55 protein-coding genes (1 of these 55 running past the window's edge) are annotated in these 57,671 nt (G+C 37.0%); 22 read left to right on the top strand and 33 right to left on the bottom strand.

The genetic code is table 11. The features are described from left to right. Positions 1–377 precede the first annotated feature (377 nt). A complete protein-coding gene (locus FSZ17_RS04040) occupies positions 378–1,247 on the top strand; it encodes an EAL domain-containing protein (protein ID WP_057775791.1) in 870 nt (289 codons plus the stop codon). 252 nt (positions 1,248–1,499) lie between these two features. On the opposite strand, the gene FSZ17_RS04035 is transcribed toward FSZ17_RS04040, so the two are convergent. Continuing rightward, entirely contained in the window at positions 1,500–2,471 is a 972-nt protein-coding gene (locus FSZ17_RS04035) for a GGDEF domain-containing protein (RefSeq protein WP_057775790.1), read from the bottom strand. 345 nt (positions 2,472–2,816) lie between these two features. Between FSZ17_RS04035 and FSZ17_RS04030 the strand changes: the two genes are divergently transcribed. From FSZ17_RS04030 to FSZ17_RS03995, 8 genes are all read left to right on the top strand, one after another. Then, positions 2,817–3,404 carry a VanZ family protein gene (locus FSZ17_RS04030; protein WP_057775789.1) on the top strand — a complete coding sequence of 196 codons (588 nt, stop codon included), beginning with the start codon at positions 2,817–2,819 and terminating at the stop codon, positions 3,402–3,404. A 58-nt stretch (positions 3,405–3,462) separates the two neighbouring features. Further along, positions 3,463–4,011, top strand: a complete 549-nt coding sequence (locus tag FSZ17_RS04025; RefSeq protein WP_057775788.1) for a glycerol-3-phosphate responsive antiterminator — start codon at positions 3,463–3,465, stop codon at positions 4,009–4,011. A gap of 185 nt (positions 4,012–4,196) precedes the next feature. Next, positions 4,197–4,904: an HAD family hydrolase gene (locus tag FSZ17_RS04020; protein ID WP_057775787.1), complete on the top strand. Its 708-nt coding sequence runs from the start codon at positions 4,197–4,199 to the stop codon at positions 4,902–4,904. Continuing rightward, positions 4,901–6,202, top strand: coding sequence for an ABC transporter substrate-binding protein (locus tag FSZ17_RS04015; protein ID WP_057775786.1), 1,302 nt, complete (start codon positions 4,901–4,903; stop codon positions 6,200–6,202). Before FSZ17_RS04020 ends, FSZ17_RS04015 begins: the two co-directional genes overlap by 4 nt. Positions 6,203–6,268: 66 nt before the next feature. Beyond that, entirely contained in the window at positions 6,269–7,147 is an 879-nt protein-coding gene (locus tag FSZ17_RS04010) for a carbohydrate ABC transporter permease (protein WP_057775785.1), read from the top strand. Next, positions 7,134–7,958, top strand: coding sequence for a carbohydrate ABC transporter permease (locus FSZ17_RS04005; RefSeq protein ID WP_057775784.1), 825 nt, complete (start codon positions 7,134–7,136; stop codon positions 7,956–7,958). The genes FSZ17_RS04010 and FSZ17_RS04005 overlap by 14 nt, the downstream gene beginning before the upstream one ends. 14 nt (positions 7,959–7,972) lie before the next feature. Then, a complete protein-coding gene (locus tag FSZ17_RS04000; RefSeq protein WP_057775783.1) occupies positions 7,973–9,037 on the top strand; it encodes an ABC transporter ATP-binding protein in 1,065 nt (354 codons plus the stop codon). Positions 9,038–9,051: 14 nt separating this feature from the next. Beyond that, entirely contained in the window at positions 9,052–9,852 is an 801-nt protein-coding gene (locus tag FSZ17_RS03995; protein WP_057775782.1) for a sugar phosphate isomerase/epimerase family protein, read from the top strand. A 67-nt stretch (positions 9,853–9,919) separates the two neighbouring features. Here FSZ17_RS03995 and FSZ17_RS03990 read toward each other — a convergent pair whose 3' ends face one another. Next, positions 9,920–11,143 carry an MDR family MFS transporter gene (locus FSZ17_RS03990; protein WP_057775781.1) on the bottom strand — a complete coding sequence of 408 codons (1,224 nt, stop codon included), beginning with the start codon at positions 11,141–11,143 and terminating at the stop codon, positions 9,920–9,922. A 391-nt stretch (positions 11,144–11,534) separates the two neighbouring features. Here FSZ17_RS03990 and FSZ17_RS03985 point away from each other — a divergent pair, with 391 nt between their 5' ends. After that, a complete protein-coding gene (locus tag FSZ17_RS03985; RefSeq protein WP_057775780.1) occupies positions 11,535–11,990 on the top strand; it encodes an SRPBCC family protein in 456 nt (151 codons plus the stop codon). 118 nt (positions 11,991–12,108) lie between these two features. Here the strand turns inward: FSZ17_RS03985 and FSZ17_RS03980 are convergent, their stop codons facing one another. Both FSZ17_RS03980 and FSZ17_RS03975 read right to left on the bottom strand, forming a co-directional pair. Next, complete coding sequence (locus tag FSZ17_RS03980; protein WP_057775779.1) at positions 12,109–12,669, bottom strand: class I SAM-dependent methyltransferase; 561 nt, start codon at positions 12,667–12,669, stop codon at positions 12,109–12,111. Positions 12,670–12,946: 277 nt separating this feature from the next. After that, entirely contained in the window at positions 12,947–14,890 is a 1,944-nt protein-coding gene (locus tag FSZ17_RS03975) for a GTP-binding protein (RefSeq protein ID WP_057775778.1), read from the bottom strand. 192 nt (positions 14,891–15,082) lie between these two features. On the opposite strand from FSZ17_RS03975, the gene FSZ17_RS03970 reads away from it, so the two are divergent. Next, positions 15,083–15,784, top strand: a complete 702-nt coding sequence (locus tag FSZ17_RS03970; RefSeq protein WP_057775777.1) for a metallophosphoesterase family protein — start codon at positions 15,083–15,085, stop codon at positions 15,782–15,784. A 48-nt stretch (positions 15,785–15,832) separates the two neighbouring features. On the opposite strand, the gene FSZ17_RS03965 is transcribed toward FSZ17_RS03970, so the two are convergent. The 8 genes from FSZ17_RS03965 to FSZ17_RS03930 form a co-directional block, all read right to left on the bottom strand. Then, positions 15,833–17,080 (bottom strand): chloride channel protein, encoded by a 1,248-nt coding sequence (locus FSZ17_RS03965; RefSeq protein WP_057775776.1) that lies wholly within the window; start codon positions 17,078–17,080, stop codon positions 15,833–15,835. Between the two features lie 101 nt (positions 17,081–17,181). Further along, positions 17,182–18,561 carry a 23S rRNA (uracil(1939)-C(5))-methyltransferase RlmD gene (gene rlmD / locus FSZ17_RS03960; protein ID WP_057775775.1) on the bottom strand — a complete coding sequence of 460 codons (1,380 nt, stop codon included), beginning with the start codon at positions 18,559–18,561 and terminating at the stop codon, positions 17,182–17,184. A gap of 264 nt (positions 18,562–18,825) precedes the next feature. Continuing rightward, positions 18,826–19,758 carry a diacylglycerol kinase gene (locus FSZ17_RS03955; protein WP_057775774.1) on the bottom strand — a complete coding sequence of 311 codons (933 nt, stop codon included), beginning with the start codon at positions 19,756–19,758 and terminating at the stop codon, positions 18,826–18,828. A gap of 141 nt (positions 19,759–19,899) precedes the next feature. Beyond that, a complete protein-coding gene (locus tag FSZ17_RS03950) occupies positions 19,900–20,835 on the bottom strand; it encodes a hypothetical protein (RefSeq protein ID WP_057775773.1) in 936 nt (311 codons plus the stop codon). Between the two features lie 56 nt (positions 20,836–20,891). After that, positions 20,892–21,977, bottom strand: coding sequence for a hypothetical protein (locus FSZ17_RS03945; protein ID WP_057775772.1), 1,086 nt, complete (start codon positions 21,975–21,977; stop codon positions 20,892–20,894). Next, positions 21,974–22,447, bottom strand: coding sequence for an anti-sigma factor (locus tag FSZ17_RS03940; protein WP_057775771.1), 474 nt, complete (start codon positions 22,445–22,447; stop codon positions 21,974–21,976). The genes FSZ17_RS03945 and FSZ17_RS03940 overlap by 4 nt, the downstream gene beginning before the upstream one ends. Next, positions 22,444–23,019: an RNA polymerase sigma factor gene (locus FSZ17_RS03935; RefSeq protein WP_057775770.1), complete on the bottom strand. Its 576-nt coding sequence runs from the start codon at positions 23,017–23,019 to the stop codon at positions 22,444–22,446. The genes FSZ17_RS03940 and FSZ17_RS03935 overlap by 4 nt, the downstream gene beginning before the upstream one ends. Before the next feature lie 342 nt (positions 23,020–23,361). Continuing rightward, positions 23,362–23,553, bottom strand: coding sequence for a hypothetical protein (locus FSZ17_RS03930; protein ID WP_057775769.1), 192 nt, complete (start codon positions 23,551–23,553; stop codon positions 23,362–23,364). Positions 23,554–24,037: 484 nt separating this feature from the next. Here FSZ17_RS03930 and plsY point away from each other — a divergent pair, with 484 nt between their 5' ends. Both plsY and FSZ17_RS03920 read left to right on the top strand, forming a co-directional pair. Then, a complete protein-coding gene (plsY, locus tag FSZ17_RS03925; RefSeq protein ID WP_057775768.1) occupies positions 24,038–24,664 on the top strand; it encodes a glycerol-3-phosphate 1-O-acyltransferase PlsY in 627 nt (208 codons plus the stop codon). 168 nt (positions 24,665–24,832) lie between these two features. Further along, the gene (locus FSZ17_RS03920) at positions 24,833–25,765 is read left to right on the top strand and encodes a manganese-dependent inorganic pyrophosphatase (protein WP_057775767.1); all 933 of its coding nucleotides are present in this window, start codon (positions 24,833–24,835) and stop codon (positions 25,763–25,765) included. 87 nt (positions 25,766–25,852) lie between these two features. Here the strand turns inward: FSZ17_RS03920 and FSZ17_RS03915 are convergent, their stop codons facing one another. The 5 genes from FSZ17_RS03915 to FSZ17_RS03895 all read right to left on the bottom strand — a co-directional run bounded on the left by FSZ17_RS03915 (position 25,853) and on the right by FSZ17_RS03895 (position 30,540). Beyond that, positions 25,853–26,926 (bottom strand): NAD(P)H-dependent flavin oxidoreductase, encoded by a 1,074-nt coding sequence (locus tag FSZ17_RS03915; protein ID WP_057775766.1) that lies wholly within the window; start codon positions 26,924–26,926, stop codon positions 25,853–25,855. A gap of 26 nt (positions 26,927–26,952) precedes the next feature. Then, positions 26,953–27,507 carry a thioredoxin family protein gene (locus FSZ17_RS03910; RefSeq protein WP_057775765.1) on the bottom strand — a complete coding sequence of 185 codons (555 nt, stop codon included), beginning with the start codon at positions 27,505–27,507 and terminating at the stop codon, positions 26,953–26,955. Between the two features lie 209 nt (positions 27,508–27,716). After that, the gene (locus FSZ17_RS03905; RefSeq protein ID WP_057775764.1) at positions 27,717–28,424 is read right to left on the bottom strand and encodes an ABC transporter permease; all 708 of its coding nucleotides are present in this window, start codon (positions 28,422–28,424) and stop codon (positions 27,717–27,719) included. Further along, complete coding sequence (locus tag FSZ17_RS03900; protein ID WP_057775763.1) at positions 28,421–29,269, bottom strand: ABC transporter ATP-binding protein; 849 nt, start codon at positions 29,267–29,269, stop codon at positions 28,421–28,423. Before FSZ17_RS03900 ends, FSZ17_RS03905 begins: the two co-directional genes overlap by 4 nt. A gap of 203 nt (positions 29,270–29,472) precedes the next feature. After that, a complete protein-coding gene (locus FSZ17_RS03895) occupies positions 29,473–30,540 on the bottom strand; it encodes a LytTR family transcriptional regulator DNA-binding domain-containing protein (RefSeq protein WP_057775762.1) in 1,068 nt (355 codons plus the stop codon). Between the two features lie 387 nt (positions 30,541–30,927). On the opposite strand from FSZ17_RS03895, the gene FSZ17_RS03890 reads away from it, so the two are divergent. Further along, positions 30,928–31,719, top strand: coding sequence for a helix-turn-helix domain-containing protein (locus FSZ17_RS03890; protein WP_057775761.1), 792 nt, complete (start codon positions 30,928–30,930; stop codon positions 31,717–31,719). Between the two features lie 77 nt (positions 31,720–31,796). On the opposite strand, the gene gatB is transcribed toward FSZ17_RS03890, so the two are convergent. From gatB to aceA, 5 genes are all read right to left on the bottom strand, one after another. After that, complete coding sequence (gatB, locus tag FSZ17_RS03885; RefSeq protein WP_057775760.1) at positions 31,797–33,224, bottom strand: Asp-tRNA(Asn)/Glu-tRNA(Gln) amidotransferase subunit GatB; 1,428 nt, start codon at positions 33,222–33,224, stop codon at positions 31,797–31,799. A gap of 13 nt (positions 33,225–33,237) precedes the next feature. Then, positions 33,238–34,695 carry an Asp-tRNA(Asn)/Glu-tRNA(Gln) amidotransferase subunit GatA gene (gene gatA / locus FSZ17_RS03880; protein ID WP_057775759.1) on the bottom strand — a complete coding sequence of 486 codons (1,458 nt, stop codon included), beginning with the start codon at positions 34,693–34,695 and terminating at the stop codon, positions 33,238–33,240. 13 nt (positions 34,696–34,708) lie between these two features. Continuing rightward, a complete protein-coding gene (gene gatC, locus FSZ17_RS03875) occupies positions 34,709–34,999 on the bottom strand; it encodes an Asp-tRNA(Asn)/Glu-tRNA(Gln) amidotransferase subunit GatC (RefSeq protein WP_057775758.1) in 291 nt (96 codons plus the stop codon). Between the two features lie 350 nt (positions 35,000–35,349). Beyond that, positions 35,350–35,784 (bottom strand): YueI family protein, encoded by a 435-nt coding sequence (locus FSZ17_RS03870; protein WP_057775757.1) that lies wholly within the window; start codon positions 35,782–35,784, stop codon positions 35,350–35,352. Positions 35,785–36,087: 303 nt separating this feature from the next. Next, positions 36,088–37,374, bottom strand: a complete 1,287-nt coding sequence (aceA, locus tag FSZ17_RS03865) for an isocitrate lyase (protein WP_057775756.1) — start codon at positions 37,372–37,374, stop codon at positions 36,088–36,090. 321 nt (positions 37,375–37,695) lie between these two features. On the opposite strand from aceA, the gene FSZ17_RS03860 reads away from it, so the two are divergent. Continuing rightward, positions 37,696–38,967: an FAD-dependent oxidoreductase gene (locus FSZ17_RS03860; RefSeq protein WP_082625375.1), complete on the top strand. Its 1,272-nt coding sequence runs from the start codon at positions 37,696–37,698 to the stop codon at positions 38,965–38,967. 167 nt (positions 38,968–39,134) lie between these two features. On the opposite strand, the gene FSZ17_RS23870 is transcribed toward FSZ17_RS03860, so the two are convergent. Beyond that, positions 39,135–39,263, bottom strand: a complete 129-nt coding sequence (locus FSZ17_RS23870; RefSeq protein ID WP_267128895.1) for a hypothetical protein — start codon at positions 39,261–39,263, stop codon at positions 39,135–39,137. A gap of 226 nt (positions 39,264–39,489) precedes the next feature. Between FSZ17_RS23870 and FSZ17_RS03855 the strand changes: the two genes are divergently transcribed. From FSZ17_RS03855 to FSZ17_RS03835, 4 genes are all read left to right on the top strand, one after another. Further along, positions 39,490–40,254: a serine hydrolase gene (locus FSZ17_RS03855; protein WP_057775755.1), complete on the top strand. Its 765-nt coding sequence runs from the start codon at positions 39,490–39,492 to the stop codon at positions 40,252–40,254. A gap of 79 nt (positions 40,255–40,333) precedes the next feature. Then, positions 40,334–40,801 (top strand): GNAT family N-acetyltransferase, encoded by a 468-nt coding sequence (locus FSZ17_RS03850; protein ID WP_057775754.1) that lies wholly within the window; start codon positions 40,334–40,336, stop codon positions 40,799–40,801. 183 nt (positions 40,802–40,984) lie between these two features. Next, a complete protein-coding gene (locus tag FSZ17_RS03845; protein WP_057775753.1) occupies positions 40,985–41,209 on the top strand; it encodes a hypothetical protein in 225 nt (74 codons plus the stop codon). 833 nt (positions 41,210–42,042) lie between these two features. Beyond that, on the top strand, positions 42,043–42,390 hold the full coding sequence (locus FSZ17_RS03835; RefSeq protein ID WP_057775751.1) for a DUF4181 domain-containing protein: 348 nt from the start codon (positions 42,043–42,045) through the stop codon (positions 42,388–42,390). A 182-nt stretch (positions 42,391–42,572) separates the two neighbouring features. Here the strand turns inward: FSZ17_RS03835 and FSZ17_RS03830 are convergent, their stop codons facing one another. Further along, positions 42,573–42,755, bottom strand: coding sequence for a hypothetical protein (locus FSZ17_RS03830; protein ID WP_057775750.1), 183 nt, complete (start codon positions 42,753–42,755; stop codon positions 42,573–42,575). Between the two features lie 224 nt (positions 42,756–42,979). Between FSZ17_RS03830 and FSZ17_RS03825 the strand changes: the two genes are divergently transcribed. Further along, positions 42,980–43,375, top strand: coding sequence for a hotdog domain-containing protein (locus FSZ17_RS03825; RefSeq protein WP_057775749.1), 396 nt, complete (start codon positions 42,980–42,982; stop codon positions 43,373–43,375). Between the two features lie 120 nt (positions 43,376–43,495). On the opposite strand, the gene pruA is transcribed toward FSZ17_RS03825, so the two are convergent. From pruA to FSZ17_RS03785, 8 genes are all read right to left on the bottom strand, one after another. Continuing rightward, complete coding sequence (gene pruA / locus FSZ17_RS03820) at positions 43,496–45,043, bottom strand: L-glutamate gamma-semialdehyde dehydrogenase (RefSeq protein ID WP_146846370.1); 1,548 nt, start codon at positions 45,041–45,043, stop codon at positions 43,496–43,498. A 329-nt stretch (positions 45,044–45,372) separates the two neighbouring features. After that, positions 45,373–46,521 (bottom strand): CamS family sex pheromone protein, encoded by a 1,149-nt coding sequence (locus FSZ17_RS03815; protein WP_057776968.1) that lies wholly within the window; start codon positions 46,519–46,521, stop codon positions 45,373–45,375. 25 nt (positions 46,522–46,546) lie between these two features. After that, a complete protein-coding gene (gene ligA / locus FSZ17_RS03810; protein ID WP_057776967.1) occupies positions 46,547–48,553 on the bottom strand; it encodes an NAD-dependent DNA ligase LigA in 2,007 nt (668 codons plus the stop codon). An 18-nt stretch (positions 48,554–48,571) separates the two neighbouring features. Next, positions 48,572–50,797, bottom strand: a complete 2,226-nt coding sequence (gene pcrA / locus FSZ17_RS03805) for a DNA helicase PcrA (protein ID WP_057776966.1) — start codon at positions 50,795–50,797, stop codon at positions 48,572–48,574. A 139-nt stretch (positions 50,798–50,936) separates the two neighbouring features. Next, positions 50,937–51,611, bottom strand: a complete 675-nt coding sequence (gene pcrB / locus FSZ17_RS03800; RefSeq protein WP_057776965.1) for a heptaprenylglyceryl phosphate synthase — start codon at positions 51,609–51,611, stop codon at positions 50,937–50,939. A gap of 371 nt (positions 51,612–51,982) precedes the next feature. Further along, entirely contained in the window at positions 51,983–52,285 is a 303-nt protein-coding gene (locus FSZ17_RS03795; RefSeq protein WP_057776964.1) for a YerC/YecD family TrpR-related protein, read from the bottom strand. Positions 52,286–52,312: 27 nt separating this feature from the next. Then, on the bottom strand, positions 52,313–53,374 hold the full coding sequence (locus FSZ17_RS03790) for a DUF3048 domain-containing protein (RefSeq protein ID WP_057776963.1): 1,062 nt from the start codon (positions 53,372–53,374) through the stop codon (positions 52,313–52,315). Between the two features lie 87 nt (positions 53,375–53,461). Then, entirely contained in the window at positions 53,462–55,207 is a 1,746-nt protein-coding gene (locus FSZ17_RS03785; RefSeq protein ID WP_082625464.1) for an adenine deaminase C-terminal domain-containing protein, read from the bottom strand. Positions 55,208–55,369: 162 nt separating this feature from the next. On the opposite strand from FSZ17_RS03785, the gene FSZ17_RS03780 reads away from it, so the two are divergent. Next, entirely contained in the window at positions 55,370–55,651 is a 282-nt protein-coding gene (locus tag FSZ17_RS03780; protein ID WP_057776961.1) for a YgaP family membrane protein, read from the top strand. Positions 55,652–56,320: 669 nt separating this feature from the next. Next, a complete protein-coding gene (locus FSZ17_RS24075) occupies positions 56,321–56,434 on the top strand; it encodes an EYxxD motif small membrane protein (RefSeq protein ID WP_407643422.1) in 114 nt (37 codons plus the stop codon). Here the strand turns inward: FSZ17_RS24075 and purD are convergent. Next, positions 56,412–57,671, bottom strand: the 3' portion of a protein-coding gene (gene purD / locus FSZ17_RS03775; protein ID WP_057776928.1) for a phosphoribosylamine--glycine ligase. It continues 15 nt past the right edge of the window; the window shows 1,260 of its 1,275 coding nt (coding positions 16–1,275); its start codon lies beyond the right edge, outside the window; its stop codon occupies positions 56,412–56,414. The genes FSZ17_RS24075 and purD overlap by 23 nt on opposite strands.

Genomic DNA, 57,671 nt, shown 5'->3' with positions numbered 1-57,671 from the left:
AAAAAAATAAAAACCCTGCAAACCTTTACGTGATCAACAATGCCAATTTGATCAATTTAATATTAGTCGATATGAATAATCGCTAAACATTTTTTCCGCATAATGTCCTGTAGTAAAAGATTGCACATATGACATAGAAAAGTAATCTGTATGGAAATATTCTTTATAAGTTCCTTACTTTGTTTCTTTTAGATTAATTATTTCTTGGGTCACTACTTTTTTATCTTTATTTATGACTTTTGATACTTACTTTTATCCAACCATTACATAGTTTTACATAGTTTTACATAACTTTTACAAATAATTATTATTCGAACTGTTTATAAGGAACTATAATATAAATAGATTAAACGACAATTTTCTACAATAGGTGCGATATGAAAAATAACCGATTGAGCAACTTTTTCAACTTTCTTGTCTATTTAAACACCCAGAAAGAGAGTCTTTATCAAGATTATAAGAAAAGTATAGAACTACAAGAACTTATGCAAAGATGTAAAGTAAAAACGGTATTTCAGCCTATTCTCTCGCTAGAAGAAGGTTCAACAATTGGTTTTGAGATTCTAAACCGACCTCAAAGCACCGAATTATTTCCTACAACTGAAGCATTTTATGAGTATGTAGGGAAAAGCAATGATGTTTTTGCTGTTGAGCAATTTTTACGAAATCTATCTCTTGAGAGATTTTCAGAGCAATTTATAAACTTTAAGCATCACAAAGAGCCCTTAATATTCCTTAATATTCAGCCTCAAGTGTTAGCTGACCCAGCTTATCGAACTGGAATAACCCTCGAATTGTTGGCCAAATATAATCTATCCCCCAACCAAATTGTTTTAGAGCTTACTGAAAAAGAGGCGGTCTTTAATTATAAGCAGTTTGAAATAATGATTGATCATTATCGGAAACAGGGCTTTCGCATTGCTGTAGATGATGCAGGGACAGGATATAACAGCTTACAAACTCTCGTACGGATAAAACCAGAATTTATTAAGCTAGATAAATCTCTTATCCGAGAGATCAATGGCCATCCAGAGAAGCAGCATTTAGTAGAATTGCTGATGGATTTTGCTATACAATCCAATACCAAAGTCATTGCAGAAGGAATTGAAGCTGCCCCAGAACTGAAATTCCTAATAAACCTAGGAGTTCACATGGGACAGGGCTATGCACTTGGAAAACCGGAGCCAGAGTTAGTAAATGGGCGTATTCCTATTTCTAATACTATTCTACAAACACAATTAGCATAATGGGATTCAGTATTAAGTTAGAAAAACTTGGCGTTCGCCAAGTCCTTTTTGGCGAACGCCTTAGTTTTCTTATGCGATCTTATTAGCAGATATTTAATTGAAAACACACTTTACTTTAGTACGTTAATAAACTTAAACTTCCTATTAGCTAAAAAAGCCTTGTAGTTTCGCTAACTACAAGGCTTTCATGCTTCTTTCAGGAATCATTTATTTTATTATTTTTGTGTTACGAATTTCAGACAACCATTTTCATTACAGAATTTCTTCTTTCATGTCTTCATGAGTTAGAAAAACACTCTTCTTAATGGTCTTACACCTGCTCTTCACTTTAGCCGCCTCTTTGCTTATTTGCCCTACTGTTATTAGTTCACAATCTTTATTTTGGACTACTGCAATTGAAATCGTCACTAAAGGAACATTTTCAAGTTTGCCCTCTCGAGTGACAGCTGGAATATATCCTTTATTTAATTCTTCATGTGAATAGTAGCGGAGGATTGACTGATGAAATCGGGAGATAATTGCATTGCATAAATCTTCATGATGATAATGGGGAACAACTGCAATAAAATCGTCTCCGCCTATATGCCCAACAAATGAAGGCTTACTATCTGTAGTATAAATAATATCCGTAATAATATTTGCTGTTTCCTTAATCAATTCATCTCCTTCACTAAATCCGAAGGTATCATTAAAGAATTTAAATGAATCAATATCTATGTATAGAACACTAAACTCCTTATAGGTTAAAACTTCTCTTAATGTTTCTTCGATTAAAATGTTTCCAGGCAGTCCACTAAGAGGATTAGAATAGCGTGCAACATTAATCTGTATCTCTGACAATTTAATTATTAATTCCCGTATGCTTACAATTCCAAAAATTCGATCCTGTTTAGTGACGATTACATAATCATAAACATTCTCCTGTTTTCGATTCATCGCAAGCGCACTAACTTCAGTAATCGGTACAGAATAATCCACTGTTAATAGATCTTGATCCATCACAAGTTCGATTGTTCGTTTCATAAAAAGGTCAAAGCCATATTTAGTAGAAAGCTTTTGGAAAAATTGCGTTCTCATGACTAGTCCAATTGGCTCGTCGTTTTCACATACGACAATCCCCTCTAAAGATGGATTTTCATTAAAGATTGAATAAACTACCTCACATTTTGTTGAGGGGGCTACAATCTTATTTTCTTTTGAAATATCGCCAATAACAATATGCATATCATCACCTCCATTTCCATTTGTTTTTGGGAAACTGAGTAAGGGAATGAATAAAAATATTGAGGCTCTATTCCCTTTCAATGCTTTTGAAATACTTCCACTTAATACTAATTTACTTTAAAATTATTAAGAATTGGTAAAATGAATGTAAATTATTGAGATCTTTTGTGAAAATTTACCTATTACTTTTAACTCATTATACAACATTCTGTATTAAATTACATATTAAGTAAAAAAAGTATTTTTTAAAATTAATATTTAACTTTTTTCTCCCACTGAGGTTTTAAGTTTATACTAGACCTATCAAAAGCATTCCTTTAAGAAAGAACTAAATATGGAGGTAACATGAAAAAAATTATAATACTAAGTGTTTTATTGTCTCAAAGCATATTTTTCATGCTTCTGCCGATATGGATTGAATTAACTAATTATCTACACTCGCTTGTCATCGGGGTAGTTTGGGTTTTAATTTCTACCCTCGTTTTATTTGCTGTTTGCTGGTGGAAAAAAGAAAAAATTCGTTTATCCAAACGAATCCTTCATGTTTTAATGTTGCTTTATTCTATTGGACTGCTTATCTTGTTATTTTTCAGACCAAAAGGGCAAATCTATGAGTCCATAAATCTTACTCCTTTTGATACGATTCGTTTTTTTCTCTCTGGAAACGTCGATTTTTTAATAGCCCTTTATAATTTAGGCGCAAATATTGGTTTATTCATACCATTTGGCCTGTATTATAGATATATAAGTAAGAAACCTGTTTTAAAGAAAATTTTAATCATCACAATATGTTCCATAAGTACGATTGAAGGACTGCAATTTCTAACAAAAAGAGGAAGTTTAGATATTGATGATTTGATCCTAAACACTTTAGGTGTATATATTGGCTATTACATCTATCCGTTTTTTCAAAAAGTCTTGGTTATAAAATAGTAACTTTGAGTAGGAAAAAACAAGATTACTTCAAATTGAGGAAAGGATGTGCATAAAAATGGAAAGAAATATTATTGCAGCGATTAAAATACCAAAACAAATTGATCTTGCAATTAAATATAAAGATAATATCGATTCAGTCTTCCTATTAGTAGGAAATGTTCAAAATATAAAAGAATATGTTGATGTCTTTAAAAAGGAAAACATCCCTGTCTACGTACATATCGAAATGATACAAGGGCTCAAGTTAGATTCATATGGGCTTACGTTCATCTCAAAGTACGTTAAACCAGATGGAGTCATTACAACGAAAACGAATATGGTAACAAAATGTAAACAACATAACTTAAAAACAATATTAAGATCCTTTATGATTGATAGTGAAATGTTAAAAAATACAATTGAAGCAGCGATTTCATTAAAGCCAGATATACTAGAAATAATGCCAAGTACGACAACATATGTCATTAAAGAAATTAAAAAGAAAACGGATATCCCAATCATAACAGGTGGATTGGTAGATACGATTGATATTTTTGAAAGAAGCTTAAAAGACGGTGCTATCGCTGTTTCAACCTCAAATTCAGACATATGGAAAAATAAATAAATATTTACAATAGATTAATATGTAATTTACAGTCGAACGTTACAATCTAGTTAACAAGTAAATACGAGACGGTATAAGAGACCACAAATGAAGTTAGAAGAAAGTTTCCTGACTTTGTTTGTGGTCTCTTTATATTTAAAAGGAGGGATTCAAAAATTATTAATAATCAAAGGAGTAATTTCACCATGAAAAAGAAAGTTTTTATTTTTGATTTAGATGGAACATTGTATCATGATATGGCATTTACCGAAGCTTATATTGAGTTGTTAACGAATGACTACTGGATTCAAGATGCGATCAAATACGAATTGAATGACATCTTAGACGGCGTCAGTGAAATTGATTTGAATGACATTTTAAATACTCAAATCGGCAGTTATTCACTTGGTGATCCATGGCAAGTTATCTTGTATTTGTCTCGTAAATACGAGATCCCAGAAGCGAAGCAGGTCGAAGCATTTTACAACGTAAGAGAACAAATGATACAACCAGGTTTTGCGCTTAAAATGAACAACACATATATCGAGACAGTTAAAAACTTAGATGACGTAAAAATATTAATGACAAATTCACCAGAAGAGAACGCATCAACATTTGTTCATTTATTCGGATTAAATAATGCTTTTGATCACTATTATTATGATGCGAAGAAGCCAACAGGAATGTCTACTTACGTTAAGAAAATTCAAAAGATGTACCCAGACCATGAAATTATCTCTATCGGCGATAATTACATCAACGATATTAAGCCATGCCAGGACATTGGCATTAAAGGAATTTATATTAATCATTTCAATAAAACGATTAACGATCAATACGTTCAAGTTGTACAAGATTTAAAAGAATTGAATGAAATGTTAATGACTACATATGAAAAGAGGAAAACACATTGAAAAAATTTTTATTGTTATTGTCACTTTTGGTTTTAGTTTTATCAGCATGTGCACCAGCTAGTGGTGAAGAAGACAAAAAGAAAGAAGCAAGCAGTGGAGAAAAGACAAAAATCGAATATTGGCATGTTAATGCTGAAACATTAGGTGGAAAAACGGTTGAGAAGTTAGTTGCGGATTTTAACGCACAAAGTGAAACAGTTGAGGTTACAGCAAAGTTCAATCCAGATATGTATAAAGGTTTAATGCAAAATTTACAAGCTGAAGCAGCAACTGGCAATTCGCCAGCAGTTGTTCAAGTTGGTTGGGCTTTCTTAGATTATTTCTCACAAAACTTTGAATATGTTGAGCCACAAACTGTAATTGACAAACACTTCCCAGAAAGTAAGACATTCTTAGAGGATAATTTTTTACCAAACATCATCGATCTTGCAAAGAATTCTGAAGGCAGTCAAGTTGGTATTCCTTACTCCTTAAGTACACCTGTACTTTATATCAACAAAGATATGTTAAAAGAAGCTGGCCTTGATGAGAATGGTCCAAAAACATGGCAAGAAGTTGAGAAGTTTGCAAAACAGATCAAAGAGAAAACAGGTAATTACGGAATATATATTCAAGAACCTGCAGATAACTGGGCAACTCAAGCAATCTTAGAAAGTAATGGTGCAAAAATGTTAGACAATGGTAAGGCAACGTTTGCTTCTAAAGAAGGTATCGAAGCATATGAAATGTATAAAAAGATGGTTGTAGATGATAAGACGGCTCTTCACATCGGCTGGGATCAAGGTATCCAAAGTTTTATCGACGGTAAAGTTGGAATGATGTACACAACTATTGCACAACGCTCTAACGTTCAAAATAATGCAAAGTTTGATGTAGCAACAGTTAAATCACCAGCATTTGAAGGGAAAGAAGTTAGGCTTCCAGCAGGCGGTGCGATGTTAGCCATTACTGCGAAAGATGATAAGGAACAAAAAGCAGCTTGGGAATTCATGGAGTATTTATATAGCGTTGAAGCTATGGCTGAATGGACAAAAGGTACAGGATACGTTCCTCCACGTAAAGATGTTGCACAATCTGAAAATGGCTTAAAAGAATTCTTAGAAGAAAATGAAATGATGAATGCTGCAATTGAACAGATGGACGGCGTTGTATCTTGGACAAGTTTCCCTGGTAATTCAGGATTAGAAGCGGAACAAAAATTATTAGATATTCGCGATGAGATTTTAGGCGGTAATGTTGATGTTGAAGAAGGACTGAAGAAAACTGAAAAAGAAATTAATGAATTGCTAGGAAAATAGAGTAAGAAACGTCACCTACACGGTCTATGATCTGTAGGTGACGATTTATTCATGGAGAGGTAAAAGATGTTAGAAAAACTAAAGCCATATTTATTTTTAGCACCTGCAATAGTACTCTTGTTAGTTTTTACAGTTATCCCAATGGTTTACACACTTTATTTAAGCTTTTTTGATTGGAATATGATTTCACCCACTAAAGAGTTTGTGGGTTTAGATAATTACATAAACATATTAACGAACGATACAACGAAGAAAGTGATTTTCAATACATTTTTCTATATCGTTGTGTTGATTTTATTTAACTGCGTCATTACTTATATTTTTGCTTTTATTATTGGATATGTGGTCAAGCGATTTAAAGGATTTTATAAAGTGGCGTTCTTTATACCGTCTGTTATATCACTTGTTGTTGGTTCAATTTTATTCACTTGGATTTTAAACCCCATCTCTGGGCCAGTTGCCATTATTGGAGAAATGTTTGGATTTTCAATTCCAAATTGGTCTAAAACAGATGGATTAGTCATTATTGTACTTAGTTTAATTGTCTCTTGGAAAGTGTTTGGATATAACTTTATCGTGTTATATGCGTCGGTTGTTGGTGTATCAAAGGAAATTATTGAAGCGGCAAGGCTTGATAATATTTCTAACTTCAGAATCTTTTTAGATATCGTCTTGCCAATGAGTTCAGCAACAGGGTTTTACATTTTAATTTTAACAATCGTTCAAGGGCTTCAATATGTATTTACACCGATTAAAGTGATCACACAAGGTGGTCCGAATTACGGGAGCAGTAACTTGATTTATCAAGCTTATCACGAGGCTTTTGTTGTATATAAAACGGGGGAATCAGCTGCACTTGCGATGATTACACTCCTTATTTTCGTCATTTTATTATTATTAGAATTCTTGTTTGTGGAAAGAAGGATTTACTATGAAAACAAATAATTACAAAAACATGATCCTTCACATCATACTCATAAGCTTCATTCTATTGACTATATATCCAATTGTATTTGCTATTTCAAATTCCTTTAAAGAGTTAAGTGAAGCTTTCACATCTACGTTATCGCTTATTCCTGAAAAATTCACATTAGAGAATTATACAGGATTATTCGATAGCATCCCTGTTGTTGGTATTACGATAAACACATTAATTACTGCGAGCGTTATTACAATTGCCAAAGTAGCAACATCATTTCTTGCAGCATACGCTATCGTCTATTATCAATTTAAGTTTAAGAATGTAACGTATTTTGCGTTAATTTGTACAATCTTTATACCGTTCACGGTAACGATGATTCCGAACTATTTAATCATTTCGGAACTAGGACTTCAAAATAATATTTGGGGTGTTATTCTTCCTCAAATGGCTGATGCCATTGGAATCTTTATGTTGACTCAATCGATGAAAGGAATACCTAAGTCATTAATTGAAGCTGCAAAGCTTGATAATATTCCAACGAAATATATTATGAAGGATCATATTCTTCCAATGGTGAAACCGGCTGTAACATCAACAAGTATATGGTTTTTCATTTTAGCTTGGAATGAGTACGTATGGCCTGTTCTTATTTTGAAGACAACGGAGAACTTTACATTACCTCTTGCACTTCAACTGTATATAAGTTCTGAGGGTGGAACGAATTTTACAGTTGCGATGGCATTGTCAGTCATTACAATGGCGATTCCACTCGGATTATATTTAATATTCCAAAAGCATATTATCAATACATTTACGACAAGTGGTATTAAATAAAAAAGGAGCATGAAATGGGTACGATAAAGCTAGAATCAATTAACAAATCATATAAAGATACAAAGGTGATTGAGAATTTAAATTTAACCATTAACAAAGGTGAGAGACTCGTACTGTTAGGTCCATCAGGCTGTGGTAAGTCTACATTACTTAGAATTATCGCAGGTTTGGAAGAGATTAATAGTGGAAGTATTCAGTTTGAAGAAAAAGAAATGAGTCATTTGAGTGCTGGAGAAAGAAATGTAGCAATGGTATTCCAAAACTATGCACTTTATCCGCATATGAATGTTGAGAAAAATATAACTTACGCTTTAAAGCGTAACGAGGTTCCGAAAGCAGAAATCAATAAACGCTTGGAAAAGGCGTTAGATATGTTAGAACTACAAGAATATCGAACAAGATTGCCTAAAGATTTATCAGGTGGTCAAAGACAGCGTGTCGCCTTAGCAAGAGCGATAGTAAAACAGACTGAGTACTTTTTATTAGACGAGCCTTTATCTAACTTAGATGCAAAGCTTAGAGTTTCAGCAAGACAATCATTACTTCACTTACATGAAGAATTTAAGCACACATTTGTCTATGTAACACATGATCAAGTCGAAGCCATGGCATTGGGTGATAGAATCGTTGTCTTAAAGAAAGGTGAAATTCAAATGTTAGACACGCCTGAAAATATTTATTTCAAGCCTGTCAATGTGTTCACAGCACAATTCATAGGATCACCTCCAATGAATATTTTCAAAGCATCACTTAAAGATAAATCTTTAAAAATAGGACAGACTGAAATTGATTTACCTGAAAATTTAAGAGTCAGACTGTTGGAATATGAAAAGAATGAAATATATTTAGGAATTCGTCCAGAACATATGTCTATTAGCACAACAGGTCTTTATGATATGACATTTAATTTCATTGAGAATTATGGAAGCCAATACGGCGTATGTCTTAATTTCAATGGACAAGAATGTATAACGGTCAGTAACAAAAAAATTACGGATAAAATGGTAAAAGTTAATTTCGATTTAAACCACCTTCACCTTTTTGATATCGACACAGAAGAAAATTTGATTTATCCATAAAAGGAGGAAACACCATGACAATCTATATTAGTACAAATGTATTCTTAACAACAGGTTTATCGCCAATAAAAGATTTATTACCACTTTTAAATGATGATTCAGTAGGATTTGAACTCTTTCCAAATTGGAAAAATAAATCGTTTCGATCTGAATTAAAAGATTTTGAACATATACTTAAAGATTTACCATTAACGGTTCATGGGCCCTATTTCGGTGTAGAGCATAGTGAGAAAAAAGGTTCAAAAGAATATGATGAGGCAATGGATCAAATGACTGAAACAGTTGAATTATGTAGAAATTTAAATATTAAACACCTTGTATTCCATCACAATAATAAAGTGATTACAGATGAGAATAGGTTAGAAAGTATTAAACATAGCAGAGAGAATTTAAAAGAGTTAAATGAACGATTAAAAAATGATGATATTGCTATTCTACTAGAAAATGCAGGTGTTCATTCTAAGAGAAATGTCTTATTCAACGAGGTAGAATTTATTAATGAATGTTTAAATGAAGTGAATAATGTGTTAATCGATATCGGACATGTTCATGCTAACAGTTGGAATCTAGAAAATGTTATAAAGTCACTAAAACATAAGATAACACACTATCATCTTCATAATAACGATGGTGTTCAAGATTCTCATGAAAGAATTTTAGATGGAACTTTGAATTTTGAAGAATTCATTAAATTATACAAAGAGCATACACCAAATGCACATTTAATTCTTGAATACGGTCTACATATAGGAGAAGATGTTCGAGCAATTGCAGAAGATGTAAAATATATTAAGGAAAAATTTAAAATAAATTAGGGATGAGGAGGACCGAGGGGACAGGAACCTATCCCCTCAGTCCTTGTATCATGTACGCCTGATATCATTACGATTCACTAAGTGACTGCTTCTTCATTTTCACCATAACTCCTAATAGGATTGGAATCGCCATCAATGAGGATAAGCTCAACAATCCAAATACAAGAATTGGCTTGTCGTAACCATATGTATCTAGCAGAAAACCTCCGAGTGCTGGTCCAATAACATTCCCTATCTGCGTAAAACCCATTGCCCCAAAATACGTGCCGCGTAAATGAGGCTTAGCAATATTGTCCATGAATAAATCCGTCATGCTAAACATTAACACTTCTCCAGCCGTAAATAATATCATCACAATAACCCAGGAAAGCATTCCTTTAGCCAAACCAAAGCCCATTAAACCTAAGCTAGTCAATATACTCCCCAACATGATGGAGGTCAGAGGTGAGTACTTTTTCCCGATCGTTAACAGCGGGTATTGAATGGTAATGACGGTGACTGCATTTAGTGCTAATAATATCGAAAATGTTTTTGCCCCGTTTTCAATAAGTGGAGTGTTCGATAAATATTGCGGTAATGTGGATGACAATTGAGAATAACCTGTAATCGTCAAAATAAAGCCAATCAAAGACCATAATAATATGGAATCCGACTTAGTGATCCTTAATGCTTCCACTAATTTAACATGATTACCAGCACTCACATTTTCTTTAGGACCTGTTTTAATAGATGTCTTTTGATATGTAATTAGAAGTGAAACACCATACAAGGCATATACAGCTGCTGCAATAAAAAAGGCAAAGGTTGTTTCAGATGAACCTAAATAAAACCCAAGGAGTGGACCAAAAATCACACCGACATTAATCGCGGTATAGCGCAGATTAAAAATGATCAAACGATTTTTCGCTTCTGTTAAATCTGCGAGCAATGCCCTAGACGCAGGTTCAAAGACTGAACGACAGAAACCATTTAGCGCATTCATAAGAAAGAATCCCCAAATCGCTTCTACTATACCAAAGCCAATAAAAACAAATGACCAAATAAAAATGGAAATTAATAAAACTCTTTTTCTACCAAATCGATCTGAAAAATAACCACCGAAAAAACTAGTTGCGATCCCAACAAGTGAACTAACCGCAATGATTAGACCTGTTTCAGTGGCAGAAACCCCTTTTACCTTTGTTAAATAAATGGCCAAAAACGGAATGCTCATGGAAGTTGCCATTCTTCCAAAAACCGTTCCTATAACAATATTCCACACTAATGGATGCAAATTCTTGAGTGACTTCATAAATACTCCTCTAATCCTTTTTCAATAGTGAATCTATTCTAACTTTTATAATCTATTATGGCAATATTAAAACTGGAAAAGTAATGCAGTGAATTAGAACCTACGTTCCTGTATAATGATGATAGAACAAAAAATGAATGGTTTAAAGTAATAAAGTGAAACTTCAATCAGTGGGGGTTTTCCTTCATCCCCCACTGATTGTTAGTTGAACCAATCACGCTCAAAACGCCACGTCCTGTGGCTTTCGCCTGACTAGGACATCCTGTCCGTCGTCGGGTTTTTACGGGCTGTTGATCCCCCACTTAGAAATTTATTCTTTACTCAACTTCTTGAAGTGGGGGTCTTACAGCCCGTTAATCTGCGGTAAAACTACTAAATGAGGTGTTTTTTGATGAAGAAATGGACAAGAGATATTGAAATAAATGCTCCAATTGAACAGGTTTGGAAGTATCTTGATGGTTCTTTAGATAATATGCAAAAAATTATGCCTAAAGTCATTGAACATAAGCCTATCAAAATAACGGAAGATGGGGTTGGCAGTGTATATCGACAAAAATATCAAGAAGGAATTCGAATAGAAGAGTATGATGTAGAAACATTAGAATATACAAATACCCCTGATCATAAAAAGCTAAAAGTAGGTTTTATACTTGCTAATATGTTTGATATTAAAGCTTTTTATGAATTAAATAAAATAAATGATAATAAAACTTCCTTTAAATATAAAGTGACCAATCGCCCATTAAAATGGTTTGTGAATTTATTCTTATTATTTGGAAATGATAAGGTAGTCGTTGAATTTTTAGAACGTGTAAAAAGTGTAGCTGAGGCTGAAGCAAGAGGTTGATTTTTGTATATTGGTGCCTGCTCCCTAGCCTATTAAGGCCCTGACGCAAAGGGTGAGGCACCATTACTTACTCGATCTCTTTTTTTTCTGCCAACCAGTCAAAAGAGAAAATGATGAATTATTGTTTCTGACAAAATATCGATTGCCATCCCTCTTGTTCATTTTCTTCAAAATAATGAAGAGTCCAATCACCAAATTCAGATAATAATTCTTTCGGCTGCAGTTTATATTGATTGGAAATTTTTCGATCTCCGTTCTCCGGTGACTGATAAAAGGTTTCCATATAAAAATAACCATCCTCTTTTAAGAGGCTTCGAACAATCGGAAAAAGAGAGCGGTCTAAGTAATAAGAAATGACAATTAAATCAAAAGTTTTATGTGTCCTTCTAAGATTGTGCAATTCAGTAAGATCAGCAGTGTGCGATTGGATGTTGAGATTATATTTGGCTGCCTGTTCTTTTATAAAGTTGATCGCGACGTCTGAAATATCCATTGCCTCAACTTGATAGTTTAGGCGCGAAAGGAAAAAGCTGTTTCCGCCAAGACCACAGGCAAGATCCAGTGCTGTACCACCATTAAGATAAGCAGATAGTTTCTTTAATCTTAGATTCGGCTCGGGCTGTTTCTGCAGATTTAGGCATTCCGCATGCTTCGTGTTCCATTTTTTTTTAGTGATCATAAATGATAACCTCTTATTCGTTTTTTCTTAAGGCAATTTTCTAAGGGATTGTTGATTCTGGATGACTGTGGCACCATTTTGTTTTTGTGACGGCACGATCGCCTTTGGTTACCGTGCGAACCATTTCTCGCGTGTGGCGGGCACCAACAGTCGCCTTTGGTTAACGTGCGAACCATTTTTCGCGTGTGGCGGGCACCAATACTCGCTTTTGAATACCTTTTATATAAATATTATCCACATAAACAACAGAAATCACGCTAACCGCCAGACTTATTAACTATAAACAATGCATCATTCCTTCAGCTTCATCCCATTTCACAGTAAAGCCTTGTCCTTTTGCACAAAATATGGAGGAAGAGGTATAGTCAGGATCGGCATTTTTATCATATGCGATCCGTTCGATCACTTCTTGTTCGTTATGACAGCGATGATAGCCAGCAAACATTAAACTTATACGGCCCTTCCCCTGTGTAAAAGAGGCAAGTATCGTACTGTAATCCATAAAGGTAGAAACAGGAACGATCCCCGTTAAGATCGCTTTTTCTCCTTCCGTAACTGGCGGGTCAAATCGGCCATATGCCGACTGAATATCCGATAAAACCCTCCCCATTTGGTCCATATCTACTTTTATCTTGAACTGATAATATGGCTCGAGCAGAATGTTGCTGGCTTTTTCCAATCCTTGTCTTAAAGCACGGTAGGTGGCTTCCCGGAAATCGCCCCCATGGGTATGCTGATTGTGAGCTCTTCCAGTTAACAGAGACACCTTTATATCTGTTAGCGGTGACCCAGTAAGCAAGCCATGAATTTCCCGTTCATACATATGCTGACCAACTAAATTTTGATATCCAATTGATAAATCATCTGTATGGCACTGGCTTTCAAATAGGATCCCGCTATTTCTTTTTCCAGGCTCCAATTTCAAATGGACTTCTGCATAATGACGAAGCGGTTCGAAATGGCCATACCCAATGACATCTGTTTCAATGGTTTCTTTATAAAGAATCTCTGGCTTTTCAAAAGCAATTTTTAAGCGAAACCGTTCAAGGACCATTTGCTCTAGCACTTCTAGCTGTATCGCTCCCATGACATGAAGATGTATTACCTGCAAACGCTCCTCCCATGTGACATTAAGTGAAGGGTCCTCCGCTTCCAACATGCGAAAATATCGTAAAGCCTCTTTTACGTTTACTCCAGGTTCAAAGACCACTTTCGATCGCAGCGTTGGCACCATTTCGTACATCGCTTTTTCCTTTAGAGCACCAACTCCATCACCAACGGATGCGCTAGAAAGTCCAGTAACAGCAAAAAGCTCGCCAGCTTCTACCTGATTGATTTGTTCATATTGGGTTCCATTATAACGGCGGATTTGTGTCACTTTTTCTGTTATTTCATTTCCATAAGAGATCTCATCCCGTACCTTTAACACACCACTAAGTGCTTTAATAAAAGTGACTCTTGTGCCATTTTCCTCATAACGGACCTTATAGACTCGTCCTGCAAAAGGTTCACGCATAGGGAAATTCGTAACTGACAATAATTCTAGCTTTTCTAGAAAAGAATTCACTCCTATATCCTGCAAAGCAGATCCACTTGAAGAAGGATAGATTTGGGCAGATTGAATCATGGTTTGCATTTTTTGGAGCCATAAATTAGGTTCATATCCTTTTTCCATATAATGCTCCAATAAATTCTCATCCCGCTCTGCAATGAACTCTATTAATTCATCCTCCATTTTGCCATCAGTAAATGACGCTGAAATATCACAAACATCCTTTGTTAATTGACTGCGAATCTCATCTAAAACCCGATCGACGTCTGCACCGGTCCTGTCGATTTTATTAATGAAGAAAAATGTTGGGATGCGGTGCTTTTTTAATAGATTCCAAACTGTCTCCGTATGCCCTTCTACTCCTTCTACTGCACTGACGACAATAATCGCTACATCCATCACTTGGATTGCCCTCTCCATTTCCGGAGAAAAGTCGACGTGCCCTGGGGTATCAATTAAATAATAGGTGGAGTCCCCATACTCAAAGATTCCCTGATCGGCAAAAACGGTAATGCCTCGCTGCTTTTCAATCTCATGACTGTCAAGAAAGGCACTTTGATGATCAACCCGTCCGCGCTTCTTAATACTTCTTGTATGGTAAAGCAACTGTTCAGAAAAAGTTGTTTTTCCCGCATCGACATGTGCTAAAATTCCAATCGTTTTGTTCATATGTATCCTACTTCTCCTATTCTTATTTCGGTCTGCTCATGATAATAATCATTATAGCAATCTTTAAGCGTTTTCTCATATGAAGAAAAATTGGGGCAGTTCTTATACTTCTGTCCTTCATACTAACAGCCATAAATATGTTAGAATGAATCAACCAAACTATTTTAGCAGTTTAATAAGGATGTGAGACGGTTGAAACGAATGCTTGCCATAAGTGATATTCATGGGGATTTAGAAAAATTCGAGAGACTGTTAGAGCTTGTTCAATATGACAAAGACCGAGACCAGCTACTATTATTAGGTGATTTTGTGGATCGGGGGCCACATTCGAGAGCTGTTTTAGATAAGGTCATCCAGCTGAGGACTGAGGGAGCGATTGCATTAATTGGCAATCACGAAAAGATGATGATTGATGCTTTTCTTGGTGATCCGATGAACTTAAAAAGATGGTATTACAACGGAGGAATAAATACGCTCCAAAATTACGGCTATGAAATTGAAAAGGACGATTCGGAGTATTGGTATACAACCGATGAAATGCCTGAGCCTATTCAAATGAATGATGATATACGCAAACACATCGAAATACTAAAAGAATTTCCTTACTACTATGAAACAGACACCCATATCTTTGTCCATGCAGGAGTTCATCCAGAAACACCAATAGAATCAACTGAACCTCCTACATTAGTGTGGATCCGCGAGGAATTTCACAATGGATACACTGGAGAAAAGACCGTTGTATTCGGACATACACCTACAAATTATTTGCACGAAAGCAACGATGTATATTTTGGGAATAATAATATCATTGGAATTGATGGCGGTTGTGCTTATGGCGGAAGGTTGTATTGTCTAGAGGTTGGGAGCTCACAAGTTTTTTATGTTGAATAAAATATATTTAAAGCGCACCTTTCTTGATAGGTGCGCTCTTAGTTCGTACTAACTCAATGATGACTGCTTTGAGTATCTCGATATCATCTTGAATATATACATTGGCACATAAGCTGCTACTAGCATTGGAATAATGAGTTGTATTGGGAATATCATGATAAAAATCAATACAACTGCTATTGGCTTTTTGAGTGCTGCACTTGTGAGTGAAGTAGTTACAACGGTAATAGATGTTACTGGATCTATTGAGAATAGCAACGCAATTGCATATCCTATACTTACCCCTGCGAAAATAATAGGAAATATATGTCCTCCACGCCAACCAGTGGCTAAACAAAATTCTGTTAAGAATAGCTTTATTATACCTATTGCCAAAAGTAAATAAACAGACATATGGGTCCACTCTGCAGCTAATTCTGTTAGCTCATGCTCCCCCGAAAATAAAGTAATAGGAAGAACCGTTCCGATTAATCCTAGTACTAGTCCACCTATAACAGCTCTAATTACCTTATAATTTTCAAGTGGTTTGAGTGCCTTATGAAGAACGTGCCCAAAAAACTCATATAATTTTGCAAGCAATATTCCTACAAGGATAAGCGGGATTATAGCTATTATTTCATGTTTACCTATTGAAGCTGAACCAAAATCCGCTATAGAAAATTGTCTGTTATCTATTTTGGATAACATGATAAATACAAAGAAACCTGCAACAGTAGTAATGGAATATACAAGTGTCTTTATCACCTTGATACGTCTTGGATCTTCTTTATCTTCAAAGAATGAAGAAACTCCATATAGCGGTGCCCTAAAAATCATCCCAATTGTAGCTTCAACACTATACTCGATCATGATATCTTCATGTTCATTTAAAACATTTTTTTTCTTAACTAAGGATTTAATAACATCTCCTGCCCATGTAGCAAGACCTCCTACAATGCCAACTAAAGCGGCCTCGGGACCAAGACTAGCTCCAAAAGAAAGAACACAAAGGGCAGTAATTGAGCTCTTATATCCTGAACTGTAATCAATTCTTTTTGTTTCCTTGAATTCTGCAACGACATCATCCATATTACGTGGGTAATTACCAAAATACTTTTGACATAAACCTACTAATATTCCTCCAACTAAACACACGATTATGGTCCAATTATTAACATCCACCACACTCGGTAAATCATCCCATAAAAAGTGAGTGGTTAAAGAAACAATAGCTAAAAAACTCCATGTCAGAAGCCCAGTAACCCCGCCTATTATGATGCTATATAGAAATAAATTTCCTAATCCTTTAAATTTCATTTTCTAAATTGCCCCACTTTCCTTCTGAGTTCAGCTCTTAATATTTTTTCTGACCGCTGCCACAGGAGTAAGGATCGTTACGGCCTAGTTATGATTGCTTTCTAATTTTGAATCTTGCGAGTCAACAGCGCGACACTCTCTACATGAGTAGTCTGCGGAAACATATCCACCGGCTGCACCTCAACTGTCTTATACCCGCCATCTTCCAATATCCGCAAATCCCTCGCCAATGTTCCAGGATTGCAGCTGACATAGACGACTCTCTTCGGCTTCATTTCTATAATTGTTTTCAAAAGTGCCTCGTCGCATCCTTTTCGAGGAGGATCGACAACAAGTACGTCTGCTGAATTACCTTTTTCATACCATTTTGGAATGACTGCTTCCGCTTCCCCAGCAGCAAATACTGCATTTGTGATTCCGTTAAGTTCTGCATTTCGTTTCGCATCCTCAATGGCTTCCGGCACAATCTCTACACCAAAAACCTTCTTCGCCTTTTTGGCGAGAAATAAAGAAATCGTACCAATTCCGCAGTAAGCATCAATAACCTTTTCTTCGCCGCTTAGATCAGCGTATTCCAGGGCTTTTTCGTAAAGAACCTTTGTTTGCTCTGGATTTACTTGATAAAAGGAACGCGCAGAAATGGCAAACTTTATATCACCGATGAAATCATAAATGACTTCTTCTCCCCAAAGTACTTTTGTTTCATCTCCAAAGATCACATTTGTTTTCTTGGGATTGACGTTTTGGACAATTGATTTTATGCCTGGTACTCGCGAGATGATTTCTTCAATCAATTTCTTTTTATGCGGCAAATCATTTGTTCTTGAAATTAATACAACCATCACTTCACCTGTCACAAGTCCGTAACGGGTCATGACATGGCGAAGGTCCCCTTTATGTCTGCCTTCATCATAGGCACGAACGCCGTACCGGCTGCAGATTTCAATGACCGCCTGAACAACCTCGTCATTTTTCTCCTGCTGGATGATGCATTCCTTCATATTAATGATTTGATGGCTTCGCTGCTGATAGAAGCCGCCGATTAATCCGCCTTCCTGTTCACCAACAGGAACTTGAGCCTTGTTTCGGTATCGCCAAGGTTCCTTCATTCCAAGTACTGGGTGAACTTTCACATTTTCAAGCTTCCCAATCCGCTCAAGCACATCCTTCACTTGCTTTTCCTTTGCTTTTAACTGTCCCTCATAGCTTAAGTGCTGAAGCTGACAGCCGCCGCATTCCTTATAAATTGGACACGTAGCCTTTACTCGATATGGGCTTTCTTCGTATGTTTCAATCAGTTTACCAAATCCGTACCCTTTATTAACCTTAATCACTTTGATCTTTGCTTTTTCTCCTGGGAGACCATTCGGGACAAATAGCGGATAGCCATCAACCTTAGCAACTCCAGCCCCATCATGGGTTAGATCCTCAAATACAACATCTATATAATCATTTTTTTGTACCGGTAGTGTTTTGCTCATTATTTTCTTCCTCATTTTTAACTTTTAATAAGGGAAATTGTAACACATAATTCGTTTGAATACGAAAAATCAATTTGCTGACGATCCATGAAACAACTTATCAGCCAATTTAGATAGTTTGTCAGCCAAATGATACTTATATCCGCCAATTCACAGCATTTATCCGCCACATTACTTCGTTTATCCGCCAGTCTACAGCATTTATCCGCCAATCAAAATAACCTACAAAAAAACCCGCTCCTACTCGGAACGAGCTTCTTCTTTCTAATTACTGCTAACCCAATCTTTTGGACGATCCTCTTCACGGATTTCATCAATTGGGACAAATACTTCAAGATGTCTGTACAGATTGACAAACTCTGCAGGCAATAATCCTCCAAACTCCCCATCAAGATTCAGCTGCAACTTTTCACTTGAATGAACTTTTATCCGATTAGCCTGAGTATAAATAACATTAGAATCATGGATATGCTCACCACGAACAGCCAATGTAGCAATTCGGATAAAATCAGCTAAGTTTGTCTTTTTTAAGATTAACAGCGAGAATAATCCGTCATTAATCGATGAATCTGGAGCGAGCTTTTCAAAGCCCCCGACAGAATTTGTTAATCCTACAAGGAAGAGCATCGCTTCTCCTTCAAATAGCTTCCCATCGTACTCAATGCTCACTTCCGTTGAGCGAATCGATGGAAGCATTTCGATCCCCTTTAAATAATACGCAAGCTGCCCAATCATGGTTTTTAGTTTACTTGGCACTTCATAGGTAAGCTCCGTCAGCCTGCCCCCGCCTGCAATATTGATAAAATATTTATCATTGATCCGTCCGATATCAACAGGGATTGTATCCCCTTGAACAATTATATCTGCGGCCGCTTCGATGTCTCTAGGAATATGGAGCGCTCTTGCGAAATCATTTGTCGTTCCAACTGGAATAATCCCAAGCTTTGGACGATATTCCTGCTCTGCCAATCCATTCACGACTTCATTTATCGTACCGTCTCCTCCAGCAGCTACAACGAGATCATAACGACGCTCAACAGCAATTCGAGCTGCCTTCGTCGCATCCCCAGCACCTGTCGTCGCATGGCAAGAGGTCTCATAGCCAGCTGTTTCTAGCCTTTGCAGCACCTCTGCTAAATGCTTTTTAAAAATCTCCCGACCGGAAGTTGGATTATAAATAATTCTTGCTCTTTTCATTCCCATCATCCTATTTTTAAACTTTATATTGCGTTATCCGTTTTCTCATTCCCCGTTAACATCATAACTAAAAGGAACCAACATAGCAATTGATACGAGTGCTCATACAGACTTCAGTTCCATTTAAAATTTTATACCATTTTAATCAACCATATTTAAACTGATTTGATTGGTATTCAAAATTTGAAGATGATGACTACCCTTTCCTGTTTGGAAAGTGGCATGCTTAAAGGTAGAATCCGTATAACCTTCTTCCGTTTGTTGTTCTGGGTCCTCTGTTACTGTCCATTTTTTGCGGTCACCATCAAGCTCTTGAACTCCTGATGCCGTTACTTTTACATCGCTAGTATTTTGAATTTGTAGAGAAAGATTAGAAGCCTGATCGACCGCCCAATTACTCACAAGTGTACGTGGTTTAAGTGTGATGGAATTATTGTTTCCGTTCACTTCAAGCTTTACATGATTAGGGATGAGAATTGTTGCATTAAGGCTAGCAAAACGGTCAAATGGACCTGCAGTCTCACTTGGCAATCCTTTCACCGTTATATACAGGGTATCCCCTTTTTCCTGAAATGAAACGTAATCCTCAGCTTTTGAAATCAATTTTTCATTTTTTCCAACCAATGCCCGATAGGTTCCAAACATGGAGATATTATTCTCAGTTGTTCCTTCGATTGTTAATGGGTATTGATCAGCGTTAACAACGACACGCTTCACCTTATTGCTTATTGGCTGCTCATAAGCAGGAAGGTCCATCGCTCGCTCTTCTCTTTGCAAAACATCATCCATTTTCCCTAATATTCCTGTTGAACTTAAGATAGCAAAGCCAATCCCAACTGTTCCAAGTATCCCAACAAAGAAAATACTAAGAAAATCATATTTTAAAAACGGCTTCTCCTGCCGTGATAGGAATAAAAATAGTAGTATCTCAAGTCCAAGAACAACTAATATTATCGGCCACCATGACATCATGACATGAATCAGATCTAAACTAAAAAATTGAGTTAATAGTAGAATAATACCTAGAAAAAGGAGCGAAGCCCCCATAGAAAAAGTACCAACCCGCCAGGTCCTCATACTAACCCCACCTTTCTATAATATTGTCCGAGTTCACAGTTTCAGAAAAACTTAGACTATACTTCCTCATTTGGCTGCTCTACGATTTTCTTTTCTTTTTTTCCAAAAAGAAGCTTCAAACCGCCGCCGATCAGCAGGATACAAACAATAGCTGTTTGGAAATAACGATCAAACCAATATCGAATATCAATATTAATCATGTCATAGATCATTGGTGACACAGCTGGCAGCAAAATATTCGTCGTTAAATAATATAATCCAAGGAGAACAAGCCCGATTCCAAGCCACTTTTGATGATTAATTAAATTGGAAATAATCGGTGTATCTTCCAACGGCTCATTCCCATATTTCGATGCCTTTTGCAGACCATCAAAAAAGCTGTAAAACCATATGATTGGTATTAAGAATAAAAAGATTCCTAAACGCAATACATCCAGAATATAAATCGAGAACAGAAAGGCTGCCATTAATTGAATACCTCGACGTTGCAGGCCAAGATAAAGATGTCCTGCTCCTGGGAAGATAGACAAGAAGGTCGCAATGGATTTGCTTTTCTTTCCACCCTCTCTTCTCATTTCAAAATCCTCAAGGATTGTACGATCGACAAGCTCTTCCCCACGCTGCTTCCGGTTTAACTGTTGGATCGCATCGAAAAAACCGTACACCCAAATAACCGGTAAAATAGCCCAAAACATTAAAAACTCACCTTGGTGTGTAAGAACTGCCACAAAAGTTACCATCACACCAAGTCCAAGGAACGCTGCTAGCAGAGTAATCCCTCTGTTCATCAGACCGAGTTGAAAATGACCCACTCCAGGGATAAAAGATAATAGAATTGTACGGAAACGTTCAAGCTCATGGTCACTTGCCTCTGAACTCTCGGCCGAAAGCTCTTGCTTGTTTTTAAAAAGCTTGGTACCCGTGATAGCCGTATCAACTAAATTGACAATGTAAAGAAAAACCCCTGCAAACACAACAATAAATGCAGCATCCCCAACGGTTACACCGATCACAAAAGTGAGAACGATGAGGAAAATTTCCCCGAACATATACCCAAGTCCCCGTAAGACTTTTCCTAAATACATTAAGCCTCCGCCTGGGAAAAACGCCAGCAGAAAAGCGATAATTGGATTTTTCATCATTTTCCCTCCTTCTTATTTTTTGTCTCTAAGGAATCCATCCAAGCAAAGGTTTTGTTGACAATCCCTTCTGTCATAGAAGTTTCCTTCTCTTTAAAACTTGGACTCTGAACATTTTCAGCATATTTTGTAATCGACTGGAATACTCCTGTCGTCATTAAAAGAATCGTCATAGCAGCAGCAATTGAATAATGGAAAAGAGCTGATTGATAGAAGGATTTACTCTTCTTTCTCACTTGCGGCCTTTCAATATGGTTATTTTTGTATTCCGCAATGGAAGCCATAATAGAATCCGTAAAATCAGCTTCATTTAAAATGATCGGTAAATGGCTTTCCTCCTCCGCTACCGCCTGGAGATACAGATCCAAGCATTGGTCACAGCCATAAAGATGATTTTCAAATCCCTCACGGACATCTTTATTTAACTCATTTTTCACGTATTTCAACCACTCTTCTTTAGAATAATGTTTCATGAAAAATCGTCCTCCTTCCAATGCTTTTTCATCCAGTTACGGGCACGGTACAGCTTTGTCTCAATTGTCTTTACTTGAACATTTTGTTCCTCAGCCATTTGCTGATACGTTTTTTCGGCGATATAAAAATCATAAATGACATTCTGATAATTTTCAGGAAGCTCGTAAAGCTTTTCCCGAACAAGCATCGCTCTTTCTTTAAGAATAACCTCTGTTTCAACGCTTTCTCTTTGCGTCCCAATCGTATCATACTCGATTACATCTATAATATCTTCCTGCCTGCGATCCCGCTTTCTCTTCAAATCAATCGCGTGGTTAACAGCAATTCTTGTAATCCATGTTTTAAAGCCTTGATTCTCATATTGGGGGAGAGAGGTATAAATCTTTAAAAACACTTCTTGAGCAGCATCTTCCGCTTCTTTTTGATCTCTTAAGACGGCATAAATCGTTCGGAACAAATCATTACGGTATTTTTCTACCAAAAGCCGGAAAGCATGGTCGTTGCCGCTCTTTACTTTTTGGATAAGAACTTGGTCGCTAATCTCTCTCTCCCCCTTTCTGACAGCTTCCACCCTAATAGACGAAAGCTAAGTATCATTTCCCTACACGAAAAATAAATTTTTTTAAAAATTTTTTCCGTAAAGTCATGAGTGCTGATGAATCCTAAAATTAGCACAACTCTACCCAATACAAATAAGCTTGGATAAAATCATTCCAAGCGTTGTTAAAGATATGAATGAGAGGTTCCCCAATCATTCTATTATTTTATCGCAGATTAACGGGCAGTAAGACCCCCACTTCAAGGTTGCGAGAGAATTAAAGAAACCTAAGTGGGGATCAACTGCCCGTAAAGGCCCGATTGGTTCAACTAACCATCAGTGGGGGATGAAAGAAAACCCCCACTGATGGAAGTTTCACTTTATCCAAATATAAAAACATAAAGCAATTATTGATAATACAGTAGTTGCTGCATATATTAAAGTTAGATTCGTTGTATTTCTTTTTGTAGAGCTTCGATAATTCGGGTCCCCCTTTGAAATAGCCATTATTGTACTTATGATTGCTATAATAGTGAGGACTATTACCAAAATGATCGCGATACTCATCCTAAATCCACCTCTTAATCTATATTATCCACTTCAAAATAGTGAAAACTTATATTTAACAAAAGATTACCATTCTATTATACGGTCAACAGTGATTTATCTCACATATTTTCAATTTATTAGAAGAACTTGGCGTTCGCCTAGTCCTTCTGGCGAATGCCTTAGTTCTTCTTATGCGATCTTATTAGCAGATATTTAATTGAAAATACACTTTACTTTAGTATGTTAATAATCTTAAACTTTCTTATTAGCTTAGAAAAACTTGGCATTTGCCAAGTCCTTTTTGGCGAATGTCTTAGTATTTCTTATGCGATCTTATTAGCAGATATTTATTTGAAAACACACTTTACTTTAGTATGTTAATAAACTTAAACTTTCTAATTAGCCAAAAAATAACCGCCAACCATAACCATTCCATGATAAAATAAAGTATACTTCCAAGTTTGGAAATCCATAACCATTATTCTCCCATAAGGATGATATGATGACAATATTACTGTTTCTAATTGCTTATTTAATAGGCTCTATCCCTACTGCTCTCCTTGTTGGCAGGATTGCTTTCAATATTGATATTCGTGAGCATGGGAGCAATAATCCTGGAGCCACCAATACGTTGAGGGTACTCGGCAAAAAAGCAGCTATCGTTGTACTGCTAGTAGATGTAGGAAAAGGAGCGCTTGCCGCGAGTCTTCCATTATTACTAGGTGTGGAAATCAATCCTTTATTTACTGGGCTAATCGCTGTTGTTGGTCATTGCTTCCCAATATTTGCAGGATTTCGTGGGGGAAAAGCCATTGCGACCACTGCAGGTGTCCTTCTTGTAACGAATATCTGGATGTTTGCTGCTGCTTATCTTGCGTTTTTCATCGTCATTTATTTTTCGAAATATGTATTTTACGGATCCTTATCTGTCGGACTTACATTACTTATCTACTCTTTCTTCATACCTGGCCGGGAACATGAACTTATATTTTCTATCTTTCTATTATTATTAATTTTTCTCCATCGATCGAATATTAACAATTTTATTCATAAGCAGGAGCCAAAGGTAAATGACAAACGGCTCAAGGATGACCGTATCCCGCCAAAAAATAACGCGAACCGCGCGTAGCTGCTTTGCCCGAATATTGGACAAACCGATATTCGGTTTTTTATTTTTACTTAGTGCCTGCAGCGGAAATCAACAAGGAAGTTAAAAGTTGATTTCTCCTATTATTGTAGATATGTTAAAATAACAACAGGCTTTTTGCCGTATTCTATTCAATCAAGGAGAAGGATTATGTCAAAAATATTTGTATTCGGACACAAAAACCCTGACACAGATTCAATTTGTTCGGCTATTGCGTATGCAGAATTAAAAACTAAATTAGGGGTAGACGCTGAGCCTATCCGCTTAGGTCAAGTAAATGAAGAAACTCAATATGCATTACAATATTTCAAAGCAGAGGCACCTCGATTAGTAGAGGCGGTTTCTAAAGAAGTTAGCGAAGTCATTCTCGTCGATCATAACGAGTTTCAGCAAAGTGCTGACGATATTCGTGATGTGAAGATTCTTGAGGTTATCGATCATCACCGAATCGCAAACTTCGAAACAAGCGACCCGTTATATTATCGTGCAGAGCCAGTTGGGTGTACGGCTACTATCTTGAAAAAGATGTATAAAGAAAACGGCGTTGAAATCAGCAAGGATACTGCTGGTTTGATGCTTTCAGCAATTATTTCAGATTCTCTTCTCTTTAAATCTCCAACATGCACAGAGGAAGATGTAAAAGCAGCACAAGAGCTTGCTGAAATTGCTGGAGTTAATGCTGCAGAATACGGATTAGCAATGCTTAAAGCAGGTGCAAATCTTAGTGATAAGACAATCGAAGAGCTTATTTCTCTTGATGCGAAGGAATTCCAAATGGGTACTTACAAAACGGAAATCGCTCAAGTGAATGCAATCGATTTAAATGATGTTTTAAGCCGTCAAGATGAGCTCGAATCTGTTCTTTCCGAAGTTGTGAAAAAGAAGGAATTAGATTTATTCTTATTTGTCCTTACTGATATCCTAAACAGTGATTCAGTTGCCATTGCCATAGGAAACGAAACAAAGGCTGTTGAAGAAGCTTACAATGTAACACTTGAAAACAACAAAGCATTGTTAAAAGGTGTTGTATCCCGTAAGAAGCAAATCGTACCGGTATTAACGAATGTTTTAGCAGATAAGTAAAAATAAATGGGAGTCTTAAAGTCGTTTTTTCGATTTCAAGACTCCCTTTTTATATACATAATTGCCACTCTAACCACTAGCCATTTTTTAATATGAAGAATTTAAAATCATTTCTGTTTCCTCTATGAGTTCTTTCATCAATTCTTTGACTGTTCTTTCTTTCGCCATTCTAATACCCTGCCCTGCCCATATAGACATAAAGTCAGATTCCTCAAGCTTTGCGGCTTGCTTTCGAATAGGACCCGTCATGTCATTTTGCAGAGGAAATGGCATGGCCGTCTGATCGCGCATCTCCATGATAAACCGATTGCTTATACCTCGTGCAAGCTTTCCTGAAAAGGCTTTTGTAAATGTTGTTTGTTCCTCCGTACTCTTCAAGAGTTTCTGCTTGTAAATAGATGCTGCACCGCTTTCTCTACATGTAAGGAAAGCAGTTCCGAGCTGAACACCTTTTGCGCCGAGAATGATAGATGCTGCGATCCCTCGTGAATCCATGATTCCCCCAGCTGCGATGACAGGCTTGCTTACGGCATCAGCGACTTGAGGGATAAGCGCCATCGAACCAATTAAGCCACTTTCCTCTTGATGAAAGGTTCCCCGATGTCCGCCAGCCTCACTGCCTTGGGCCACAATCATGTCCACGCCACTCTCTTCAAGCTCAAAAGCTTCCCTTACATTTGTAGCTGTTCCGATAATAACGCAGCCCTGCTTGCGAAGATCCTTCATCACTTCTTTATCAGGAATTCCAAATGTAAAGCTGCATACAGGAATCTTTGCTCTAAGAACCTCTTCCACTTGGTCTTCATATAAAGCTTGGTAATTTTTTTCTTGAGCAATCGGAGTTTCTTCGACTCCTAATTCCTTTCCATAAGCGTTTAACTTATGTGTCATAGCTGCTAAAACTTCGTCTGCATATATTCCTTTTACATTTGGAACAAACAAATTCACTCCGAATGGTCGATCTGTTAATCTTCTAATTTCATTTATTGCTTCCTTTATTTCCTCAGGCTTCATATACCCTGCCCCAAGATTTCCTAGCCCACCGCAGTTTGATGTATCGCTGATCAGCGCTGGTGTTGTGATTCCCCCTGCCATCGGTGCTTGAAAAATTGGATAAGAAATACCGAGCATTTCTGTCAATTCATTCTTATTCCAGCCCAATGCACACACACACCCTTATAAGAGAATTATTTTATTATCGTATCGCAAATACTTTTCGCTACAGCATGCCAAAGATTTTCGTCAACCTGGTAGGTAGCCAATAACCTTTTGTACATCGCCAATTGTTGCTCTTTAAAATCAGGTTTATCCTGAGAAGGAAGCTGGCTCCGTTCTTGATCAACAAGGTCTTGAAGCTCCTTCGCCCGTGGTCCCCATACCGCCTGCTCTTCACCATTCTCATTGATAAAAATAAATATTGGAATCGCACGAGATGTTCCGTTTGTTAAATATTGATCCATTAATTCAAGGTTTTGGTCCCTTAATAAAAAACGGACCTCCATGCCAATCTCCTCGGCAATTTTCAAAAGTATTGGATTGTTTAACAGCGCATCTCCACACCAGTCTTCCGATAAGACAATTGCTTTTAATCCTTTATCTTTAAGAGATGCCAGGATTTCCTTTTCCCCGTCAGAAAGGGAAAATTGTTCAAGTATTTGACTCATTTCATTCTGATTCACTTTCATGCCTGTCATATACTGATCCGCAGTTAATCCTTTTTCAAACCACTGATTTAAGCTCATAATAAACCTCCTACTTTACCTTTATTTCTTTCCTTATTATGACATATCACTTATAAATAAGCGAAGCATTCGAACCTGTTTTCAGCTTCTAAACACTATGTCACTATTTGCAAGATTAGCAGGTTCTTTCCTAGGAAATAAAAGCGGAATATGGAAAAATAGTAAGAAAAATGTCAAAAGGCTGATGGAATAGCCATCAGCCCTTCTTTTTAATCCATCATTCGCTTTCTAAAAACCACGATCGCGATGGCAAATATAACAACGATTGAAGCTAAGATAACAGCAAGATTAAACCATACATCTGCTAAACCAGCACCTGAATGAACCTTATTTGCTATTTCAATTAGCTGTAAATTCGGTAAATACTCAGTCACTTTTAGAATTGGAAACGATTCTGCTAAAACTGTTAAAAATGAACCGAAAGAAAAGAACCCAATAAATGGTAAAATGATAACTGACGCTTCCATAACTGATTTTGTTACTAAACCAAGCACTGTTCCAAGACCAATATAGAAAATAGTAGATAGAGCCAAAGCAAGTGAGATAACAAGTAAATTTTCAGGCTTATAATCCTGTAAAAATGCGCAAGCAACAAGCATAATGAACGTTGCAATAAAACTTAAAAGACTCTTTCCTATCAATATATCCATCGTACTCGCTGGTGAAAGCATAAGGCCACGCAACGTATTCTTCTCCTTTTCTTCTGCAATAAGACAACATTGTACATAAGCTGCCACCATACATAATGTCATATTAAATAACATATAATGCATATTAATATTGTCTATTCCATCCATTCCCCAGAGTGCAGCCAAAGCAAGTGGCATTAATACGGATACGGATACATATAAATTTTTACTAACATCTTTATAATCTTTTTGAAAAATGGCTAATGAACGTTTAATTGAAAATGTCATGATAATTTCCTCCCTGTTACCTCTACAAAAATATCACCAAGTGTAGGTTCGTTTGAATAGATTGAAACAACCTTATTTTCCGACATATAATTGTACATCGTTTGTGCGCCTTCAGCTCCACGATCGATAATTTCCTTGCTGCCATCCGCTAACTCTACTGTTATCGTATTATCTGCAAATTTTTTCCTTAGAGCCTTCGGTGAATCAAGTAATTGAATCTTTCCTTCATTTAAAAATGCTACACGATCACAGAGTGTTTCCGCTTCGTTCATATCATGTGTCGTTAAAAATATCGTTGTTCCTTGCTCTTTCAGATTTTCCAATCCTTTATAAATATGCTTTGTATTTACTGGGTCAAGTGCTGATGTTGGTTCATCCAGGAATAGCAGATCTGGCTTATGTAGAAATGCCCTCGCTAAGGTTACACGCTGCAACATACCTTTTGAAAGCTTAGAAATAACCTTCTTTTTCGCATCTTTTAAATTTACCATATCAAGAACTTCATCAATGCGAGTATATGGGACATCGTAAAGATCACAGTAAAGCTTTAAATTATCATAAACTGTAAGGCGAACGTAAAGACCGCTATTATCGGTTAGCACACCAATTCTTTTACGGTAACCTGCTTCCTTGAACTTTGAAGCTGGTACTCCAAATACAAGAGCCTCTCCGTCCGTTTGTGCTAATTGCGCGGTTAAGATTTTAATAGTAGTTGTTTTTCCAGAACCACTTGGTCCTAAAAATCCGAATGTCTCTCCTTTTTTTACGTTAAATGAAACATCCTTTAATGCTGGCTGATTTGAAAACATTTTGGCTAAACCTGATACTTCAATAATATTCTCCATGTTCATCCTCCTGTGAAGATTTAATTGATTTGTTATGCTTATCTAACTTCATCGCCTCCCCCCCGACGTATTAGTTGTCGGTATGGCGCTTCCGTTTTTCGCTATGCCTTAATAGTAAAGAACAAATCACATCTGCACATTATTATTCCGATGAAAAGAGTTATTTTGGAGGTGAATGGAGAGTATTTTAGGTGAAATGGAGCTTATTTAAGCCCCAACATTGTCTTTAATTCTGCCATTTTTGTTTTCGATAAGGGAATCGATGACTTTTTGGCATCGCCTAATACTAATGTAAAGCTATTTCTTGTCCAGGTCACAACCTCACGAACCTTTTGCAAATTCACAATATAAGAACGATGACATCTGAAAAATCCATAAGGGTGCAATCGATTTTCTAGCTCAGTCATCGTAAATACACTTGGATACATTTCACCTTTAATATAAATATTGGACTGTCCATCCCTGCTTTCAATATAATCAATTTCTGGTGGATCAAATAAAACGATTTTATCATTCACCTTCGTTGGGATTTTTTCAAATCGAACTGGCTGAATGATGATTTCTTCTTCGTTTTCCTGCGTTAAGACTTCTTCTTGTAAGCCAGTCATTTCCTCATTAGCAGTTTCATCTTCCGATCTAACATCAAGAGCATGCAAGCCTGTATCATCTAAGCGATAAACCTGATCCGTAATCGAAAGTGCACTTTCCATATTACTTGTTAGCATTAATACAGCCTTCCCTTTTTGCTTCAGCTCCCGTACCATCTTCAAAAATACACGCTTTGTCTCCAAATCGATATTTTGATCTGGCTCCTCAAAAACAAATAAGGTAGGATTCTGAATTAGCAAACGACCAAAAATAGCCCTTCTCTTTTCCGATTTTGATAATTTATCTAATCTTACATTTCGCTTCGTCTCAAGTTGAACGATATGCAATCCTTCATCAATAGAAAAGTCCGATTCATATAATTTTTGAAAAAAAGAAAAGTTCTCCTTTACACTTAACCTTTCATACAACTCATCATCTAAACAGAAAAAGCCGACCTCAGAGAAAAAATCTCTTTTCGACAGCTTTACATTTTTCTTATTAACGAGTATCTCTCCATTAGAAATTGGGATTTCACCCATAAATTGTTTTAATAAACTTGTCCGCACATTCGTACTAGTATGAATAGCAATCACTTCAGACTCTGAAACTTCTAAACTAAATGATGGAAATACTATATTATGCTCGTCATGTTTTTCAAGACCGTTAATCTCTAAGATGCCCATTATCTATCACCTTGGTATCGTATTTTTTAAAAATAAGAATTATGTAAGCATAGTGTTAATACATAAATTTCCCACTTGGTAATTATAACCGATAATTAGTAATTTCTTCTATCTAAAATTATTTAAAAATTTCATTGTAGATTAATATTTTATTTGACCCATCTAAATATTTCTCTTTTCCAAATGTCATTTTTTATCCGATTATAGAAAATCATATCTTTTCCTAGGAAATATTTAAATATAATTGTCGAAATAGTTTAAATTTTATGCAAAATACATCATATAACATAATTGCAACCGTAAGTTGACAAATCGCATTTGTGATAATATGGAATATAAAGGAATGTTTTCATATAATTTAGTTATCAAACAAAGGAGGTCATATATTTGGCATTTAGTGAAAAACTTTATAAGTTAAGAAAAGAAAAAGGCCTTTCTCAAGAGGCTTTAGCTGAAAAATTAAACACCTCAAGGCAGGCTATTAGTAAATGGGAAAATGGTCAAGGGTTTCCTGAAACTGAAAAACTTCTAATGATCGGAAACATTTTTGAGGTATCTATTGATTATTTGTTAAAAGATACTGTTGAGCAAAGTCATGAAAATGAACAAGGATATTATGTTAGCAGAGAAATGGCAGAGGGGTTTTTATTGCATGAACGTAAAACTTCTAAATATATTGCTTTAGGAATGAGCCTGCTTATTTTAGTAACAGTACCATATATAATTTTTAAACATGATCCAGCCATTTATACTTTCCTTATCATTATTATTGCTGTGCTTGGTATTGGAGCGCTTATGGCGGCAGCAGTTATAGATGAAGGTAATAAATATAAAATTCTTAGAAAAGAGACCTTGCTATTTGACCAGAATTATCATAAAGAGTTGACAGCAAGATATGAAAATATGAAAAAGCGGTATGCTCCAGTGATGATCCTTTCATTTTGTATTATTGCAGCAGGCGGACTACCCTTTATATTAGAAGAGAAAGAGATAACTTCAGGATTTTTAGTGCCTTATTATCCGTATTGTGTCGCTTTAATGGCTGTTGGTGCCTATATTTTCATCCGTACAGTAGCAATATTAGATACATATAAACTACTGGTAATAAATGAGGAGCATACTAATCGCTTAAGTTATAAGATAAGAAAAAAAGTGAAAGAAAAGCTTGATAATTTTTAATAAAAACGATCAGAGCAAAAAAATAAACAGTGGAGGGATGACAAAATCCCCTCCACTGTTTGAATTTTCACTATAAATTAACGTTTCTTTAATTCTTCTAATAAAAGCTTGTTTACTAAAGGAGGGTTTGCCTGTCCTTTTGTTGCTTTCATGATTTGGCCAACAAAGAAGCCAAGCGCTTTCTCTTTGCCGTTTTTATAATCGTCAATGATTTTCGGATTATTATCCATGACTTCGTTAATAATTTTCAGAAGTGCACCTTCATCAGAAATTTGGACAAGTCCTTTTTCTTTTACGATCTGCTCAGCATCGCCGCCGTTTTCAATTAGTTCCTTAAAAACGGTTTTAGCAATTTTAGAAGAAATCGTTCCATTTTCAATAAGCTTAATCATACCAGCAAGGCCAGCAGGAGTCAGTGCCGTTTCATCAAGCTCTTTTTGCTCAGCCTTTAAGTAGGCAGATACTTCACCCATAAGCCAGTTGGAAGCCTGTTTTGCTTCTGCACCAGCAGCGACTGTCGCTTCAAAGAAATCTGCCATTTCCTTTGTAACCGTTAAAACAGCTGCATCATATGCAGGCAAGCCAAGATCTTCTACATAACGTTTTTTCCTTGCATCTGGAAGTTCAGGAATTTCTGCCTGAATTCTAGCTTTCCATTCTTCATCAATATGAATATCTAATAAATCTGGCTCAGGAAAGTAACGATAATCATCCGATCCTTCTTTTACACGCATGAGGATGGTTGTATTTGTCGCTTCATCATAACGGAGTGTTTCCTGACCGATCACACCGCCAGAACGGATGATTTCTTCCTGACGCTTCTCTTCATATTCAAGACCTTTTCGAACAAAGTTGAAAGAGTTTAGGTTTTTCAACTCTGTTTTCGTACCGAATTCTTTTTGGCCAACTGGGCGAATGGAAATATTCGCATCACAGCGCAGAGATCCTTCCTCCATCTTACAATCAGAAACACCTGTATATTGGATAATCGATTTCAACTTTTCAAGATATGCATACGCTTCATTTGGTGTACGAATATCTGGCTCAGAAACGATCTCAATAAGCGGTGTGCCTTGGCGGTTATAATCCACTAATGAATAACCGTTACCATGTGTCAGTTTCCCAGCATCTTCCTCCATATGGATACGCGTAATTCCGATCTTTTTCTTATAACCGTCTACTTCGATTTCAATCCAGCCATGTTCACCGATCGGCTTGTCAAATTGAGAGATTTGATAAGCTTTCGGATTGTCTGGGTAAAAATAGTTTTTACGGTCAAATTTAGTGACTGGCGCAATCTCACAGTTAAGCGCCATCGCTGCTTTCATGCCATATTCAACGACTTTCTTATTTAAGACGGGCAGCACACCTGGATAACCAAGGTCAATAACAGTTGTATTTGTATTCGGCTCTGCACCGAAATGGTTCGGGCTGCTCGAGAAAATTTTTGAGTCTGTCTTTAATTCAACGTGAACTTCAAGGCCAATAACCGTTTCAAATTCCATTTGTTCTCCCCCCTTACAGTACCGGTTTTTGTTTATGATAATCTGTTGCCTGTTCAAAGGCATGTGCTGCTCGATAAACAGTGCTTTCATCGAAATGCTTTCCAATGATTTGCAAACCAAGTGGCAAACCATTAGCAAATCCGCATGGAACTGAAATTCCAGGGACACCTGCAAGGTTGACAGGAATGGTTAAAATATCATTTGCATACATTGTAAGCGGATCATCGATATTCTCGCCAATTTTGAAGGCAGGCGTAGGTGTTGTCGGCCCAATAATAACATCATATTTATTGAAAACCTCATCAAAGTCATTTTTGATAAGAGTACGTACCTTTTGGGCCTTTTTATAATAAGCATCATAATAGCCTGAGCTCAATGCAAAGGTTCCAAGCATGATGCGACGTTTCACTTCATCACCAAAGCCTTCAGCACGAGACTTCTTATATAAATCAAGCAGGTTTTTCGGATCATCTGTTCTATATCCATAACGAACTCCGTCAAATCTCGCAAGATTCGCAGAAGCTTCAGATGATGATAATAAATAATAAGTCGCTAAGGCATATTTAGAATGAGGAAGCGATACTTCTTCCCAAGTAGCTCCTAACTTTTCAAGAACCTTTAAAGCATCTAAAACAGATTGGCGTGCTTCTTCGGATACTCCTTCTCCTAAATACTCCTTCGGTACAGCAATTTTCAATCCTTTAACGTCACCAGTTAATGATTGCACAAAATTTGGAACATCGATATTTGCTGAAGTAGAGTCCATCGAATCTAGTCCGGAAATGGCCTGTAATAAGTACGCATTGTCTTCAACAGTACGTGTAATCGGTCCAATTTGGTCAAGTGAAGAAGCAAATGCAACAAGGCCAAAGCGTGAAACACGGCCATATGTCGGCTTCAAACCAACTACTCCACAGAATGCAGCAGGCTGTCTAATAGAGCCTCCTGTATCTGAGCCTAATGAAAACAGAACTTCCCCGGAAGCGACTGAAGCAGCTGAACCGCCTGAAGATCCGCCCGGCACTGTTTCGAGATTCCAAGGGTTACGCGTTTTTTGGTATGCTGAATTTTCATTAGATGAACCCATTGCAAATTCATCCATATTTAATTTTCCAATTGTAATCGTTTCTGCCTGATGTAATTTTTGAACGACTGTCGCATCATAAATCGGATCGAAGTTCTCTAATATCTTACTTGCACACGTTGTACGCAAGCCTTTCGTCACGATATTATCCTTAACACCAATCGGCATTCCAAAGAGAAGCCCTTTTGATTCATCTGTTCCTAGTTTTTCATCCATTTTGCCCGCTGTTTCACGAGCTTTTTCTTCATCTAATGTTAAAAAGGCTTGTACCTTTTCATCCACTTCGCCAATACGCTTATAGGACTCATCCACTAGATCCGTTACTTTTATTTCTTTTTTATGTAAAAGCTCATGTAAATCGGATACTTTATGATCAAATAAACTCAATGTATTTCCCCCCTTACTCCATAATGGACGGTACTTTCACTTGTCCGTCCTGATGCTCTGGTGCATTTTTCAGAACCTCAGACTGTGGCAATCCTTCTTGAGGCTTGTCTTCTCTCATAACATTCTTCATATCTAAGACATGGGAAGTTGGCTCCACATGATCGGTATTTATTTCATTTAACTCCTCAGCGAATGAAATCATCGCATCAAGCTGTTTCTTAAACATTTCAGCCTCTTCTTCTGTTATAGCCAATCTTGCCAAGTTCGCAACATGCTTTACCTGATCGGTAGAAATTCTAGACATTTCGTGACACCTCCAAAAGTGTTCGTTTCATTGACACAATAATATTGATAATATCAAACTTTCACACGTTAAAGCAATATGTTGTATAAGTATAAAACCAGTACTCCTGCCATTTTACCACGAGTTTAGGCAATTCGCAGTTATTTGTTGTATGGGTATGTTTACTAACTAAGTTAGTAGAAAAACAGGAGCATTGATTGACTCATTGGTACCGGTTTCTTACTTTAATAAGAAAAACGGGTTCATTGATCGACTCATTGTTACTGGTTTTTATCTTTAATAAGAAAAACGGGTTCATTGATTCTCCCAAAACCGCTTAATCTAAAAAAAGGAGCCAATCGACTCCCTTTTCAACGCTTTGAAAAAAGCGAAAAAAATCCTTTTTTCTTCTTATTTTTTGCTGGCTCTTTTTTCGGGTCTTCCTTTGTTACATAAATTTCTTCTTTATCTATTGCATAGTCATAAGCAAGGGCTAAGCCGATCTCTGAATTATAGTTATTATTTGTGACCATTGTAAATTCCACGTTGTACTTAGACGCTAATTTCGTATATTTCGATAGCTCCGAATAACTCATATTCCCATTTAAATAAAGGTGAGCCTTCTGATTTTTATTAAGGGCCTCTTCAACTTGTGGATAGATGCCATCCTCCCTAATTTGCGACTGTTTGAGAGCAATGACAATTCTCTCTCTAAGGGTACCTAGGAATATTCTCCGTTCATCAGGCTTCGTTTGTTTCTCACCGTGTATTCCTTGAAGGATATAATCATCGATGTTATTAGACAAAGAAAAACCTCCTACTCAAATCTTTTTTTTTAAAAGGTCCGAATTCACAATGCATGAACGATATATTTAAAAAGAAAGGCTACTAATATGTATGAATAATTTGATCATGTGGTGCTTTGTTATGATGTAACAAATTACGTATCTCTATTATTCTTTAGCCATTTATAATTCAACCTTAACATAAAGGCTCTTAAAAAGAAAAAAACCTCCCTTCTTTCGAAGAGAGGAGCAAATGGGAGAAAAAAATAGTTAAACATCACGATAGAATGGTTGAATACAATAAAGCAAATAACTTAATTATGCTTACTGTTTTGCTACAGTAAATTGTGCTTCCTCCGTTGAACCTTTTAAGGCAGTCGTTGAAGATGTTCCGCCTGAAATCGTCATAGAAACTTGATCGAAATAGCCTGTACCCACCTCCCTTTGGTGTCTAGTTGCAGTATAACCATGCTCTTCGCTTGCAAATTCAGCTTGCTGTAATTCCGAGTAGGCAGCCATGCCACGATCCTTGTAGCCTTTAGCTAATTCGAACATGCTATGATTAAGGGCATGGAAACCAGCTAGTGTAACGAATTGGAATTTGTAGCCCATTTTACCGAGCTCAATTTGGAACTTCGCAATTGTTTCATCATCCAGCTTGCTCTTCCAGTTAAATGATGGAGAGCAGTTATAGGCTAATAGCTTACTAGGGAACTTTTCATGAATCGCTTCAGCAAACTGTCTTGCTTCCTCAAGATTAGGCTCTGCTGTCTCACACCAAACAAGGTCTGCATATGGAGCATATGCCAAGCCTCTTGCAATCGCTTGATCAAGTCCTGCTTTTACCCTGAAAAATCCTTCTGGTGTTCGATCGCCAGTAATGAAAGGTGCATCATATGGATCAACATCACTCGTAATTAAATCTGCCGCATTTGCATCTGTACGGGCCACAACTAGAGTTGGTACTCCCATCACATCTGCTGCTAATCTAGCCGCAATTAAATTCTTAACTGCTGTTTGCGTTGGAAGTAAAACTTTTCCTCCAAGATGTCCACATTTTTTCTCAGATGATAGCTGATCCTCGAAATGAACCCCTGCTGCTCCTGCCTCTATCATACCTTTCATTAATTCAAACACATTCAGCTGTCCACCGAAACCTGCTTCTGCATCAGCTACGATCGGCGCAAACCAATCAATAGATGAGTCGCCTTCCATATGATGAATTTGGTCTGCACGCTGTAAAGCTTGGTTAATCCTTTTTACTACACTTGGGACGCTATTTGCTGGATATAAGCTTTGGTCCGGGTACATATGCCCTGATAAATTGGCATCTGCCGCTACTTGCCATCCGCTTAAATAGATCGCTTTCAAACCTGCTTTTACTTGCTGGACTGCCTGATTCCCTGTTAATGCACCTAATGCATGAACAAAGTCCTCTTCATTCACAAGCTTCCATAGCTTTTCTGCCCCTCTGCGAGCAAGTGTATATTCAATGTCGATGGAGCCTCTTAATTGAATGACCTCCTCGGCAGAATAAGGTCTTTCAATCCCCTTCCAACGCTCATCCATTTCCCAGCTTTCCTGTAGTTGCTGTACTCTTGATTCTGACATTCGATTGATCCTCCTTCAATTTTCTTCATTTCATTGAAATGTATATGAGCGCTCTTGCTGTTATATTACAACAAACTTTTCTTGCTTTTTATTATATAACAGAATTCAAAGAAAATGAACTCCTATTTTAAAAATTTTTAGAAAATTATATTTGTTTAATAAGGAAATTTATTTTCTAAATTCAATTGCGTCGTTTCTGTTACAAATATTAATAATTAAATTATAATAATTATTAAAAGAGTTTGACTTTCATATAGTACTAATATTATTATTGTAGTAATAACACATATAACATGAAATAAATTATCGGAGGTTTTAATATTGTCTAAACCTGAAATTATTGTTTATAGCAGTACTGGCTGTCCCTATTGTGAAAAAGTAAAATCTGCTTTGAAGGACTGGGGATTTGAATATGAAGAACGTAATGCATCCATACATAAGGAATATTTTGATCAGCTAAAAGAGCGTAAAATCTTCGGAACTCCTGCCACTTTAATTAATGGAAAGCTTGTATTGGGCTTCCAAGAGAAGAAGTTTAGAAAACTACTCGATATAACAGATGAAACAGCCTCTGTTGCAGTAGACACTTCTAAAGGAGATACTCCTAAAGAAAATACAGATACTATTTTCCAATCCATTAATGAAAGAGTCCTTGATGAGGTTTATGATTTTGTGACCATTGGCGGCGGTCCAGCTGGAGCTTCAGCTGCACTTTACGCAGCACGAGGAAAGTTAAAAACCCTTGTAATTGATAAGGCACCAAAGGCAGGGACGCTGGCAATTACACATAAAATCGCAAACTATCCAGGTGTAAGAGAAGAGTTAACAGGACTAGAACTTTTAGAAAGAATGCAGGCTCAAGCGAAGGATTTCGGAGCAGAATTTGTACGTTCGACTGTACTTTCAGTAGATTTTTCTGATGAAATTAAGAAAATTGAAGTCGCAGAAGGAATTATTAAAGCCAAAAGCGTCTTTATTGCAGTTGGAGCAAAAGCTCCTTCGAGTAAAATTAAAGGAGAAGAAGAATTTACAGGACGTGGGGTAAGCTACTGTTCAACATGTGATGCTGCCTTTTATCAGGATCAGGTTGTCACCGTAGTAGGTGATAATGAAGAAGCAATCCATGAAGCTGAAACACTAGCTAAGTACTGCAAAACTGTTAGACTATTAATTCCAACTGAAAAGCTAAAAGGCGACGTAGTCTTTACTCAGCTTGAGAATCAACCAAATGTCGAAATCTATAGACGCCATCGTTTAAGAGAAATTACTGGAACTGATAGCGTTGAGAAAATTATCATTCTAAATGATAAAAAAGAAGAGCAAACCTGGGAAAGTGATGGAGTTTTCTTGTACCTTGGCGGAATGAAACCAGGAACGGACTTCCTAAATGACTCTGTCAAGAGAGATGAAGAAGGTTATGTAGTTGTTGATGATCATTTGCGTACAAGTGCTGAAGGTGTTTTCGCTGGCGGGGATGCACGAAGAACACCTATTAAACAAGCAGTCATTTCTGCTGCAGACGGAGCGATTGCTGCATTAAGTGCAGAACAGCATGTTAATAAGAGGACAAAGCTACGCCCACAGTATAGCTAACAAAAAGCAGGATTCAGATTGACCTGCGAGCTTATGAATCAATCTAATTATTACTAACCCAATCTATGTTTTGTGTATAACGCATGGCTATCCATGCGTTTTTTATTTTTTATCCCAACTTTAGTTTGATTTTTTATAATCCGGTCCTATAAAAACCCCAATCATTACTAATACGTAACCAGGCATCCGAAAATACCTATTTTCTCTCCTAAGTCAGATGATACGGTAAGACCAAAAATAGTAATTCCTATCCCGATTAGCACTAATACAATTCCTAATATTGTCATTTTTCTCATATATCACACCTCACAAGGCAATTTTTACTATGCGAACATTACCACAATATTAACATTTGCTTAATTCCTATTGATTCACTCATAAATAGAGTCAGATAAATAAGATTGGGAAGAATATTGATTGCGGTTTTGTATATTATATGAACTCGTCAGTTTACTTTAAGAAGGTTTAATTTATTTAAGAGAGAATAAATAAAATAGATAAAATTATGAAGTGGAGGCTAATATGCAGAAAGTTCTTGGAAAATTAAAAGAAATAGAATCTGGTGAATTAGGAATTATTATTTATTCACCATTAAAACGGGATATTGTTTGTTCTTTAAACAATGAATTATCAGTGCCTCTTGCATCTGCTGCTAAGGTTGTCATTGCCTTTTGTATAGCAAAATTTGTAGAAGAAAAACAATTTAATTGGAAAGATATCGTAGATGATATTCGATTAAATCCAGAAGAGGATAGTAACGTAGTTTACCCTCACTTACAAAATAGAGACAAACTGACACTAGAAGAGGCTGTTGAAGTGATGATAGCCTGTCACGATAGTTTCGCTGCAAATAGAATTGTGCAATTTTGTGGCGGCTGGGGAAAAATAAATAAAAAGATAAAATCCTATTTTCATAAAATTAATATTGCTCAAAATCCAAGGGATTTAGAAAACAACGGAGAATTGAGTCAGTTGTTAGAACTTTTGCTATTAATATTTGAAGGATACAAAACTAATTCTGAATTATGGATTCCAATTATTAATGGTTTAGTTAGACAACGAGGTGAAATAGAAGGTATACCAAGCCATTTCTTAAATCATATGACTGGTGGATTAGATAATGCAGCAATTGATATTGGGATTTTAGGAGAGTTCTCTCAAAATCCATTATTGTATGTTTGGGGTGCAAAGAATTTACCTAATCGTTATACAGATGATCTAGCAGATAAAAAAATAATAGATGCTATTAAACTTCTTTATTATGAGTATTTGAAACAGAAGACTTAGCCATGAAAAGTAAACATTCTTCCTCACCTTCTATTGGTTTTATATGTTGCATAATAACAATGAAAGTAGGTTTTTTCATATGAATATCCGACTTGCTGAGCCAAAAGACATTAAGCAATTAATAAGAATGCGCTGGGATTTTACAATTGAGCACGATGAAAGCAAAAAAATTGAACAAACATCATTCGAAGATTTTGAAAAGGAATGCCAATCCTTTTTAGAAAATGCACTTAATAGTAGCCAATGGTTTATCTGGGTTGCGGAGGATAATGGGAAAATTGTATCCCATATATACATAGAACTAATACAAAAAGTCCCTCGTCCTGGTAGAACAACGCATCCTTTTGCATATATGACAAACGTATATACTGTTAAAGAATATAGAAATAAAGGGATTGGAAGTAAGCTCCTTTCTACCATAAATAAATGGGCAAAAGAAAACCAATATGAATTTATCATCGTATGGCCTAGTGAAGATAGCATTAATTATTATAAGAAAAATGGTTATGTTCATTGTAATGAGCCAATGGAATATTTTCCTTCGTGACTGCCTTGTAAGAGACTCCTCATTTAACTTCATAGTGTAATATAACTATGCTTTTTTCACCCTTTGCTATTGCTTAAATTTTGCTGTTTATTAGTTTAATTTTAAAATACATCCAGTTAAATGATTTTGGAATATTTTTTCATTTCAATCATAAATAGTTAAAAATTTGAGAGGGTGCTTTGATTGAGTGATAAAAAGAAAGAAATAATTAAAACTTGGATATTGATTATCATGATAGTTTGTTTAATTGGTGCGTTTATTTTATTTTTCTTAGGACAATACAAAATAGCTCTTGGCTTAGGTGGAGTGTTTACGACTATAGCTACCTTCATAAGTCAATGGACTCACGATAAAAATGCAGATTATATTTATAGAAATTCGCAGAAAAATAACCATCATAAATGGTAAATTTTCTTTAGGTCCTTAACTTTTTTATAGTGAAAAGTGGTTTAAGGAACTGTAGAGTGATAATAGAGTTGTTCCGTTAAAGGGCCAGATTGTGGGTGCGAAATGTTCCTGACTCAAATGAAATGTGGTCACACAATTTCGGTAAATGTCAGGCAGTTTTAGATTTCTAAAACTGAAGGGTTATGTCGAGGAGTCGAATGAGGATGTAACGCTCTGAAAGGCTCCCCCTGCGTCGAATAGCACGCTGTTTAGTAAGAAAAAGTGTGTTATAAGCTCGGCTAATAGGCGTGAGAATTTACCGTAACAGTCCGGCTAACGAAAACCTACCCGATGGGTGGTGTAAATCATGGTGCTTGTGTTGAACAAATATGGTGAGAATGCAGTGTAAATACAATAAGTGTTTCGAAACTTTTGCACTATGAAGCGTATAAAAATTGCGAAGGAATGTACTTGAACTACGTAGCAGGTTTGAAAGGTAATTCACAAAAAAGGGGGATAAAATGTGGATTTATTATCTTGGATAGCTGTTGGGTTCATCATAATCGGATTTGTTGTTCTTGTTTTTATAACAAGAAATATGGAAAGTAAGATCCATCAAAGTTCAGCCACCCGATCCATAGTTTGGAGGATAGTAGGTACCACTGTATGGGGGATAGTGAGTATCATTCTTATTGTGTGGTGGTTATTTCCTAGATTTTTGTGAAGAATTGTAATTAAACAATCGGGCGCAGATTATGGAATGAAATTAATATTTTTAAAAGCCTGTATCAAGTAATCGGTGTAAGATTTAAGATGGGGAATGTTTTAATGGTCCCTGTTACTGGAGGGGTTTTATGGGAGCAATTCCTTCATTTATTTGTCTAATACTTGTCTTTTTTCATTGGATATTAAGAATAATCATAACTGGAAACATAAAAGAAGAACTTCCAGAGAATGCTAAAGATTTTGACCTATACGGGAAAATAATATTGGCACTTATCGGTATTATCACAATCATTATTTTTATTGTAGTAAATGAAGTTGAAGGGGATGTAATAAAGTGGTTTTGGATGATTTTTATAATATTAGCTTTAGGTTTTCAATCATTTATTGATTGGAAGTATTTAAAGGATTCCCGAAGATATATTGTATCAATTATTGTACTAATTATTGGCGTAGGGTTAGTTAACATACTTTTATGATAATCAATAAACTGGCGCGGCTATTTATAAACGCGTCTTTTCAGTAAGAGGGTTCCCCCCTTCTTGAGGGCAATCCTCTTTTTAATTTCAGATGGTTAATAAAGTCGAAGGAAAATCGTCATTATATTTTTAGAAATAATAAAAAATTGGTAAGACGTACAAACTTGTGTCAAAATCGATATCTATGTTGGTGTATTATCATCCTGACAATAGTCATAGGTAGATTTCCAACGACCATTTTTACATACGTACGTTATATCACCAATACAAGTTGTGTCCCCTTCTCGTCCACATGGGCCTCTATCATCTAAGGAAGAATTTTTTCCAGGGTTCTGTGTATTTGTATATTCTGTTTGATTGTTCAAGTTTTATCACCTCCTGATAACTTTTATCTTCTCAATTTAATTGTGTATTTATTAAGGAAAGAAATGGAGGCAGAACCGTCAGCAGGATGCGGTTAATGTAGCGTAAACTAAAGTACCATTAGTAGAAGGAGAATTCCAAAGGAAGAAGGAATTACTTTTTAGAGGAAATTAAAAAATTGCCTTATCATAATTAGCCATTATAAAACCTTAGGAGGGAGAGTTATATGCCATTAATAGTAGGAGATATAATTACGTTTGAAAGGACTTTTACAGTAAGGGATGTTGAATTATTTACAGAGATTTCAGGTGATGAAGGGATTCATCATATAACCCCAGATGAACAGGGAAGACTTGTCGTTCAAGGGTTATTAACGGCAACTCTACCAACTAAAGTAGGTGGAGATCATAACGTACTGGCCCGTACTATGAATTTCGAGTTTTTAAGACCTGTGTTTACTGGAGATACAATAATTTGTGAAGTTAAAGTTGAAAAATACGAAAGGCAAGAAAATAATAGAACAGCTATTACTGCATCTTTTTTATGTAAAAATCAGAATGAAAAAGAAGTATTAATAGGGGATTTTTCAGGTGTAATACTAGCTGAGGTGCCATTTTTATAGTTTTTCAGATTTTCCATATTCAGCAATTTGGCACGATTGTTAAAGATTGTAGATAGAAAATGATCAACCTAAAAAGAGTGACCTGTCCCAAAGACAAGTCACTCTAAAAAACATTCTTTATTAGAACATTTCAGATGTTGTTTTTGCTTGCATATGAAGCATGATGTAGTCAGGGCCGCCCGCTTTAGAGTCTGTTCCTGACATGTTAAATCCGCCAAATGGCTGGTAGCCTACGATCGCGCCTGTACAGCCGCGGTTGAAGTATAGGTTACCTACATGGAAATCTTCACGTGCTTTTTGGATGTTTTCACGGTTATTTGTGATAACGGCACCTGTTAAGCCGTATTCTGTGTCGTTCGCAATTTCAATCGCATGATCGAAATCTTTTGCTTTTGTGAAGCCGACAACAGGGCCGAAGATTTCTTCCTTCATGATGCGAGCATCTGGTGAAAGGTCAGCGAATACAGTCGGTTTAATGAAGTAGCCTTTAGAATCGTCTCCCTCTCCACCTGTCATAAGCTTTCCTTCTTGCTTACCAATCTCGATATAGCTCATGATTTTATCAAATGCATTTTGGTCAATAACAGTTGCCATGTAATTGTTTTGATCTACTGGATCACCTTGTGTTAATTCTTTTGTTAATTCAACAACACGATTTAACACTTGATCGTATACATCCTCAACGATTACAGCACGAGAACATGCAGAACATTTTTGACCAGAGAAGCCGAATGCAGAAGCAACAATAGAAGTTGCAGCTAATTCAAGATCTGCTTCCTTGTCTACTACGATTGTATCTTTTCCGCCCATTTCTGCGATTAAACGCTTCATCCAAATTTGACCTTCGTTTACTTTGGATGAACGTTCGAAAATGCGTAGACCAACATCACGAGAACCTGTGAAGCTGATAAAACGAGTATCTTTATGGTCAACTAAATAGTCGCCCACTTCAGCACCGCTTCCTGGTACGAAGTTAAGAACGCCTTTTGGCAGACCTGCTTCTTCCATTACTTCAACGAATTTCGCTGCTACAACTGGTGTAGTAGACGCTGGTTTTAATAGAACTGTATTTCCTGCCACGATTGCCGCAACAGTTGTTCCAGCCATGATCGCTAATGGGAAGTTCCAAGGAGAAATGATGATTCCTACTCCTAATGGAATATAGTCATAACGGTTATATTCATTCGGACGGCTGTTTACAGGCACACCGTCTTTTATTTTAAGCATTTGACGTGCGTAGAATTCTAAGAAGTCAATAGCTTCTGCTGTATCTGCATCAGCCTCATTCCATGGCTTCCCTGCTTCTTTTGTTAAAAGGGCAGAGAACTCATGCTTGCGGCGACGGATGATCGCAGCTGCCTTGAATAAAACATCAGCACGTGTTTCTGGCTTCACTTTTTTCCATGTTTTGAAAGCTTCTACAGCCTCTTGCATCGCTTTTTCAGCAAGGTCGCGATTTGCTTTTGATACACGTCCAATGACTTCTGTTTTGTTTGCTGGGTTATAAGAGACGATTTTATCTTCCGTTGAGATACGCTCTCCACCGATTACTAAATCATAATCTTGTCCTAAATAGCCTTCAACTGTTTTCAAACCAGCTAAATAGGCTTGACGATTTTCGTCTAATTTAAAATTAGTAAATGGTTCATGTTTGTAAGGTTGTACCATCTTTTAACGCCTCCATTTATTTACCTATCGTTTTTATTATAACAAATGAACACGCCATGAATGTAAATAACAAAGTAAGTTATTGTTATTTCAGCAAAGCGTTTGCATCCAAAACTCATTCTATCATGTTTTGATTCAAATCTTCAAACATTCAAGAATATTGTTATTCAAAATTTAAGAATATTTTCATTCAAAATTTAAGAAAAACCTGGCATTAGCATATTCACTGCCGCGAATGCCAAGGTTTTCTGCGATCTCATTAGAAGAACTTACCAAAATATTCACTTCAACTTTTAAACGTTCATACACGAAAACTTTGCCTAAAAATATTATTGATAAATATGAACAAATGGTTCACTTTGATCTGCTTTTCGTACAATAAGGGCTTCAGGACCATTTACTGAGGTTATATTAACTTCAATCGAAACATATTCTGGGAAATGCTGCATAATAAGACCTGTTACATATTGTGTAAAGCCGATGCCTTCTGCTTTCCCATAAAATTGAATCGGAATATTAATGGACAGCTCCTGTAATTGTCCATTTGCATAAAAGGCTTTTCCGATCACTCCGTTGAAATTCGGAAAATAAGATTCCACATCCTGTTTAAAGTTTAAAAAGGCTGTTAAATCCTCCCGATGCTGCTTGTCTGCTTCTGTTGATGGAAATTGGACATATTTCTCATCTATTTTTTCCCAGCTTCCTAAGCTAGCACTTCCCTTTGAAGCATTAGCATAAGCAAAGAAATTCCCTGGGACAACAGATGATTTGCTTTGCTGTTCGAATAAAGCTATCGTAATAGGCACTTCTTCTAAACCTTCAATTTTCCTTAATCGCTTTAACACTTCTTCCGCAAGCTTTTTTCCTTCTTTTTCAAGTTCCTTATGGTCAATTTTCGTTTCATAGGTAGGACCATATTGAACCTTTTGATAGTAATAGGTAGAATTCAGTGCAAGTCCAATGACAACCCCTTCTAACTGAACCTTACCTTCATCATTTTTCACTAAATAATTATGCTCTAAAATATGGGCTAAATACTTAGGGGTTTCTTCCTTCCCATTATCAATCGGGTTAAGGCCTAAATTTTCAGCTTCCGAAAGCTTTTTTTCTTTTAATTGTTCAGGTGTTAATTTTCGATTTAACCATGAACGAACCGTATCTTTTTTCAAATACTGGCCCTCTTGAAATATATACTTATCAGGATCATACTCATTTTGAGCCACTCTCATTAGCCCTGTCTCGAATTCATTAATGTCATATTTTGAATTAATGTTTCCCACGACAAGTCCTCTTGACTCACTAGGTTTGAAGGGTAAAACAGTACGGTAATATTTATCTGAAATTTTATAGTTAGGAATGATTGCTTTCTCTTTAGCATCCATCTTACCTTGGACTACTTCTTCCTCTTTATTAAATTTTGGCGCACAACCAGCAAGAAGAAGGCTGAGAGATAGAGCAAGCATCATTATTTTCTTCACGGAATTCCCTCTCTCTTTTAACGTTTTAATCTATTAGTTCTTCGACAAGTCTCTCCTCATTCCAAATGTCGATTCCTAATTCTTGAGCCTTTGTAAGCTTTGACCCTGCATCCTCTCCGGCAATCACAATATCCGTTTTCTTACTGACGCTTCCCGCTATTTTTCCACCTAAAGCCTCGATTCTTTCTTTCGCATCATTTCTAGTCAGTTTTTCTAGCTTTCCCGTTAATACAATCGTTTTTCCGGCAAAAATCGATTCAGCGTTTTCAGCCGAAACAGGCTTAGGCCCCTTGTAAACCATATTTACTCCTGCTGCTTTCAACTCATGAATCAGCTCTTTCACTTCTTCCATTTCAAAAAAAGTGACGATTGAATCGGCCATTTTCTCGCCAATTTCATTAATAGCTGTCAATTGTTCATGAGTAGCAGTATGAAGATTCTCTAAGGTATCGAAAGTTTGCGCTAATGTTTTTGCTGCTTTTTCTCCAACATGTCGGATACCAAGCCCAAATAATAGCTTTTCAAGGGAGTTTTGCTTCGAAGCCTCAATCGCCTCTAGTAAATTGTTAACCGATTTTTCTCCCATGCGTTCTAATTTAATTAATTGCTCGTAAGTGAGCTTATATAAGTCAGCTACATCCTGAATAAGATTTTCAGAAAATAATTGACCAACGACCTTTTCGCCTAAACCGTCAATATTCATGGCATTCCGAGAAACGAAGTGAATGAGGCCTTCACGGATTTGGGCTGGACATTTGGGATTTAAACAGCGTAATGCCACCTCCCCGTCAAGTCGAACAAGATCACTTTCACATTCAGGGCAGTGTGTTGGCATATGAAATTCGACTTCTTCACCCGTTCTTCGGTCTGCAAGTACATTCACAACTTCTGGAATGATATCCCCTGCTTTTTTCACCACAACCTGATCCCCGATTTTTATATCCTTTTCCCGAATGAGATCTTCATTATGAAGGGAAGCGCGCTGAACGGTTGTTCCAGCAACACGGACAGGATCTAGAATGGCTGTTGGCGTAACAACTCCAGTTCTCCCTATGCTTAACTCTATCCCCTTTAAAGTCGTAATGACTTCTTCAGCAGGAAATTTATAAGCAATCGCCCAACGAGGACTTTTCGCTGTTGCTCCAAGCTCTTGCTGCTGATCAAGTGAGTCAACCTTTATTACAATCCCATCAATATCATAGGGTAAATTGGGACGCTCATTGGTCCACTTTTGAACATATTCGATGACTTCTTGAATGTTTTCACACTTTCTTCGTTCCTTATTTGTCTTAAATCCAAGTGTGTCCAAAAAGTCTAGTGCTTCACTATGCGATTCTATTTCCGTTTCGCCTGTATTTGTTATGTTATATAAGAAAATATCAAGATTCCGAGAGGCAGCAATGCGAGGATCTAACTGCCTTAAGGATCCAGCAGCTGCATTTCTTGGATTGGCAAAAACTTCTTCACCCTTCTCCATTCTCTGCTTATTCATTGCCTCAAATGATCGTCTTGGCATAAAGGCTTCTCCACGAACTTCAAGTGTCACTTCCTGCTTCAATCGAAGAGGGATTGAACGAATAGTTCTTAAATTAGCTGTAATATTCTCTCCTGTCGAACCATCACCTCTTGTTGCGCCTAGAACAAATAGACCTTGCTCATAGCGAAGCGAAATAGCCAAACCATCTATTTTCAGTTCACAAACATAGGAAAAGTCATCCCCAACAAGTTGCCTAATACGGCGGTCAAAATCCATTAAGTCCTGTTCGTTAAAGGCATTGCTCAAACTAAGCATTTGAGACTGGTGCTGGACTTTTTCGAACATATCCAGAACTTCTCCACCTACACGCTGTGTTGGTGATTCAAAAGTTTTCAGCTCAGGATATCGCTTTTCTAATTCCGATAGTTCTCTCATTAGCTGGTCATATTCTGCATCCGATACTGACGGCTGATCAAGAACATGGTATTCATAATTATATTGGTTTAGGAGATTTTGCAATTCCTTTACTTTCTTTTCTGCCATTTGAAAGTCCATTTATTCAACCCCCCATTATTATCCTTTTGTTATTGGAGCAAACTTAGCAAGCAATCGTTTAATGCCAACCGGCTTTGGAAAAGCAATATCCAGTTCGATTCCTTCCCCTTCTCCTTTTACACTCACAACCGTACCCGTTCCCCATTTGCCATGTACCGCCTTGTCTCCAACCTTCCAACCAAGTTCATCTCCACCCGTAGTGTTCATAGCTGGTCGAATTACTGGTTTTCTTTGCAGCGGCCTTGAAGATGAAGCGCCGAATGCTGAATTTCCAAAAGGAGAGCCAGATTTTTGTACCGGCTTTAGGCCATCTAATAGATCTTCCGGAATTTCTTTAATAAAACGCGATGGCGCATTCATAGACGTGCGGCCGAATAATGTCCGCATTTGTGCATTGGAAATAAAGAGTTCTTCCTCCGCTCTCGTAATCCCCACATAAGCAAGCCTGCGTTCCTCTTCCATTTCCGCTTCTTCCATTAAGGATCGGCTGTGAGGGAACACCCCTTCCTCTAATCCGATTAAGAAAACGGTAGGAAATTCTAGTCCTTTTGCTGAATGGAGTGTCATTAAGACAATGGCATCCGCCTTTTCTCCGTCTTCATCGAGCTTATCAATATCTGCTACAAGGGCTAAATCCGTTAGAAAAGCAACAAGGCTTTTATCCTCGCTTGCTTCTTCAAAGTTTTTCGTAACAGAAAGGAATTCTTCTAAGTTCTCGAGACGACTTTGCGCTTCAAGCGATTTCTCTGCAATAAGCATTTCACGATAACCAGATTTGTCTAGCAATTCCTCTACTAATTCAGTAACAGAAAGGTATTCCTGCATTTGCGTATAATTTTTGATTAAATCCCTAAAGTCAGCTGCTGCCTTTGTAATTTTAGGACTCAAGCCAATCAATTCAATTGAATCCAAGGCTTGGAACATAGTCATATCATGAAGCATTGCGAAGTTAGCCATTTTATCAATCGACCCTGAACCGATTCCACGCTTCGGTACATTAATAATTCTTTGCAGACTTATATCGTCATCTGGATTCGCAATCAGGCGAAGATAGGCTAGAATATCTTTAATTTCTTTACGGTCATAGAACTTAATGCCGCCGACAATCGAGTACTCAATATTCGATTTCAGAAGCACTTCCTCCATCACACGGGACTGAGCGTTCGTCCGATATAAAATGGCAATGTCAGATAAATTGCGCTTTCCATCTTTTGTGAGTTCTTTAATTTTTCCTACAACAAATTGAGCTTCACCTTGCTCGCTGTCCGCACGGTAGTAAAAAATCTTATTCCCTTCATCATTTTCAGTCCAAAGATTTTTCGGCTTTCTGTTCATATTTCTTGAAATAACCTCATTGGCAGCAAGAAGGATTCTTTTCGTGGAACGGTAATTCTGTTCGAGCAAAATGACTTCAGCATTTGGATAATCTTTTTCAAATGAAAGGATATTCGCAATATCCGCTCCGCGCCAACGATAAATGGACTGATCCGAGTCCCCGACGACACAAAGGTTTCTGAATCGAGCTGCTAAAAGCTTTACTAGCATATACTGCGCTCTGTTCGTATCTTGATATTCATCAACATGGATATACTGAAATTTTCTCTGGTAGTACTCAAGCACTTCCGGAACACGCTGGAATAGCTGAATGGTTATCATAATGAGGTCATCGAAATCCAAAGCTTGGTTTCTTCTTAGCCTTTTTTGATATTCTGTATAGACATCACTTACAACCTGCTGATAATAGTCACCTGATGTCTTTGCATATTCCTCGGGTGTTGTTAGTTCATTTTTGGCAGAGCTAATTGATCCAAGCAATGCACGAGGATCGTATTTTTTCGGGTCTAGATTTTTATCCTTCAAGATCCCTTTAATTACGGATTGCTGATCCGTTGTATCTAGAATCGTAAAATTGCGGTTAAAGCCGATCCTGTCGATATCTCTTCTTAAAATCCGTACACACATCGAGTGAAAGGTTGATATCCAAATCTCCTCTGCAACGCCGCCCATCATCTTTTGGATTCTTTCACGCATCTCCCGTGCAGCTTTATTCGTAAAGGTAATAGCCAAAATATTATAAGGATTGACTCTCTTTTCCACCATCAAATAAGCAATACGATGGGTTAATACTCTTGTTTTTCCACTTCCAGCCCCGGCCATAAGTAAAAGTGGGCCGTCTGTTGCCTTTACGGCTTTTTGCTGTTCTGGATTTAATCCGTTTAATAGCTTATCTGTTAAAAAATTCATTTCTATCCTTCACCACCATACAAACATACGTTCTATTTTAATTATATTATATTTTCATTGATTGTGAAACTAGCCAAATCAACATGTACATTCCACACGTACAAAATGGTGATTTGTCCACGAACGGTGCCTGACACCGTTATAAAATCGTCTCGAGAGCAGCTTCTAGATTATCATAAATAATATTTCCAACAACAATTACGTCCGCATAGGCTGCCATTTCTTTCGCCTGTTCAGCTGTTTCAATTCCCCCGCCATAGAATAATGTTGTATCCTCTAACGTTTTACTTACTTCTGATACCATTTGGGGATCTCCATAATTCCCGCTATATTCTAAATAAAAAATAGGGAGATGAAACATTTTTTCTGCCATCATAGCGTATGCCTTTACATCGTCATAAGTTAAATTTGCATTTGCATTCGTTAGCTTAGCTGCTTTACAGTCTTCATTAAGAATACAATAGCCTTGAACAAGAATTTCTTCCCAGTTCATAATTTCTCCGTATTCTTTCACTGCCTCATGATGAAGTCCTGTCAGCCATTTTGTCTCACTGCTATTTAAAACCGTCGGAATAAAATATAGATCAAAGCCAGGTGTGATCGATTCAATAGATGACACCTCTAAGACACATGGAACTGTATATCGGCGGATACGCATCATTAAATCAAGCACTTTATCCAATGTAACCCCATCTGTTCCACCGACGATAATCGCGTCCGTTCCCGACTCACAAACTTTTTCTAAATCATCATCCGAAATATATTTATCTGGATCGAGCTTAAACACATGGCGCCACTCGTGAACATCGTACATCCATACTTCCCCCATTCTATCATTCCATTTCATCATTATAACACTTGTGAAATGAATCAAAAAGTAATGCGAAGAGTCTCTTAATTAGAAAAAAAATCCGTACCTTCTCTCACTTTTTTTTATAAAAATAAGTTATTGTCCACTATTCTATTTTATTGTCTGAGTTCACCATTTGCATATTAGAAAAACTTGGCGTTCGCCATGTCCTTTTTGGCGAACGCCTTAGTTTTTCTTATGCGATCTTTTAAGCAGATATTTAATTGAACATGCACTTTACTTTAGAACGTTAATTAACTGAAATTTTCTTATTAGCGAAAAAAGCCGCAGGCAATCTTTACCTGCAGCTTGATAATTTCAATTAGGTTGATCTTTTATTTTGCTTCGTCTTCTTTAATTCGTTCTAATGCCATTTCATAAGCATCGTTTCCATAATTAAGGCAGCGCTTTACACGAGAAATTGTAGCAGTACTTGCACCTGTTTCTGTTTCAATTTTATGATAGGTTTTACCTTCTCGAAGCATACGAGCAACCTCAAGCCTCTGTGCAAGTGATTGAATTTCATTAACTGTACAAAGATCATCAAAAAAACGATAGCACTCTTCTAAATCTTTTAAAGACAAAACAGATTTAAACAACTGATCGAGTTCTTTACCTCTTAATTTATCAATTTGCATATATTCATGCTCCTTTAATTGTATATTCTATTCTTTTACATCGAATGAAATGCTTTGCTCTAATCCTGGGGTGGATGGAATAATATTTATCCAAGTTCTCCCCGGTACAAGTCCAACCTTATTCCCCTTTAATACTGGCAGAATTTTTCCGTCTATATTCTCCCACTCTACTTCATTCCATTTCCCCTTCTGTATCAGATAACCCTTGCCTCCAGAGGTTAGGTTAATGGATCTGCGGCCTACGTTATCAATCACTCTATGCTCCGCTTCAACAATGAAAATATTATCCAGCAGCAATGGTTCACCAGATTCATGATCTGCTGTTAATTCACCATTCGAATACCTCTTATACTTTTCTAAAGCTTCATCGTATTCATAAATAGAATTAAATATACTATTGTTAAAATAGGTGACCATCACTGATTTTGCTTCTTCACCATTTATTTCCTCTACTTCTTTCTTATTCAAAAAAGTAAGGGACGAAGGAGGCTTGTCCATCTCATATTTTCTTTGCTCCGCTCCCTTGAGCACATTTTCAAAAGAAATATAAGAATTATGTGGAGCTTTACGGTCGCTGGCCCGTTTAAATAGAGTTCCATCATAGTTCATACCATTTAAGTTATCAATATAGCCTTTATCGATCAGCGCCTTCGCATCAGGACTATACCCATGGGCAATATAAAGACTATCAAAACCTTTCGCCAGCTCCATATAATAATCCCTTGCACTTCTTACTGGCCCAATTTTCTTTGGCTCTTCACTTTGAAAAATAGCAAGAAAACGAGTAACATCACCTTCTGCTAGTAATTCATAGACAATGTCAGCTTGATTCAGTCCCGATTGTGGACGGGCTTTTGGATGGTTATTAATCATGACAGCAACTGAACGGCCACTCGCTTGTTCCTCTGTTCCAAGTCCTGTTAGTGGAAAATGAAAAGGTAACTCCTTCTCTTCTGAAACCTCTTTCATGCCCTCTTCCGCAGTCTGATCTTGAGTATCTTCTTTATCGACGTTCGATTGATCATTTTTACTGCATCCTGCTGCTAATAGCATTGTTACTATGAGAGCAGCCATCCATTTTTTAGACATAAAGACACCCCAGTATAATTAAGTTTAGGATTATCATAAATCTTTCGCTAGTTCATGGATGTACTTTATTGGTTTTCCTTTTATATTTTAACGCATTATCGTTGGAAAGAGTACTGTTTTATTCATCACATCATATATTCCTTGCTGTGTAACCCGAATATACGGCAAATGGGTAGACGAGAAGAACAGAAGTGAATAAATAGGATCTGCATGCTTATAGCCTTTTTCTCTTAAATAATGACGAAGTTCATTTTCCTTTTTAATGATACTTTCTACCTTTTCATCTGACATGACACCTAGAATATTTAGCGGAATTTCCTGAACGATGCTGCCATTTTCAGAAACTGTTATTCCCCCGCCTATTTCTTTCATACGATGAAAAGCATTAATCATATCACCCTTGTTTTTTCCGATTAAAATGAAATCACCAGTATTTGAAAAAGAACTAGCAAATCCATCTAAATCAGTTGCGAAGCCTTTTAGCAAAGTATTAATTCTCCATTTCCCATGTCGATCTACAAGCATAAAAAAACATTCATCATGAGAAGTGGATAATTGATCAACGGATACATCAATCGAAATCGAATAAGGCTTCATAATTACTGTATTCTCCATTTTGATTCCAAACGGCATGGAGTATTGTAAGTCATCTTGATCAAGTTCCCAGTTAATTTGTAAAGGTTCGAAGCCTTCATCCTTCCAAGACAAGGGCTTAATGTCCTCTTCTATTGGCTTTCCATCCCTCTTAACCCATTTTCCTTTCGCCAATACCGAAATTGGGGTCGGATTTGTTTCGTCAGTAAGAAAATTGATATTAGCAATTCTTCCTGTCGCGATGTTCCCATGTAAATATTCAATATTATAATGACGAGCTATATTAATCGTTCCCATATTATACGCATCCATAATAGGAACGCCCTTATCAATGGCGATTCGAATCATTTGATCGATCATTCCCTGTTCGTAAAAGGAAGGAGAGGACCCATCGGTTGTAAAGATCATTTGATCATAATGATTAATGCCCATCTGATGCATTTCTTCTAATAAAATCGGCAAATCAGGACGGATGGATGAATATCTAAGAGAAACCGTATATCCTTGCATTAAACGATTATAGACATCCTTTCCTGTCATGGCTTCATGATCACAATCGGCACCTAGCAGCATTAATTTCGCTAATGTTTTTTCAGATGCACCTGGGAAGTGTCCCTCAATTTTCTTTCGCATTCGCTTAGCTTCCTGAATCCAGTGCAGCATTAAATCATCGCCATCTAGCAGCTTCGGCCAGCCTGTTAATTCTCCGCCCTGCAAAACAGCATCATGCTCTAGCCATGATTTTACATTGCCATGAGAGAAGATCAATTCTTCATTATGTATTTCTGTTTGTGCATCAAATCGGCACCACCAATACATAGTTGAAGGAATATTCCGCATTTCCCTCAGGAAAGAAAACGCTTTCTTTTTATCCAGCTGTAAAGCAAGCATTAAATTATCATTAATCAAAGTTGTAGTACCAAATTGAGATGCATAGCTGGCTAACGTATGGGGATTATATAATTGAAACGGATGGGCATGGGGCTCAATATATCCTGGAACAAGCACTAAGCCATCACAATCCATGATTTCGCATTGATCTATGTTCTCAGGTAACATCTCACCTACATAGACAATGCGATCATTGTATATCCAAATATTCGCATGTTTCCACTTGCGAAATGCGTGATTTAGATATCGAGCGTTTTTAAGTAATAATGTCGGTGATAGTTTGCCATCCAATATGGAAACATGATCACGCAAGTGCTTATTTTTCCAACGATAACGCTGTTCCAGCACTAGAATCCCTCCCTCTGTTTTTATTTAGACTTTGTTGTTTATGTATTCTAATTTATGAAAGAAAGCCCTTTCATTTCTTAATAATATTATCACACGTCGCAATTTAACGCATTAAAGAAATAGAAATGTTTGTATAATTTTTTGGAAAGTGGGGTAAGTGTAATGAATTGTAAAACGAATATCGGCAACGTTAATGCATTGATCCGAATTACGATCGGACTCACAGTCCTTTCATGCTCAACTGCAAGACTTGTAACTAGGCCTTGGCGTCAATCAAACTTACTATTCGCAATCCTCGGAGCAATGAAGGTTGCAGAGGGTATTGTTCGATATTGCCCAGTTACTGCCCTTTTTCAATGTGGACAAGAACAATTGAATAAAGAAAGACAGGATATAGTAGGGAATAAGGAACTCGAAGAAATGATTCCATATAATCCAACTTAAATGACCTCTTTACGGCGGATATCTGTCATAAGTGGTCTTATAAACACTCTTTGTGACCACTTTTCTTTGGATATCTGTCATAAGTGGTCTCATAAACGCTCTTTGTGACCTCTTTTCTTCGGAATCCTGTCATAAGCGGTCTCATAAACGCTCTTTGTGACCTCTTTTCTTCGGATACCTGTCATAAGTGGTCTCATAAATACTCTTTGTGACCACTTTTCTTTGGATACCTGTCATAAGTGGTCTCATAAACGCGCTTTGTGACCACTTTTCTTTGGATACCTGTCATAAGTGGTCTCATAAACACTCTTTGTGACCACTTTTCTTTGGATACCTGTCATAAGTGGTCTCATAAACGCTCTTTGTGACCACTTTTCTTTGGAAGCCTGTCATAAGTGGTCTCATAAACGCTCTTTGTGACCACTTTTCTTTGGAAGCCTGTCATAAGTGGTCTCATAAACGCTCTTTGTGACCACTTTTCTTTGGAAGCCTGTCATAAGTGGTCTCATAAACGCTCTTTGTGACCACTTTTCTTTGGAAGCCTGTCATAAGTGGTCTCATCTCTCATGAGCCATAAATTAAAAATAAGCTAGACGCTTCTCCAGCTCAAAAAAGCTTAAAAAAGAAAGCCCCCAATTATGGAGGCTGAATATAAAGGAGTTGCCATATATGTTTATTGAATATTTAACAGATATGTCCTTTGTTTTAATTGCTTTAATCGGAGGCATCGTCGCTTTACTTTTTGTGTATATGCGAAAGTCTAAGAAAAAACGTGCGAGATAGCCTTATATCCTATATCCTTACGATAAAAAATACCTTCACAATGAAGTTTGTTTAATTGCAAGTAAACCTTTTCTTGAGCTTCCTTTAAGGATTTAGCTTTTGCAGCTACTAGAAGAACTCGACCACCGTTTGTCGTATATTCCCCGGAACTATTTTTGTCAGTGCCGGCATGGAAAACGAAAGCAGCGTCATCGCTTAAGTCTTGTAGTCCAGCTAAAATAGCACCTTTTTTATATTCTTCTGGGTATCCGACTGAAGCGGCAACGACTCCCAACATGGCTTGTTCATCCCAAACGATGTCAGGTGATTCTCCATTAATAAGTGATAACATGACTTGAGCTAAATCTGATTTCATTCTTGGCAGAACGACCTGCGTTTCAGGATCGCCAAATCGAGCATTAAACTCAATGACTTTAGGACCGGCTTCTGTAATAATAAGACCCGCATATAAAACACCGCAAAATGATCTTCCTTCTTGAACAAGGGCTTTTGCAGTCGGCTTTAATATGTTCTCAACAGCATCCTTTACGATGTCACGGCTAATATGAGGAACAGGAGAATATGCCCCCATGCCGCCCGTGTTCGGACCTTTATCACCATCATAGGCTCTTTTATGGTCTTGAGCTATTTCGAGTGGAATAACTGTTTCACCATTTACAAAAGCCATCAAGGATATTTCCTCACCTGTCAAAAACTCCTCTAATACAACCGTTGAAGACGCATCACCAAATCGCTCATTTAACAGCATTTCTTCTAAGCCTGCTCTTGCCTCTTCGATGGTCATCGCGACTGTAACCCCTTTTCCTGCCGCAAGCCCATCTGCTTTAATGACAATTGGTGCTCCCTTTTCTTCTAAATATGCTTTTGCTTCCTCGTAAGTAGAAAAAACAGCATACTCAGCAGTTGGAATATTGTATTTTTTCATTAAATCCTTCGCAAAGGATTTGCTTCCTTCAATTAAGGCAGCTTCCTTTTTTGGACCAAAAACGGTTAGTCCTTCTTCCTGAAAACGATCAGATAACCCTTCAAGAAGAGGTACTTCCGGTCCAATTACAGTTAAGCCAATTTCATTTTCCTTAGCGAAATGAACAAGCTTATCCTGTTCATTCTCCATTATTTCTACAAGCTTTGCGACATCGTCCATTCCTGCATTGCCCGGTGCTGCGAATACTTTTTCAACGGACGGACTTTCAGAAAGCTTTCTGCAAATTGCGTGCTCACGGCCGCCTCTTCCTAT

This window comes from Cytobacillus dafuensis (assembly GCF_007995155.1).
In the GTDB taxonomy this organism is placed as follows: domain Bacteria; phylum Bacillota; class Bacilli; order Bacillales; family Cytobacillaceae; genus Cytobacillus; species Cytobacillus dafuensis.
Note: the sequence above shows the minus strand (reverse complement) of the source record. Positions and strands in the feature narration are given on the sequence as shown.

What these genes read in the sequence shown, in the direction of transcription:
- FSZ17_RS04040 (WP_057775791.1), top strand. Translation starts at nt 378, where the DNA reads ATGAAAAATAACCGATTGAGCAACTTTTTCAACTTTCTTGTCTATTTA.
- FSZ17_RS04035 (WP_057775790.1), bottom strand. Translation starts at nt 2,471, where the DNA reads ATGCATATTGTTATTGGCGATATTTCAAAAGAAAATAAGATTGTAGCC.
- FSZ17_RS04030 (WP_057775789.1), top strand. Translation starts at nt 2,817, where the DNA reads ATGAAAAAAATTATAATACTAAGTGTTTTATTGTCTCAAAGCATATTT.
- FSZ17_RS04025 (WP_057775788.1), top strand. Translation starts at nt 3,463, where the DNA reads ATGGAAAGAAATATTATTGCAGCGATTAAAATACCAAAACAAATTGAT.
- FSZ17_RS04020 (WP_057775787.1), top strand. Translation starts at nt 4,197, where the DNA reads ATGAAAAAGAAAGTTTTTATTTTTGATTTAGATGGAACATTGTATCAT.
- FSZ17_RS04010 (WP_057775785.1), top strand. Translation starts at nt 6,269, where the DNA reads ATGTTAGAAAAACTAAAGCCATATTTATTTTTAGCACCTGCAATAGTA.
- FSZ17_RS04005 (WP_057775784.1), top strand. Translation starts at nt 7,134, where the DNA reads ATGAAAACAAATAATTACAAAAACATGATCCTTCACATCATACTCATA.
- FSZ17_RS04000 (WP_057775783.1), top strand. Translation starts at nt 7,973, where the DNA reads ATGGGTACGATAAAGCTAGAATCAATTAACAAATCATATAAAGATACA.
- FSZ17_RS03995 (WP_057775782.1), top strand. Translation starts at nt 9,052, where the DNA reads ATGACAATCTATATTAGTACAAATGTATTCTTAACAACAGGTTTATCG.
- FSZ17_RS03990 (WP_057775781.1), bottom strand. Translation starts at nt 11,143, where the DNA reads ATGAAGTCACTCAAGAATTTGCATCCATTAGTGTGGAATATTGTTATA.
- FSZ17_RS03985 (WP_057775780.1), top strand. Translation starts at nt 11,535, where the DNA reads ATGAAGAAATGGACAAGAGATATTGAAATAAATGCTCCAATTGAACAG.
- FSZ17_RS03980 (WP_057775779.1), bottom strand. Translation starts at nt 12,669, where the DNA reads ATGATCACTAAAAAAAAATGGAACACGAAGCATGCGGAATGCCTAAAT.
- FSZ17_RS03975 (WP_057775778.1), bottom strand. Translation starts at nt 14,890, where the DNA reads ATGAACAAAACGATTGGAATTTTAGCACATGTCGATGCGGGAAAAACA.
- FSZ17_RS03965 (WP_057775776.1), bottom strand. Translation starts at nt 17,080, where the DNA reads ATGAAATTTAAAGGATTAGGAAATTTATTTCTATATAGCATCATAATA.
- rlmD (WP_057775775.1), bottom strand. Translation starts at nt 18,561, where the DNA reads ATGAGCAAAACACTACCGGTACAAAAAAATGATTATATAGATGTTGTA.
- FSZ17_RS03955 (WP_057775774.1), bottom strand. Translation starts at nt 19,758, where the DNA reads ATGAAAAGAGCAAGAATTATTTATAATCCAACTTCCGGTCGGGAGATT.
- FSZ17_RS03950 (WP_057775773.1), bottom strand. Translation starts at nt 20,835, where the DNA reads ATGAGGACCTGGCGGGTTGGTACTTTTTCTATGGGGGCTTCGCTCCTT.
- FSZ17_RS03945 (WP_057775772.1), bottom strand. Translation starts at nt 21,977, where the DNA reads ATGATGAAAAATCCAATTATCGCTTTTCTGCTGGCGTTTTTCCCAGGC.
- FSZ17_RS03940 (WP_057775771.1), bottom strand. Translation starts at nt 22,447, where the DNA reads ATGAAACATTATTCTAAAGAAGAGTGGTTGAAATACGTGAAAAATGAG.
- FSZ17_RS03930 (WP_057775769.1), bottom strand. Translation starts at nt 23,553, where the DNA reads ATGAGTATCGCGATCATTTTGGTAATAGTCCTCACTATTATAGCAATC.
- plsY (WP_057775768.1), top strand. Translation starts at nt 24,038, where the DNA reads ATGACAATATTACTGTTTCTAATTGCTTATTTAATAGGCTCTATCCCT.
- FSZ17_RS03920 (WP_057775767.1), top strand. Translation starts at nt 24,833, where the DNA reads ATGTCAAAAATATTTGTATTCGGACACAAAAACCCTGACACAGATTCA.
- FSZ17_RS03910 (WP_057775765.1), bottom strand. Translation starts at nt 27,507, where the DNA reads ATGAGCTTAAATCAGTGGTTTGAAAAAGGATTAACTGCGGATCAGTAT.
- FSZ17_RS03905 (WP_057775764.1), bottom strand. Translation starts at nt 28,424, where the DNA reads ATGACATTTTCAATTAAACGTTCATTAGCCATTTTTCAAAAAGATTAT.
- FSZ17_RS03900 (WP_057775763.1), bottom strand. Translation starts at nt 29,269, where the DNA reads ATGGAGAATATTATTGAAGTATCAGGTTTAGCCAAAATGTTTTCAAAT.
- FSZ17_RS03895 (WP_057775762.1), bottom strand. Translation starts at nt 30,540, where the DNA reads ATGGGCATCTTAGAGATTAACGGTCTTGAAAAACATGACGAGCATAAT.
- gatB (WP_057775760.1), bottom strand. Translation starts at nt 33,224, where the DNA reads ATGGAATTTGAAACGGTTATTGGCCTTGAAGTTCACGTTGAATTAAAG.
- gatC (WP_057775758.1), bottom strand. Translation starts at nt 34,999, where the DNA reads ATGTCTAGAATTTCTACCGATCAGGTAAAGCATGTTGCGAACTTGGCA.
- aceA (WP_057775756.1), bottom strand. Translation starts at nt 37,374, where the DNA reads ATGTCAGAATCAAGAGTACAGCAACTACAGGAAAGCTGGGAAATGGAT.
- FSZ17_RS23870 (WP_267128895.1), bottom strand. Translation starts at nt 39,263, where the DNA reads ATGAGAAAAATGACAATATTAGGAATTGTATTAGTGCTAATCGGGATA.
- FSZ17_RS03855 (WP_057775755.1), top strand. Translation starts at nt 39,490, where the DNA reads ATGCAGAAAGTTCTTGGAAAATTAAAAGAAATAGAATCTGGTGAATTA.
- FSZ17_RS03850 (WP_057775754.1), top strand. Translation starts at nt 40,334, where the DNA reads ATGAATATCCGACTTGCTGAGCCAAAAGACATTAAGCAATTAATAAGA.
- FSZ17_RS03835 (WP_057775751.1), top strand. Translation starts at nt 42,043, where the DNA reads ATGGGAGCAATTCCTTCATTTATTTGTCTAATACTTGTCTTTTTTCAT.
- FSZ17_RS03825 (WP_057775749.1), top strand. Translation starts at nt 42,980, where the DNA reads ATGCCATTAATAGTAGGAGATATAATTACGTTTGAAAGGACTTTTACA.
- pruA (WP_146846370.1), bottom strand. Translation starts at nt 45,043, where the DNA reads ATGGTACAACCTTACAAACATGAACCATTTACTAATTTTAAATTAGAC.
- ligA (WP_057776967.1), bottom strand. Translation starts at nt 48,553, where the DNA reads ATGGACTTTCAAATGGCAGAAAAGAAAGTAAAGGAATTGCAAAATCTC.
- pcrA (WP_057776966.1), bottom strand. Translation starts at nt 50,797, where the DNA reads ATGAATTTTTTAACAGATAAGCTATTAAACGGATTAAATCCAGAACAG.
- pcrB (WP_057776965.1), bottom strand. Translation starts at nt 51,611, where the DNA reads ATGTACGATGTTCACGAGTGGCGCCATGTGTTTAAGCTCGATCCAGAT.
- FSZ17_RS03795 (WP_057776964.1), bottom strand. Translation starts at nt 52,285, where the DNA reads ATGCAAATTGATAAATTAAGAGGTAAAGAACTCGATCAGTTGTTTAAA.
- FSZ17_RS03790 (WP_057776963.1), bottom strand. Translation starts at nt 53,374, where the DNA reads ATGTCTAAAAAATGGATGGCTGCTCTCATAGTAACAATGCTATTAGCA.
- FSZ17_RS03780 (WP_057776961.1), top strand. Translation starts at nt 55,370, where the DNA reads ATGAATTGTAAAACGAATATCGGCAACGTTAATGCATTGATCCGAATT.
- FSZ17_RS24075 (WP_407643422.1), top strand. Translation starts at nt 56,321, where the DNA reads ATGTTTATTGAATATTTAACAGATATGTCCTTTGTTTTAATTGCTTTA.